Source organism: Antribacter sp. NEAU-D49 (assembly GCF_057158775.1).
The window spans coordinates 1-46,618 of record NZ_JBXTSN010000012.1 but is presented as its reverse complement, the minus strand read 5'-3'; the positions used below and the strand labels follow the sequence as shown (position 1 = coordinate 46,618).

Here is a 46,618-nt window from a genome sequence, read left to right as displayed (position 1 = left end):
GGCGCGGCCCCCCGGGCACTCCCCCCCGGGGCCCCCCGGCGGCCCGGGGCCCCCCCGGGGGGGGGCCCCCGGTCCGGCGTCGGGCACCGTCGTGACGCTCGGGTCAGCCAGGCTGGGACTGGCGGACCAGGTCGTTCTGGGTGCGCTCCTGCTGCACCCGCTCGAACTGCTTGCGCTCGAACTTGCGCTGCTGGAGCTTGGCCTCGAACTCCGCCTGGGCGCGGATCTCGGCCTCCGTGGGCCAGAGGCCGATCACGAGGATCAGCATGAACGTCACGACCGACACGCCCATGACGAGCGGGACCAGGAGCTCGGTGGTGCTCGCGCCGAGCGGGATGGTCTCGGACGGGTTCGTGAGCGAGATGCCGGCCATGCCCGTGAAGTGCATGCCGCACACGGCCAGGCCCATCACAGCGGTGGCGACGACCGTGGCGACGATCCCGCGGATGTTCACCGTGCACCAGAGCGCGGCGGTGGCGGCCACGACGGCGATCGCGATGGACGCCACGACGTAGGGGACGCTGTAGGACACGTCGGCAGACATCTGCATCGCCGCCATGCCCATGTAGTGCATCGCCGCCACGCCGGTGCCGGCGAGGACGCCGCCGACGACGATCGACGGCGTCCGGCCCTTGCCGACGTCGACGATGAAGAGGCCCGCGCCGACGACCACGACGGCGACGAGCGCACTGAGAAGGGTGAGCGGGACGTCGTACCGGATGATGACGCCCTCGGCGCCGAACCCGAGCATCCCGATGAAGTGCATGACCCAGATCCCGGTGCCGCCCAGAGCGACGGCGCCGAGCATGAGCCAGACGGCGCGGCCGGCCCCGGTGGCCGCCCGCGCGCGCGAGGTGCAGGACAGGGCGGTGGCCGCCCCGGTGCAGGAGAGGGCATACGCCAGAAGGGGCGTGATGATCCCGTAGGTGAAATGGTCGATCACTGGCATCGCAGAAAGCCCCTCGAAGTACCAGACGTAGGACCGGGGCCGTGTGGCTTACGGCCGCCGGGTTCTGTGGGTCCCAGGGCCGTGCTGGCCGTCGGGATCCGGTCACGTTACAGAGCGTTCACGGGGCGGACAATACGGAACAACAACGTAATCACCCGTCCGAACGGGAACATTCAGCCACGACTCGGCGGTTTGAGTGAGATTACGGTTGTGATGCGGCGAGGTCCATCCATGTGCTTGGGCTCCTGCGGGGCCTGACGTGATCGAGGGCTCAGTCGCGGCGTTCGAACGTGTCGGACGAGCGTTTCCGCACGTCGAACGGGCCCGCCTGCCGGGGGCGCTGCTCGAGGGCGACGCGCTGGATCTCCTGCTGCCGGGCCTTCCACTCCTCGAACTGCGCCTGCGTGCGCATCTCGCCCGCGCTGGGCCAGATGGTCACCACGACGACGAGGAGCAGCGTGCTCACCGTCAGGGCGGCGATGAGGGGCAGGAGCAGCTCGTCCGCGCCGACCCCCGCCGTCGGCACGGGGATGGGCGTGCCGGCCTCGTGGTGGGCGCTCATGGCCGACATGCCGGTGTAGTGCATGCCCGACACGGCGACACCCATGACCAGCGTGGACGCTGCGGCCGCGAGCACGCCTCGCACGTTCACGGCGAGCCAGAGGCCCACCGACGCGGCGACGAGGGCGATGACGACCGAGAGGGCGACGAGGAGCGGGTCGTACTCGATCGTCACGCCGACGTGCATGGCGGCCATGCCCAGGTAGTGCATGCCGGTCACGCCGAGGCCCGCGACGGCGCCGCCGAGGAGGACCGGGACGGTCCGGGAGCCGCCACGGTCCACGATGAACAGGCCCACGCCGACGACGGCGACGGCGAGCACCGCGCTGGCCAGCGTGAGCGGGATGTCGTAGGTGATCTCCGCTCCGGTGACCGCGAACCCGAGCATCGCGACGAAGTGCATGACCCAGATGCCCGTGCCGCCGATGGCGATCGCGCCGAGGACCAGCCAGACGGACCGCTGCCGACCGGACGAGACACGTGCGCGGGCGGTCGCGGAGAGTCCTGCGGCGCAGCCGACGCACGAGAGCGCGAAAGAGAGGGCCGGCGTGAGCAGGCCCTGCGAGAAGTGGTCGATCACAAATCCCCCATTTGTGCTAACATGGACAAGCGGCGCTTTGTGCGCTTGTCCTCGGGGGTCACTTTAGATGATTCTGGATCCAATCGATGGATGAAGTGAGCGCTGCCACATCGTCCGGCTCGACCGCGGGGAACATACCGACGCGGAGCTGGTTCCGGCCGAGCTTGCGGTAGGGGAAGACGTCCCGCACGCCGTTCTCCCGCAGGGTGGCGACCACGGCCTGGGCGTCCACCGACGGGTCCAGGTCGATGGTGCCGACCACCGTGGACCGCTCCGCCGGGTCGGCCACGAACGGCGTGGTCCAGTCCCTGGCCTCGGCCCAGGAGTAGAGGATCTCGGCCGAGGCGGCCGACCGCTTCACCGCCCAGTCCAGGCCGCCCTGCGCCAGCAGCCACTCCACCTGGTCGGCCAGGAGCACGAGCGTGGCGACCGCCGGGGTGTTGAGCGTCTGGTCGGCGCGGGAGTTCTCCAGCGCGGTGGTCAGCGAGAGGAACTCGGGGACCCAGCGCCCGCTGCCCTCGATCCGGGCGGCCCGCGCCACGGCGTCGGGCGACAGGACCGCCAGCCACAGGCCGCCGTCGGCCGCGAACACCTTCTGGGGGGCGAAGTAGTAGACGTCGGTCTCCGTGAGGTCTACCGGGAGGGCGCCCGCGCCCGAGGTGGCGTCGACGAGGAGGAGCGGGCCGTCGCCGGTGCCTGTCGCGGCGGGGCGGGGGACGGGCCGGCGGACCGGGGCCATCGCGCCGGTCGAGGTCTCGTTGTGGGGCGTGGCCCACACGTCCACCTCGTCGGACGGCTCGAGGTGCGCGACCGTGCCGGGCTCCGCCCGGATCACCTGCGAGGGCTCGAGGAACGGTGCGCGGGACGTCGCGGTGGCGAACTTGGCCCCGAACTCGCCGAACGCGGCGTGCTGCGCCCGGCGCTCCACGAGGCAGAGGGTCGCGATGTCCCAGAACGCCGTGGAGCCACCGTTGCCCAGCGCCACCTCGTACCCGTCGGGTACGTGGAGCAGCTCCGCCAGGCCGGTGCGGATGCGCCGCACGAGGTCCTTGACAGGCGGCTGGCGGTGCGACGTGCCCAGCACGTCAGCGTGGTCCACGAGGGCCTGGACCTGGGCGGGCCGCACCTTCGACGGGCCTGACCCGAACCGGCCGTCCGCGGGCAGCAGGTCGGTGGGGATGGTCAACGGCATGGCGGGCTCCGAGGGGCGCGTGCGGCGGGGGTGAGGGGCCATGTCGGCGCCCCCACCTAGACTAGGACGAGGGTCGGCGAGCCGGTGTGCCGGGTCGTCCGCCGAGACGACCCGCCGCCGACGGCGGGCCCGCGGAGCCGGCAAGAACGGGAGTGGACGTGACGGACCTGATCGACACCACCGAGATGTACCTCAAGACGATCTACGAGCTGGACGAGGAGGACATCACACCGCTGCGCGCCCGGATCGCGGAGCGGCTGGGGCACTCGGGTCCCACGGTGTCGCAGACGGTCGCGCGCATGGAGCGCGACGGTCTGCTGGTGGTCACCGGCGACCGCCACCTCGAGCTCACGGAGGCAGGGCACGACAAGGCGATGCGGGTCATGCGCAAGCACCGCCTGGCGGAGCGCCTGCTGACCGACGTCATCAAGCTCGACTGGGAGCACGTGCACGTCGAGGCGTGCCGCTGGGAGCACGTGATGAGCGAGCAGGTGGAGCGGCGCCTCGTGGGTCTGCTCGACCACCCGCACCACGACCCGTACGGCAACCCCATCCCCGGCCTCTCCGAGCTCGGCGAGGACTTCACGGACGTGCCGTTCCTCGCGGGCGTGGCCTCGCTGCCCGCCGTCTTCGAGGCGGCGGCGAAGAAGGGGGTGCGCGGTTCCGTCTCGGCGTCGCTCACCCGGATCGCGGAGCCGCTGCAGACGGACGTCGACCTGCTCGCCCGTCTCGCGGACGCCGGGCTGGTGCCCGGGGCCCGCATCGTCGCGACCCACGAGAACGGCGTCTACACGGTCTCGGCGGACGTGCCGGCAGAGGCTGTCGCAGGCGATCCGCTCGTGCTCGACCTGCCCGAGGACCTGGCTCGTCACCTCTTCGTGGCGGCTTCCTGACCTCGCACAAGACCACTTGGTGAACCGCCTCCGTGCTGCAGCACGGAGGCGGTTCTGTGTCATCACCAGTTATGCGACAGGTCGCCTTCGTGACGTGAACGTGACATTCATCCGAGGTTCCGGTACGTTCAGAACCGCTCCGAGGAGTTAATCCACCGGAGCCCTCGGACGGACGCCGAACTCTGTCACCGGCCGGGGCCACCACGACCCGCATGACAGAGGCGGGGGACCCACTTTGGGCGCCAGGGTGCGTCCTTGGGGTGAAGTCGGGCGGACTCTCGGGTCGCTCGGCCGGGTGCTTTCTCCCACCCGAACCCGACAGCTGACCTCGTAGGCGTACAAGGAGAGGTACTACGTGACCGCACGTACGTCTCGCGCTCGCCATCGTGCAGCGCGCCGACCTGTAGCTGGCCTTGCACAGAACCCGAACGTCGGCCGCAACGCGGCCGTCGTCGCAGCAGGGGCTGGGCTCCTCGTCTCGACCTTCGGCGGCGCCATGGCCGCCCAGGCCGCTCCCGTCGCCAACGACGCCGCCAAGCTGAGCACCGTCGACCTGTCTGCTCTGACGCAGCAGGCGCGCACCGCTCTCGCGGCCGCCCCGGTGGTCGCAGTGGCCGCCGACGCCGACCTCTCGGTGGAGCAGGCAGTCATCTCCGTGACGCCGGCCCCCGAGCCGGAGCCGGAGCCCGTCCGGGCAACCACCACGTCGCGTTCTACGACGACGTCGACCACCGCCTCGAGCTCGAGCTCGAGCAGCATCGGCGCGGCTGCCCCGGCCTCGGCCAACGGCTCCACGATCGTCTCGATCGCGGCCCGTTACGTGGGCGTCCCGTACCTGTCGGGTGGCACCACGCCCGCCGGGTTCGACTGCTCCGGCTTCACCTCCTACGTCTACGCGCAGGCGGGCATCAACCTTCCGCGCACGTCGTCCGCGCAGGCTGCGGGCGGTACCCGGATCTCCCGCGCCGAGGCGCAGCCGGGCGACCTCATCTACCAGCCGGGCCACATCGGCATCTACGCCGGCGGCAACACGATGATCGACGCACCGCGCCCCGGCAAGACCATCCAGTTCCGCGCGATCTGGATGAGCTCGCCGCAGTTCATCCGGTACTGAGCCGACCAGCGACAGCTACCGCCACCGACGCCCCGGTCCATCCCATGGACCGGGGCGTCGTGCATCTGCCCCCTCCGGGGACGGCGGGCGCCGTCGTGCGTGCTTCCCTGCCGGGGCCCCGCCGGACGAGTAGCGTGGTGGCATCACTCCAGAGAGACGCGGGAGGCGCGATGAAGCGACCGGAGGTCGTGCTGGTCGGGGTCGACGGCTCGGAGGCGAGCCTGCACGCGTTGGACTGGGCGGCGGCGTACGCCCGCCGGATCGGCTGGGCGCTGCACATCGTGTGCAGCTATTCGCTCCCGTCGTTCACCGCGGCCTCGCTCGACGGCGGGTATGCGGCGCTCGACGACAGCACCATCCAGGAAGGCGCCCGCGCGGTGCTCGCGGAGGCGGAGGCCAGGGTCGAGGGCTGCGGCGTACGGGTGACCACGGCTGTGGCGACCGGCGACGCGGCCGGGGTGCTCGTCGAGCTGTCGCGCGACTACGGCTTCGCCGTGGTCGGCACCCGGGGCCGCGGAGGCTTCACGGAACGGCTCCTCGGCACCGTCTCGTCGGCGCTGCCCGCGCACGCGCACTGCCCCGTCGTGGTGGTCCCGCTGCGCGAGACCAGGGGGCGTGGCGCGTGGGCGCCGCCCGGGTCCGACGAGGCCGCGGCGCAGGAGGCGGAGTCGGCCGCGGAGGCCTCGGCGGGCGGGCCGGCGCAGGCTGACGCGGCCGGTGGTGGCGCGGCCGGTGGTGGCGCGGCCGGTGGTGGCGCGGCCGGTGGTGGCGCGGCCGGTGGTACCCGGCCGTGGAGCGCGGTGCGCGACGTGCGCCGCATCGTGGTCGGTGTCGACGGGTCGCCCCAGGCTGAGGTGGCGCTGCGGCACGCGATCGCGCAGGCCAAGGCCTGGGACTCCGAGCTGACGGCCGTGGCGGGCGTCCCGGTCGGCTCAGGCGCTGGGCTGCTGGCGTGGCTGCCCTCCAACATCGACCACGAGCAGGTGCTGGCCGACATCAAGGCCGGGCTCGACGTCATCATCGACCGGCACGAGGCGCAGAACCCGGGCATGGTGATCCGGCGGATCGTGCTCGACGGAACCGGCGCCGAGCTGCTCACGGAGTTCTCCTCGGCGTCCGACATGATCGTGGTCGGGTCGCGAGGGCGCGGCGGCTTCCGCGGGCTCCTGCTGGGCTCCACCAGCCAGGCGGTGCTGCACCACTCGGCGTGCCCCGTGCTGGTGGTCAACCGCAACTGCGCGGAGTCCGACCCGGCGGAGGTCGCGCAGGCCTGAGCCGCGCACATCACTTCGGCACTTTGTCGGGGGGGGGGGGGGGGGCGGGTGGCGGCCCCCCCCCCCCCCCCGCGCCCCGGGGGCGGGGGGGGGGGGGGGCCCCCCCGCCCCCCCCCCCCCCCCCCGACAAAGTGCCGAAGCAATGTGCACGCACCCCTCCTCACGGCGTGTGGAGAGCGCCCCGGACCAGGTCGAGCACGGCGTCGTCGGACAGGCCGGCCGCGCGCGCCTCGGCGACCAGGGCCCGTGCCTGCGCGACGAGCGCCTCACCGCGTCCCGCTGAACTGCCTTCCCCGGTCGACCTCGCCCCCGCCGCTTCGCCCGCCGCTTCGCCCGCCGCTTCGCCCGCTGCTGCGGGTATGGCTGTGGCGGCAATCGGCGCTGAGATTCCCGCCATACCCATACCCACAGCGATGACGGTGCCGGTACGACGGCGGCTGGTCACCACCCCGCTTGCCTCCAGCTCGCGGAAGGCACGCTGGACCGTGCCGACCGTGCCGACCGTGCCGACCGTGCCGACCGCGACGCCGAGGTCGCGGGCGCGGTCGCGCGACGCGGGCAGCCGGTCGCCCGGCCGCAGGGCCCCCACCGCCACCAGGGCGGTGACCTGCGCGCGGATCTGCTCGTAGACGGGCCCAGCGTGGGCAGGTACCGGCAAGCCCCGCGCGGAGGGCAGGATGGTCGCCGTGACCCCGCCCGACCAGCGCACCGACGCCGATCTCGTCCGCGCCGCTGCCCCGTACCTCGCCGACTGGCTCCGCACCCAGGCAGCCTTCGCCCGTGTACCGGGCGTCCAGGCCGCGGTCCGGGTCGGGGACGACGTCGTGCTCGACGTGGCGCTCGGCGTGGCCGACGTCGCCACGGGCGAGCCCCTGCGCACCGACCACCTCTTCCGCGTGGCCTCCCACTCCAAGACGTTCCTCGCTACGGCCGTGCTGCGCCTGGCCGAGCGCGGTCTGCTCCGCCTCGACGACTCGCTGGGCGCCCACCTCCCCGAGCTCGACGGCGTACCGGTCGGCGCCGTCACGGTCCGGGAGGCCCTGGGCCACACCGGAGGTGTGCGGCGCGACGGCACCGACGCCGACTTCTGGCATCTCGGCGCGCCGTTCCCCGACCGCGCGGCCCTGGTGACCACCGTCGCTTCGGAGGGCGAGGTCTTCGGCCGCGGCGAGTACTTCAAGTACTCCAACCTGGCCTACGGGCTCGTCGGCCTCGTCGTCGAGGCGGTCACGGGTGTCCCGTACGCCGATCACCTCCGCACCGACGTCATCGCGCCGGCCGGGCTCAGCGACACCCACCCCGAGATCGGTCCGGGCCTGACCGGCCGGCTCGTGACCGGCCACAGCGCGCGCTCGGCCGACGACGACCGTCGCCTCCCGGTCGCCCACGTCCCCACCGGGGCGCTCGCCTCCGCGACGGGACTCGTGTCGACCGCGCGTGACCTCGTGGCCTGGGCGGGCGCGCACTTCCACGGCGACACCAGCCTGCTGTCACCGGAGTCGCAGCGGCTGGCCCAGCGCACCGAGAGCACCATCACGATGCCGCGCGGGCGCGTCCGCGAGTACGGCCTCGGCTTCGAGGCCCGCGAGCTCGAGGGCCGGCGCGTGGTGGGCCACAGCGGCGGCTTCCCCGGCCAGCGCACGCGCACCTGGTGGGACCCCTCGGGACGGGTCGCCGTGTCCGTGCTCACCAACGCGGTGGACGGTCCCGCTGACGGCCTCGCGGGCGGTCTCTTCGCGCTGGTGGTCACGGCCCTGGAGGGCAGGCTGCCCGACGGCGGTGCGGCCGCCCTGGGCGGTGACCGCGCCTCGGTCGCGGACGGGCGCGAGCGGTTCACCGGCCGGTTCGCCGGGCTCTGGGGGCTGGCCGACGTGGTGCTGCTGGGTGACCGGCTCTGGCTCCTCGACCCCCGGGCGGAGGACCCGCTGGCGGGGGCCGAGGCGCTCACGCCGGACGGCGACGTGCTCCGGCCGGAGCCGCACGCCGGGTTCCGGGCCGTGGGGGAGCCGGTCGAGTACGTGTGGGGCGACGACGGGCGGCCGGCCGCGATCGTCGTCGGCGGGATGACGAGCTGGCGGGCAGACGAGTACGCCGCTCAGCGCAGGGAGCTCCTGCGCTGAGCGGCGGGCCTCGACCTCAGGCCTGGGCCTCCGCGGCGGCCAGGAGCACGCACGTGGCGACGCCGTCCATGGCCTCGCGGACCTCCGCCAGAGGCGGCATCGACGGTGCGAGGCGGATGTTCGCGTCCTCGGGGTCGCGCCCGTACGGGAAGGTGGCGCCCGCCGGGGTCAGCGCGATGCCGGCCTCCTTGGCGAGCTGCACCACGCGGGCGGCGGTCCCGGGGACCACGTCGAGCGACACGAAGTAGCCGCCCTTGGGCGACGTCCACGAACCGACGCCGAACTTCCCCAGCCGGTCGGTCAGCACCTCGACCACGGCGGCGAACTTGGGCGCGAGGATCTCGCGGTGCTTGCGCATGTGCGCGCGCACCCCCTCGGCATCCCGGAAGAACAGCTCGTGCCGCAGGTGGTTCACCTTGTCCGGGCCGATCGAGGCGATCGCCAGGTGCTCCTTGAACCACGCGACGTTGCCGGGCGACGACGCCCAGAACGCCACGCCGGCGCCTGCGAACGTCACCTTGGACGTGGACGCCACCATGACGACCCGGTCGGGGTTCCCGGCCGCCGCGGCGAGCCCGATGGCGTCGGCGGTGGTCACCTCGTCGTCGGTGAGGTGGTGCAGGGCATAGGCGTTGTCCCACACGATGCGGAAGTCGGGCGCGGCGGTCGGCATGGACACCAGCGCGCGGGCCACCTCGTCCGTGACGACCGCGCCGTCCGGGTTGGCGTAGGTGGGGACCACCCACATGCCCTTGATCGCCGGGTCGTCCGCGACGAGGGTGGCGACGGCCTCGGCGTCGGGCCCGTCCGCCGTCATCGGGACGGGGATCATCTCGATGCCGAACGCCTCGCAGATCGTGAAGTGCCGGTCGTAGCCCGGCACCGGGCAGATCCACTTCACGGTCTCCTCGCGGGACCACGGCCGGGGGGACTGCGGGAAGCCGAATAGCATCGCGTACGCCACCGTGTCGTGCATCATCGTCAGCGACGCGTTCCCGCCGGCGAGCAGCTGCTCGACCGGGACGCCGAGCAGCTCGGCGAAGATCCGGCGCAGCCCCGGGAGGCCGTCCAGCCCGCCGTAGTTCCGCACGTCCGTGCCCGCGTCGTCGCGGGTGACGCCCTCGCCGGGGAGCGTGAGGAGCGCGTTCGACAGGTCGAGCTGCTCCGCCGACGGCTTGCCTCGGGTCAGGTCGAGCTTGAGGCCCTTGGCCTGCAGCTCGGCATAGGCCTGCTGGAGCTCAGGAAGTGCCGCGGCCAGCGCCGCGGCGTCAGGGGTGATGGTCACCTCGGAGACTCTACGCGCGTTGCTGTCAGCGCTGCTCGATGATCCGGGGGAACCGCTCCGGCGGAGGCCCGAACGCGTCCCGGGCCTGGTTGATCACCGTGTGCCCGAGCGCCCGCGCGCCGACGATGCCCACCACGGCACCGATCCCGAACGGGATGACCCGGCCCACGAGCAGCCCGCCCTGCTTCGCCAGCTGGCGACGGATGAACTGGTTGGTGAGCGTCTTGTTCACCCGGCGCAGGGTGGTCTGCGGCATGCTCGTCAGCAGCACCTTGCCCCAGGCCACACCGGAGCCGCCCACGGCGTCCTCCACGTCCTTGGCGCCCTTGTCGCCCAGCACCGTGGCGAGCAGCAGGGCGCGGCGCCGCGCGACGTCGTCCACCTCGATCCCATGGACGTCGGCCACGGCCAGCGAGAACGCGGCCGACGACGCGAAGAACGTCGCGATGTCGCTCGACGACAGCGCGAACCCGGCCGCCGTGCCGACTGCCGGCACGGCGGCCGCCGCCCCGATCGCGCCGCCCGACGCCTGGATCACCCGGAGGTACTCCTTCTCCAGGATGCGCACGAGCTCGGCCGGGGTGGCGTTCGGGTTCCGCTCGCGCAGCTGGTCCACGTGCTTGCGGACGGCGCCCGACGGGATCCTGACCGCCCGGTCCACCACGTTGTCCAGCAGGCCTGCCGGACCGACCCGGGCTCGGATCTCCTTCGCGGCCACCGGGTCGCTGTTCACCAGGTCCTTGCTGCGCGCGTCGTCGTGCGTCATGGGCTTTCCCCTCCTGTTGTCGGGTGCTGCTCAGGCGTCAGGTGCTCAGGCCTCGACGGGCGCCTGGGCCGGCGGGCCGAACTGGGCCGGCGGTACCTCGGCGCTCGCCTTCAGCGTGCGGCCTACTGTGCACGCCTTGTCGATCGCTCGCTGGGCGATGGTCAGCAGGCGCTCCCGGTCGGCGTCGTCCAGGACCGAGAGGTCGATCTCGAACTTCTCCGTGAGGACCGGGTAGCGGTCTTCTGCCAGGTCCTTGGGGTCCTCCACACGGATCGTCACCGCGTAGTCGTCACCCAGACGGCGGGCGAACGCCGCGTCGCTGCTCATCCCGGCGCACGCCGCGAGCGCGACCTTCAGCAGCTCGCCCGGCGTGAACACGGCACCGGCAGCGGCCGGGCCGATCTCCACCTGCGCACCGCGCGCGGAGTAGCCGCGGTACGTGCGCGTGCCGGTGCGCTCCACCCACAGCGGGTCCGTGGGCGAGGGCGTGACCGCCGGCTCGGCCTCGGTCGACGCGGGGAGCGTGCTCGTGGTCTGGTCCGTCATGACGTAGATCCTTCCACTGACCACCGACAGATGTCGGCACGTGAGACAACGCCGGCCCGGCCTCCGCCGTTCCCGGCCCGCCTCCCGCCGGTTCCCGCGAGCGGTCGCGAGACCTGCACCGCCGTCTGATGATCGGCTGTATGGCGCACTTCGAGGATCCGTCCCGCCCGGTCCCCGCCGACCCGGTGGCACCCGTGGTCGCCCAGGCGGGCACGAAGAGGATCGACTGGGCCCACGTGGGCCGCCGGGCGTTGTGGGTGCTCGTCCTGGTGGTCGTGGCCTGGCTCGTCAGCCTGCTGCTCGCGGCCTTCCTGCCGCGCTGGTGGGCTCAGGTCATCGGCAACGCTGTGGACGGCTCGTTCTCGGCGGGGGCGTGGTGGGGCCTGATGATCGGGGCGGTCTTCACGGGCCTGCCCGTGGCGGCCGCCGCGCAGGCGGTCCTCCCGGGCCGCGGCCCGCGGACACGGGCGGCCTGGCTGGTCGTGGCCCTGGTCCTGGCGATCCCCAACCTGCTGACCCTCGGGGTGGTCCTCGGCACCAACGAGGCTGCGCACGCGGGCGAGCGGATCCTCGACGTCGACGCGCCCGCCTTCCGCGGCGGCACCGCCTGGGGCGCCGTGCTGGGCGCGGTCCTGGCGATCGCGGTCGTAGTGCTGGCCGCGCTCTACCGCCGCAGGGGCCGGCGTCTCCGGGAGCTGCAGAGGCAGCACCCGGAGGCTTAGACCGCCTGGTGCACCGCCGGGTCCTCGCCCAGTGCACGGAGTGCCCGCTCCATCGAGGCGTGGGCGTGCGACCTCGACACCCGCCACACCGGCGGCACGATCGGCAGCACGGCGAGCTCGCTGGTGCCGTCGGCGATCACGAGGGTGGGCTGCGGAGCGCCCGACGCCACGCGGTCGACGACGGACACCCCGCCGGGCACGCGCCGCACCGTCAGCACGGGCTCCGGGCTCCGGCTGATCCAGAGCTCGACCTGGTGCGGGTCGATGCTCACGACGATGTGCTCCGACCCGGCGGGCAGGTGGCGGGCGGGCTTGCCGACGCGGCGTACGGCGTCGCGCATCTCGCTCGCGACGGCGACCACCACCGCGGCGTCGGGCCGGGCTGCGGTCACGCGCCGGACCAGCCGGCCCACGCGGGCCTGCTTCACGACGACGACCACGGCGGCGACGACCGCCGCGGCCAGCAGCGCGACCACGAGGGTGGCGGTGGCCGTACCAGGCCCGCGCGCCGCCGAGATGATCCCGAAGACCACCACCAGGGCGAAGATGCTCGGTACGAGAAGCACCACGAGCATCGCTCGACGGTTGTTGCGCTGGCCGGTCTCTTGCATGGTGTCTCCAGTCGTGGTCCGCCAGCATGACAGGCGCGCCGTGAACTGGGAAGGGCTTCGTGCCGCGCGGAAAGTAGGCTGGCGGGCATGGTCGCGACGATTCCCACCCCTTATGAGGACCTGCTCCGCGACGTCCTCGAGTCCGGCACCCGCAAGGACGACCGCACCGGGACGGGCACACGCAGCGTGTTCGGCCGCCAGCTCCGCTACGACCTTGCGCAGGGGTTCCCGCTGATCACCACCAAGCGGGTCCACTTCCGGTCCGTGGCGCTGGAGCTGCTCTGGTTCCTCCGTGGCGACTCGAACGTGCGCTGGCTGCAGGAGCAGGGCGTGACCATCTGGGACGAGTGGGCCGACGCCGACGGCGAGCTGGGCCCCGTCTACGGCGTGCAGTGGCGGTCGTGGCCCGCGCCGGACGGGCAGCAGATCGACCAGATCGCGAAGGTGATCGACCAGCTCCGCACCAACCCCGACTCCCGCCGGCACATCGTCACGGCGTGGAACCCGGCCGAGGTGGACCGCATGGCGCTCCCGCCGTGCCACGCCCTCTTCCAGTTCTACGTGGCCGACGGCCGGCTGAGCTGCCAGCTCTACCAGCGCTCGGCGGACCTCTTCCTCGGCGTCCCGTTCAACATCGCGTCGTACGCGCTGCTCACGCACATCGTGGCGGCGCAGACCGGCCTCGCGGTGGGCGAGTTCGTCTGGACCGGCGGTGACGTGCACATCTACGAGAACCACGTGGACCAGGTGCGGACCCAGCTCGAGCGGGACCCCTACCCCTACCCGTCGCTGCGCCTCGCGCCGCGCGACTCGATCTTCGACTACACGTACGAGGACCTGGAGGTGCTGGGCTACCAGCACCACCCCACCATCAAGGCCCCGATCGCTGTCTGACGTGATCGGTCTCATCTGGGGCCAGGCGCGCGACGCCGCCGGCCGTCCCGTCATCGGCGCGGGCAACACGATCCCGTGGCACGTCCCCGAGGACTTCGCCCACTTCAAGCGCACCACGAGCGGGCACCCCGTCGTGATGGGCCGGCGCACGTGGGAGTCGCTCCCGCGTCGCCCCCTCCCGGGCCGCACCAACATCGTCATCACGAGCGCAGGTACCGTGCCCGACGTCGGACCGGTCACCTCCGGCGGGTCCGGCGCCCCGGGCGGGGGTCCGGCGGGCGTGGGGCCGGCGTCGGGCACCAGCGTGCTCGTGGCGAGGTCGCTGGACGAGGCGCTCCGGCTGGCCGCCGCCGCCGCCGGCGGCGACGAGGTCTGGGTGATGGGCGGCGTGCGCGTGTACGCCGACGCGCTGGCGCTCGCGGACCGGCTCGAGGTGACCGAGATCGACCTCGAGGTCGAGGGGGACGCGTTCGCGCCCGCTCTGGACCCTGCGCTGTGGCGCGTGGTGCGCGAAGGCGAGTGGGCGACGTCGTCGTCCGGGCTGCGCTACCGCCACCTGACCTATCTCCCCGCCAGATAGTCACCTCGTCGGACGGGCGTACTACCTCGGCACCAAGGCGCTCGTGCGGGCCGCCAGCCGTGCCCTCAGGTTCGCCGCGACCAGCAGCACCGCCGGCACCGCACCCAGGGCGAAGCCGCTCGCCGGTCCGATGAGGACCATGCACAGCACCACCCAGCCGAGCAGCAGCCAGCCGACGTAGCCCGGCAACGGGTCCTGCCGGTTCGCCGCGCGGACGACGAGCAGGCCCAGGATCAGCACCACCACGGCGAAGCCCCCGGGCTGGGCCCAGAACGAGGCCACGGAGTCGGCGCTCGCGGTGCGGTCACGGAGCTCGCCCGCGAGCCAGCCTGGCCAGTACGGGTTCATGGTGGCCGCGACGTGGAGCGTCGCGATGGCGATCAGGAGGATGCCTGCTGTGCGGGTGAGCCCGGTGCCGGGCGCGCTCGGAGTTCTCATGCGTCCAGCGTCGTGCGGGGGAGGGCAGGGGTGTTCCCCTCGCCAAGGGATCTGCCTCCCCCGCACGGGGGACTGCTACACGAGGTCGCGGACCGCCGCGTACTGCTCGCGGATCACCGGCTGCGGGTCGGCGTCGAGCGTGGTGGCGATGGTCGTGGACCACGCCGGCGCGTCCGCCCCGGGCTGGGACGCGGCGGCGAGGACCCACGCGGCCTGGCGCGCGGCGCCGTCGGCCACGTACTCGCCCGGCTTCGGGATCGCGATCGGGAGGCCGAAGACCTGCGGCGCGATCGACTGCACGGCGGGCGACTGCGCCGCCCCGCCGATCAGCATGACCCGCTCGATGGGGACGCCCTGCGCCCGCAGCGCGTCGAGGCCGTCCGCCAGCCCGCAGAGCATGCCCTCGATGTAGGCGCGCGCGAGGTGGGCCTGCGTCTGGTTCTTCAGGCGCAGGCCGTGCAGCGTGCCCGTCGCGTCGGGGCGGTTCGGGGTGCGCTCGCCCTCGAGGTACGGCACGAGCACGAGACCGTCGGACCCGGCGGGCGCCGAGAGCGCGAGGTCGGCAAGGCCGTCGAAGTCCACGTCGAGCACGGCGCGGGCAGCGTCCAGGACGCGGGCCGCGTTGAGCGTCACGGCGAGCATGAGCGCGTTGCCCGTCGCGTCGGCGAAGCCGTTGATGGCGCCGGAGCCGTCGGCCGTGCGCGACGGTGCGACGGCGGAGACCACGCCCGACGTGCCGATGGAGATCGCGATGTCGCCGGGCTCCATGCCGAGGCCGAGGGACGCGCCGGCGTTGTCGCCCGCGCCGGGGCCGATGAGGGCGCCACCCTCCACGGCTGAACCGGCCACCGACGGGTGCGCCACGCTGCCGGACTCGGACGCGGCCAGCACGCGGGGGAGCGTCACGTCGTCGCGCCCGAGGGCGAGCGCGAGGAGGTCGGGCCGGTACTCGCCCGCACCGCCCGCGCCCTGCGCGTCGTAGTAGCCCGTGCCGGAGGCGTCGGAGCGGTCGGTGAACAGCTTGTCGAGCTGCGGGCCGAGCGGCGACTCGCCCTCCGGGCCGTAGCCCGCGATGCGCCAGGACAGCCAGTCGTGGGGGAGCGCGACGGCGGCGACGCGGGCCGCGTTCTCCGGCTCGGCGTCGCGCAGCCAGCGCAGCTTCGTGATGGTGAGGGAGGCGACGAGGACGGAGCCCACGGCGTCGGCCCAGGACTGGGCGCCGGCCTCGGCGTCACCGTCGCCCAGCTCGGAGATCAGGTCGCGGGCGGCCTGGGCCGAGCGGGTGTCGTTCCAGAGGAGGGCGTCGCGGACGACGCGGCCCTCGGCGTCGAGGGCGACGAGCCCGTGCTGCTGCCCGCCGACGGCGATCGCGGCGACGTCGTCCAGCCCGCCGGCCGCACGAGCCGCCTCCTGGAACGCGGTCCACCAGTGCGTCGGGTCCACCTCCGTCCCGTCGGGGTGCTTGGCGGAGCCGGTGCGGACCAGCTCACCGGTCTCGGCGTCGCGGACGACGATCTTGCAGGACTGCGTGGACGTGTCCACGCCGGCGACGAGGGGCATCGGTGCTCCAGGAAGGGAAAGCGAGAGGGGGAGGGTGATTCGGGGGCTGGGCGACGTGATCGGCAGTTGGGGGGTGGCGGGGGGCGCGGGGGGGGGGGGGCCCCGCGGCCCGCCCCCCCCCCCCCCCCCCCCCCCCCCCCCCCCCCCCCCCGCGGCCGGGTGTCAGCCGATGAGGTGCTTCAGCGCGAGCTGGTGCAGGTGCACCAGGCCCTCGTGGCGGTCGGAGAGCGCCTCGATGTCGTACGTCTCCTCGGAGGCGAGGAAGGCGTCGATCGTCTCGTCGGCGCCGAGGGTCGGCTCGGCGGACTCGAAGATGCCGGCCTTCTCGAACGCGGCCTGGACCTCGGGGTCCTGGCGGTAGGCCTTGGCCTTGGCGGCCAGGAGGTCGTAGGCCTCCATGTTGGCCTTGGCCGACTCCCACACGCCGTCGACGCCCTCGGTACGGGACGTCTTGTAGTCGAAGTGGCGCGGGCCGTCGTAGCGGGGGCCGCCGTTGGGGGCGCCGTTCTCCAGCAGGTCGACCGTGAAGAAGGCGGACAGCAGGTCGCCGTGACCGAAGACGAGGTCCTGGTCGTACTTGGGACCGTGCTGGCCGTTGAGGTCGATGTGGAACAGCTTGCCCAGGTGCAGCGCGAGCGCGAGGCCGTGCGTGTAGTTCAGGCCCGCCATCTGCTCGTGGCCGACCTCGGGGTTGAGGCCCACGATGTCGCCGTTGTCGAGCGAGTCGATGAGGGCGATCGCGTGACCGATCGTCGGCAGGAAGATGTCGCCGCGGGGCTCGTTCGGCTTGGGCTCCAGGCCGATCTTCAGGTCGTAGCCCTGCTGCTTGATGTAGGCGGCGACGGTGTCGATGCCCTCGGCGTAGCGGGCGTGCGCGGTGATGAGGTCCTTCGAGTTGTCGTACTCGGTGCCCTCGCGGCCACCCCACATGACGAAGGTCGTGGCCCCCATCTCGGCGGCCAGGTCCACGTTCTTGAGGACCTTGCGCAGGCCGAAGCGACGCACCTCGCGGCTGTTCGACGTGAACGCGCCGGCCTTGAAGATCGGGTGCATGAAGGTGTCGGTGGTCACCATCTCGCAGACCATGCCCGTGTCCTGGGCGGCCTTCTTGATCTTCTCGATGTGAGCGAGGCGCTCCGACTCCTCGGCGCCGAACGGGAAGACGTCGTTGTCGTGGAACGTGAAGCCCCACGCGCCGAGGTCGGCAAGCTTCCGGATGGACTCGGCGGGGTCCAGGTCGGGGCGGGTCGCCAGGCCGAACGGGTCGCGGCCGGCCCAGCCCACGGTCCAGAGGCCGAACGAGTACTTGATGTCGCTCACGGGGTTCTCCTCGTCGAGGCGGGCCTCCGTCGCGCTGTGCGACCGTCGCTGCCCGCATTAGTTGTACGGATGAACTATTACGCGCGTCTCGGCTAGAGTCAAGGCGTGACCTCCACTCCCACCGCCTCGGCGGCTGCCCGCCAGCACACCCTGCGCGAGCGCAACCTCGAGCTCGTGGCACGCGCGGTCTTCGAGTCGCCCTCCCCACTGTCGCGCGCCGACGTGGCCGCCGCGACCGGTCTGGCGCGCGCCACGGTGTCGACGCTGGTGGACCAGCTGGTGGCCTCCCGCCTGGTGTCGGAGCTGCCCGCAGTGACCGGCGGACGAGCCGGCCGCCCGGCCGTGCCGCTGGTGCCCGCACCCCGGTCGGTCGTCGGGCTGGGGCTCGAGGTCAACGTCGACTACCTCGGCGGCCGGGTGCTCGACCTCACCGGCGCCGTCGTCGCCGAGCGCGTCGAGCCCGGCGCGTTCCACGACAGCGATCCCGCCACGGTGCTGGGCCGCCTCGGGGCGCTCGCGAGCGAGCTCGTCCGCCAGGTGTCCGACGACGGCATGTCCGTCGCCGGCGCCCGGCTCGCCCTCCCCGGGCTCGTGGACCCGCGCGCGGGACGGCTCGCCGTCGCGCCGAACCTCGGGTGGTCCGCGGTGGAGCCGGTGCCGCTGCTCGGCCTCCCGCTCCCCGTCGAGATCGCCAACGAGGCCAAGCTCGCGGCGCTCGCCGAGCTGGACGGGCCGGTCCCGGGATCGTTCCTGTACGTGTCGGGCGACGTCGGCATCGGTGCTGCCGTCGTCCTCGACCGCGCGCTGTTCCTGGGCGAGCGCGGATGGAGCGGCGAGATCGGGCACGTCGTCGTGGACCCCGCCGGGCCGCGCTGCTCGTGCGGCGCCTATGGCTGCCTCGAGGAGTACGCGGGCAAGGAGGCGATCCTCCGGGCGGCGGGCCTGGGCGTGGACGCCCCGATCGAGGACCTCCTCGCCCTCCTGCCCGGAGACGGCGAGGCCGCGGTCCGTGCCGCGGGCCGCGCCCTCGGGTCGGCGCTGGCCGACTTCGTCAACCTCGTCGACGTGGGCACCGTCGTGCTGGGCGGGCTGTACACCGACCTGATCCCCTGGCTGCGCGACGACGTGCTGGCGGTGCTCGACGAGCGGGTGCTCGCGTCACCGTTCGTCGAGCTGGAGGTGCGCCCCGCCGCCGCCGGACCGCACGCCGCCCTGACCGGGGGCGCGCGGGAGGTGCTCCGCGGGGTGCTGGCCGACCCGTCCGCCTTCGTGGTCTGACGCGCCCGACGGCGGCCGGCCGACGCCCTACCGCGGCGTGGCGGCGACCGTGCCGCCACGCAGGCGCTCCACGGACCACGACCTGCCCAGCGCCTGGATGCCGTCGACGCGCAGGGAGCCCACCGGCATCGCCTCCTGCGGTGGCCGCATCACCAGCCCGCCGGCCTCCCGGTCCGGGTAGGCGCCCAGCAGCGAGGTGAGCACCACGACCGCCGACGCCGCCGACCACGCCTGCGGGTGGCACGACGCCGGGTAGGGGACCGGCCCGGGGCCGTCGCCGATCGGGTTGCCTCCGTAGAGCTCGGGCAGCTGGTAGCCGAAGTGGTCGGCGGCCTCCAGGAGGCCCTCGACGAGCGAGGTCGCCTCCTCGTGCAGCCCGGCCCGCGTCATCCCGTAGACCGTGATCGCGGTGTCGTGCGCCCAGACGGACCCGCCGTGGTACTTCAGCGGCCAGTACCCCGCACTCGTGGTCGAGAGGGTCCGCAGGCCGTAGCCGGACGACATGTCGTCGGCGACGAGCCGCCGGGCGATCACCCGCTCCTCGTCGGGCCGCAGCATGCCGGTGCCCAGGAGGTGCCCCATGTTCGACGCGACGGAGTCCACCACCGCGCCGTGCCGGTCGCGCGCGATGCCCGGGTAGGGGCCGCGCGCGTCCCGCGTCCAGAAGTGGTTCCGGAAGCGGTCTGCCAGCTCGCGAGCCCAGCCGCGCCACGCGTCGCCGCCGGGCCGGCCGAAGTGGTCCAGCAGGTCGGCGGCACCCATGGCGGCCTCGTAGGCGTACGCCTGGACCTCGGACAGGGCGATAGGCCCCTCGGCGAGGCGGCCGTCGCGCCACTGGATCGAGTCGCCCGAGTCCTTCCATCCCTGGTTGGCCAGACCGTGCCCCGTGGGGTCCTGGTAGTCGAGGAACCCGTCACCGTCGGCGTCCGCATGGTCGTGCATCCAGGCCAGGCAGCGCTCCATGGCGGGGAGCAGGGCCTCCACGTCGTCGTCGGGCAGCCCCCACCGCCAGGCGTCCTTCAGGAGGCAGACCCACAGGGGCGTGGCGTCCACCGTGCCGTAGTACACGGGCGGGAGGGTGGTGCCGTCCTCCAGGTGGAGCGTCTTGGACCGCACCTCGTGCAGGATCTTGCCGGGCTGCTCCTGGGTGACCGGGTCGGAGCGCGTGCCCTGCGCGGCGGCGAGCGTGCGCAGCGTGCCGCGGGCCAGGTCCGTGCCGAGCGGCAGCAGGAACCGGGCCGCCCACAGCGAGTCCCGGCCGAACAGCGTGAAGAACCAGGGCGAGCCCGCCGCGAGGAACACGTCCTCCGGGCTCTGCACCCAGGTCATCCGGAGCGTCTCCAGGTCGTCGAGCGACCGCTCGACCAGCCGGTCGAGGCGCGGGTCGTCGGCGTGCACGACGGGGCGCCGCCACTCCGGCGTGGGGTTGACGGGACGCCGCACCACGGGATCGGTCAGCTCGGCGTACACGTCCCAGCCGAGGGTCAGCGGGGCCCGCGGGTGGACCGTCACGTCCCAGACCGCGGTCGCGCCGTCGTCGTCCAGCTCGACGCGCGCCCCCGGGACGACGACGCGCGAGGTCGCCTGGCCGTTCGTCCACCGGACGCCGTCCTTGACCAGGGCCGGCCGCACGGGACCCGGGGAGCGGCCCTGCTTCACCGCCTCGAGGTCGGCGAGGTCGGCCGACATACGCAGCCGCACCGTCCCGGAGACCGGCGCCTCGGTGGCGCACTCCAGGACGATCGGCGCGTGGACGTGGCCGGGGTTCACCTCTCGGCGGCGTCGCACCCAGGCCGTGGGGTCGGCACCGGGGCCGTCGATCATCCGGAGCGCGAGGAATGCCTCGCTCACCCCCGCTCCACGGTGGCCGGACCGGAGAGCCTCCGGCTCCACCCCATCGACGGTCAGCACGGCCTCCGACAGGACCCGGACGTCCCCCTGGAAGACGCCCTGCGCCCCGGTGGCGCGGATCTGTGCGTCGGGCCCGCTCCACACCTGGGTCGGGGCCATCGTCGTGACCAGCAGATCGTGCAGAAGCGGCTGCAGACCTTCGCTGGAATTCTGCCCGGATTCGTCGCTCACACGTCAGACGCTACCGCCGCGAGCATTGTTGCGCCCCGACGGGTGAGCCCGAGATGCGCATTGAGGATTAGCGTCTGAGACTGGCTGGTAATGGGCCGAAAGGTCGAAGCGTGCCATTTCTCGTTCGATCTCAGCCAGCCGTGTGAAGGACATTTCCGAGTATCGGAGGACGAACAATGACGCAACGGACAAGCTCCCGCCGCCGCCTGCTGGCCGGGGTGGCGACAGGCGGCGTCGCCGTCCTGGCGCTGGCGGCCTGCGGCGGTTCCGGGTTCGACGGCGGCGGAGGCGGTGGCGGTGACGAGGGCGGCGGTGACCTGGAGATCCTCATCGGGTCCAGCGGCGACGCGGAGACCACGGCAGTCCGGGACGCCGTGACGGCCTGGTCCGACGAGTCGGGCACGGGAGCGAACGTCAGCGTCGCCGCCGACCTGGCTCAGCAGCTGAGCCAGGGGTTCGCGTCCGGCAACCCGCCGGACGTCTTCTACGTCAGCACCGACTTCTTCCCGGGATACGCCGCGAACGGCTCCCTCTTCGCCTACGGCGACCAGCTGGAGAACGCCGACGACTTCTATCCCACCCTCGCGGAGTCGTTCACCTACGACGACCAGCTGTACTGCGCGCCCAAGGACTTCTCCACGCTGGCGCTCGCGATCAACACCGACCAGTGGGCGGCCGCCGGCCTCACCGAGGACGACTACCCGACCACCTGGGAGGAGCTCAAGACCGTCGCGACCACGCTGACCACCGGCACCCAGACGGGGCTCACGTTCGGCCCCGAGTGGCAGCGGGTCGGCACCTTCATGGCCCAGGCCGGGGGCCACCTGGTCGACGACGAGGGGCACGCCGACGTCGACACCCCGGAGAACCTGGAGGCCCTGACCTACGTCAAGGACCTGCTCACGTCCGGCGCCCTCAAGTTCCCGTCCGACCTGGGCGCCGGGTGGGGCGGCGAGGCGTTCGGCCTGGGCAGCGCCGCGATGGCCATCGAGGGCAACTGGCTCGTGGGCACCATGGAGAACGACTACCCGGACGTCAACTACACGGTGGTGCCCCTGCCCGAAGGGCCGGCCGGTCCGGGCACGCTGCAGTTCACCAACTGCTGGGGCATCTCCGCGGACTCCGCGAACCAGGACGCCGCCGTCGAGCTGGTCCAGCACCTGACCTCCGGTGAGCAGCAGATGACGTTCGCGCAGGAGTTCGGCGTCATGCCGTCCGTCCAGTCGGTGGCCGACCAGTGGAAGGAGGAGTTCCCCGAGCAGGCGCCGTTCCTCGACGGCGCCGACGGGGCGCAGGGCTTCCCGCCGATCGAGGGGATCGCCGACGTGATCTCCGACTTCAACGCGCAGATCGAGGGCCTCAAGTCGGGTGACCCGCAGGCCATCCTGACCTCCGTCCAGTCCACGCTCGAGGCCGTCGCACCGTGAGCACGGGGCTCCCGCCCGAGACGAGCCGCGGCCCGGGCGCGCCACGCGCCCGGGCCGGGCTCCGGCGTCGGACACACGCGACCACCCGCGGCCAGACCGGGGCGGGCTGGCTGTTCATCACGCCCATGATCGTGATCCTGGGTCTCTTCCTGGTGCTGCCGATCTTCATGGCGCTCTGGGTGAGCGTCTCGGACTGGACAGGGCGCGGCAGCCCGTTCGCGGCGACCACGAACTTTGTGGGCGGCGACAACTACTCCGAGCTGTTGACGGGCGGCGGTCTCGCGCAGCGCGATTTCGCGACCGCCGTCCGGAACAACGTCTATTACGTCATCCTGGTGGTTCCGGCGCAGACGCTGATCTCGTTGCTGCTCGCCGTCCTGGTGAACCAGCGGATCCTCAAGGGGCGCGGATTCTTCCGCACCGCTTTCTACTTCCCGTCCGTGACGTCGTCCGTGGCGATCACCGTGGTGTTCCTGTTCCTCTTCTCGGCATCGGGCGCCGTGAACAAGGCGGTGTCGTACCTGGGGGTGAACGGGCCCAACTGGATCAACGACCCGCGCGGCCTGCTGCACATCATCCTGGGCGCCGTCGGCGTGGACTCGCCGCCGTCAGCGCTGCAGGAGGCGCCCTTCCTCGGTCTCTCCTGGTGGAACTGGCTGGCGGGGCCGTCCATCACCATGACCGTCTACATCATCATGGCGATCTTCACGACGTCCGGGACGTTCATGCTCCTCTTCCTGGCGGCGCTGCAGAACATCTCCGGCGACATCGAGGAGGCAGCGCTGGTGGACGGCACCAACGCCTGGCAGCGCCTGTGGCAGGTCACCGTGCCGATGCTCAAGCCCACCACGTTCACGGTGATCACCCTGGGCCTCATCGGCACGTGGCAGGTGTTCGACCAGATCTACACCGGCACCCGCGGCGCCCCCTCCAAGACGACGCTGACTCCGGCGTACCTGTCGTACGAGACGTCGTTCAACAGCCAGCAGTGGGGCCAGGGCGCCGCGATCGCGTTCATCCTCTTCGCGATCATCGTGGTGATGACCATCCTCCAGCGCATCATCCTGCGTGACCCGGACACCGTCCCGAAGCGCAAGCGGTTCGTGCTGTCCGACGCCGGCGGCTCGGGCTCGGCGTCGACCGGCGCCGGAGGCGCGCCGCCGGCGGGCACCGCGAAGATCGAGGGGAGCACGCCATGAGCGCGACGACGGCCACCCGCCCGCGCCCGACGGCGGCGGGCCGCACCCGGCACGTGGGCAGCGGCGTGACCGTGGCCACGGTGCTGACCTACGCCATCCTGATCCTCATCGCGGTCATCTACATCTACCCGTTCCTCATCTCGATCGCGACGTCGTTCAAGAGCCAGTCGGAGGCGGCGGCCGACCCCCTCTCGCTCGTGCCGCAGACGTTCACGACGGCGGCGTACGAGCGCCTCTTCGTGAACTCCGACTTCCCGCTCTGGTTCCAGAACTCGCTCATCGTGACGCTGGTGGTCACGGCCGGGCGCGTGTTCTTCAACTCGCTCGCCGGGTACGCCCTGTCGCGCCTCACCTTCCCGGGGCGGGGCGTGGTGTTCGCCGCGCTCGTGGCCGTGATGGCGGTGCCGAGCGTGGTGCTTCTGATCCCGAAGTTCCTCGTGATCAACCAGCTGGGGATGTACGACTCCTACGCCGGCCTCATCATCCCGCTCCTCGCCGACGCGACGGGGATCTTCATCATGAAGAACTTCTTCGAGTCCATCCCCAAGGCGGTGGAGGAAGCAGCGCGGATCGACGGGGCGGGCACCTTCCGCGTGTTCTGGTCCGTGTCTCTGCCCATGGCACGGCCGGCGATCATCACGATCATCATCCTGGCGTTCCAGGGGTCGTGGAACGAGCTGTCCCACTTCATCGTCGCGTCGCAGTCGCAGGCGCTGTTCACCCTCACCAAGGGGGTGGCGCAGCTGTCGTCCGGCGCGCTCAGCCAGGGCACGCAGTACCCGCTCAAGCTGGGGGCGGCGGTCATCATGACCATTCCCGTGGCGGTGCTGTTCTTCGTGTTCCAGCGGAGGATCATGAACGCGAGCGGCGGCGCGGTGAAGGAGTAGGGCCGCTGCTTGGCGCGCCGAGCGGCGCGGGCGCTAGGCTGTGGGCGCTGGGCGCCTGTAGCTCAGGGGATAGAGCACCGCTCTCCTAAAGCGGGTGTCGTTGGTTCGAATCCAATCAGGCGCACGGAGAAAGGCGCCGGACCTTGACGGGTCCGGCGCCTTTCGCGCGGGCGGGGTCAGGGTCTTTGCCGCGCGTCCCCGCGCGGGCGGCCGGCGGTCAGCACCGTCACCGCGATCGCGACGAGGACCGCCACGTAGACCACCCCCGCCTCGGCGCTCACGGGCGGGTAGAGCGCCAGGGCGCCGTTCACGGCGGCGTGGAGCAGCACGGCCGCCGGGACGCCGCCGCGGAGCCGCTCCGACACGAACCACGCCGCGGCCGAGAGCGGGACCGTGCCGAGGACGAGGACGACCCCCTCCAGGCTCGCGATCCCCACCGACGCCTGCCACGTCCCGTCGAGGAAGAAGAGCGGCAGGTGCCACGGACCCCAGACGGCGCCGATCGCCACGGAGGTGGCGAGAGGGCTGAGCCGGCCGCGCAGCCGGGGCTGGAGGTAGCCGCGCCAGCCCAGCTCCTCGGAGAGGGGGCCCGTGACGATGGTCATGAGCGTGAAGAGGAGCGGCCCTCCCGCTGCGGCGAGGGCCGCAGCCACCTCCGCCGACCCCGCGGCCGGGGCGCCGAGCAGCGGCGTGAGGTAGGCCGCCGCCACCAGCGGCAGCGCTCCGAGCACGAGCGACGCCGGACCCCAGACCGCCACCCGTCCGGGCCGGGCGAGCCGAGGGCTGCGGCGGCCGGCCAGGCGGAGGATCACCGCCGCCAGGCTCGGGCCGCAGCCGCCGAGGACGAACCAGGCGAACACCGCCGGGTCCGTCAGGCTGCCGCCGACGAGGTAGGCGATGCCCCAGGCGCCCCAGGAGATCGCGAAGGTGAGGCCGAGGAAGACCGCGCTGCTGCCGCGGCGCACGAGGTCCGGTGGGGTCGTCGTCATGCGACAAGTCCACCGCTTCCGGACCGACCGGACGATGGTGCCGGCCCACGACCGGCAGGGTGGACAACCCCCGCGGGTCAGTCCGCCTGGGCGTGCCGCCGGGTGGCGGCCAGCGTGCCGAGCAGGGTCAGGGCGTCGGCGCTGTCCGAGCCCGCCTCGGCGTCGTACACGACCAGCTCCTGGCCGGGCGCCGCACGCACGTCGAACGTCTGCATCGTCAGGGTGAGCGGTCCCACCTCGGGGTGGACGAACCGCTTGCTCGCCAGGGACTTGCCCTGGGCGTCGTGGCGCCGCCACAGGTCGCGGAACTCCGGGCTGTCCCGGAGCAGCTCCGCGAGGACGGCCCGGACCCGCGGGTCGTCGGGCCACCGGCCATGGCTGAGGCGGAAGCCCGCGACCGAGCCCCGCGCCACCTCGTCCCAGTCGCGGTAGAACGACCGTGCCCCCGGGTCGGTGAACACCCGGTGCATCAGGTTGTGCACGCTGCCGCCGAAGAGCGCCGCGCCCAGCTCGTTCGTGGCGAGAACGTCGTAGGCGCGGTTGTAGACGAGGGCGGGGTTGCGCGGCCAGGCGTCGAGCAGCCGGCGCAGGGCGGGGTCCACATGCTCCGGCACCGCGCGCCCCTGGGCGGGAGGCATCAGCCCTGCCAGGCGGAACAGGTGCTCAAGTGCGTCGTCGCCGAGCCGGAGAGCGACCGCCAGCGACTCCAGGACGGCGTGGGAGGGGCCGCGCTCCCGGCCCTGCTCCAGACGGGAGTAGTAGTCCACGCTCATGCCCGCGAGGAGCGCGACCTCCTCCCGCCGGAGGCCCGGCACACGCCGCCGGCCCACGTCGGGCAGGCCCACGTCCGCCGGGGTCACGAGGGCGCGCCGGCCGCTGAGGAACTCTCCGAGCTCGTTCGACGCCATGCCGCCAGCGTAGGACGGCCTCGGGTAGCCAGCCTGGGTGCGTCACACCTCGGTTCCACCCGGCCTGTCTCGGGGCTCCGCGGTCCCCGACCGTAGAGGGCGGAGGCGCCGGGACCGGCCCGGCCCCGGACGGGAGGAGCCCTCATGACCGAGCAGGAGGCCGTGCAGACCGGCCAGGAGACCGTGCAGGCGGGCGGCAAGGTGGTGGTCATCACCGGTGCGAGCAGCGGGATCGGGGAGGCGACGGCGGCCCGGCTCGTCGCCGCGGGCCACCGGGTGGTGGCCGCGGCCCGGCGTGCCGACCGGCTCGGCGCCCTGGCCGACCGGCTCGGCCCCGTGGCAGACCGCTCCGGCGGCGCGGTCCGGACGGTCGTGACCGACGTGACCGACGCCGGCGACGTCCGTGCGCTCGTGCGCTCCGCCGTCGACACCTTCGGCCGGGTGGACGTCTTCGTGGCCAACGCGGGGGTCATGCCCCTGTCCCGGCTGGACGCGCTGCTCGTCGAGGAGTGGGACCGCATGATCGACGTCAACGTGCGCGGCCTGCTCCACGGCATCGCCGCGGTGCTGCCCGTCTTCGAGCGGCAGGGCGGCGGCCACTTCGTGACCACGGCGAGCATCGGGGCCCACGAGGTGGTGCCGACGTCCGCCGTGTACTCGGGCACCAAGTACGCGGCCTGGGCGATCACCGAGGGCCTCCGGCTGGAGAGCCCGCCGTCGGTCCGGGTCACGACCGTGTCGCCGGGCGTGGTGACGTCGGAGCTCGCCGACTCGATCACGGACCCGGGCGCTGCGGAGCTGATGCGTACCTACCGGGCCGGCGCGATCGACGCCGACGCGGTCGCCCGTGCTGTCGCGTTCGCCCTGGACCAGCCCGACGACGTGGACGTCAACGAGATCGTGGTCCGGCCGGCCCGGCAGCGCTGACGCCCTCGCCGGGGGAGCCGGCGGCGTCCGCGATGCGGGCCAGGAGCTCGCCGAGGAGGGCACGTTCGCCAGGGCTCAGGTCGGCGGTGGACTCGTCGAGGACCGAGCGCAGGGCGACGGCCCTCCGGGCGGGTTCCCGGTCGGCGGCCGAGGCGGGTGCGGCGCCATGGGTGATGGCGGCGATCATCGCCTCGCGGGTGCTCGGTGAGAGGTGCGGGTCGCGGTCGGCGGGGTCCGTGCCGATGAGCGTGAGGGTGACCCCCCTGTTGGCGGCGAGGATCATCCCGACCGCCAGCTCGGGGTCGACGACCAGCAGGCCCGCCTCGGCGATGTCGTCGATCAGGGCGCGCAGGATCGACCGGGCGCGCCGGGCGCTCGCGCTACGGCTGCTGGACCGCTCAGAGCTGTACATCAGCAGGTAGTGGGCCGGGTTCTCGAGCCCGAAGGCGTTGTGCCGGTCCCAGCCCCGCCGGAGGTTCTCGACGGGGTCGCCGTCGCGCGGGATCTGCTCCTTCTCGTGCAGGTAGCGCTCGAAGCCGTCGGCGGCGACCGCCTCCAGGAGCCCCGCCATGTCGGTGAACAGGCGGTAGATCGTGGGCGGCTGGACGCCGGCAGCGGCGGCGACCGAGCGGGTCGTGACGCCGTCGCGCCCCTCCGACCGCAGCAGCTCCGCGGCGGCGGCGATGATTCTCTCGCGGTGGTCTGTGCGGGGTGGCATGCGTCCTCGGAGGTGGTACCGACGTTATCGCCGATATCATATCTGCGATTCCGGCGATCGGCGAAGGGCGAGCGGGCGGGTTCTGGACGACGATGGAGCCGTGGCCACCTCCTCCGACCTCGACGGCGTCGCCGCCTGGGGGGTCGGCCTCGTCGAGACGCTCGGCGGCCCCGGCGCCGGCCTGGCGATCGCGCTGGAGAATCTGTTCCCGCCCCTGCCGAGCGAGGTGATCCTCCCGCTCACCGGCTTCGCCGCCGCCCGGGGCGTCCTGACGGTCTTCGAGGCGATCGCGTGGACCACCGCCGGCTCCGTGGTGGGTGCTCTCGTGCTGTATGCGCTGGGGGCGATCCTCGGGCGCGACCGCCTCTACCGGATCTGGGCGCGGATGCCGCTGGTCAAGACCTCCGACCTCGCCCGCACGGAGGCGTGGTTCGCCCGCCACGGCACCAAGGCGGTGTTCTTCGGCCGCATGATCCCCGTCTTCCGCAGCCTGATCTCGGTCCCGGCGGGCGTGGAACGACTCCGGCTCCCCACGTTCGTGCTGCTCACGGCGAGCGGCAGCCTCCTGTGGAACTCCGCGCTCGTCCTCGCCGGGTACTGGCTCGGGGAGCGGTGGACGGCGGTCGAGTCCTACGTGGGCGTGTTCTCACGTGTCGTCGTGGGCGCGGTGGTCGTGGCGGTGCTGGTCTTCGTCGTCGTGCGGCTGCGGGACCGGCGCTCGCCCCGCGACACCCCCGACGACACCCCCGGCGGCGCCTGAGCCACCGCTACGGCACCACCAGGACGGGCGTGCCGACCGGGAGGTCCTTCACGGTCGCGAAGTCGGCGTACGTGAGCCGGACGCAGCCGTTGCTCACCTCGCGACCCTGACCGGACCCGGCATGGAGCGCGACGACGGCGCCCCCGCTCCCCAGGAACGAGTCGATCGTCTCGCTCTGCGCCGACGTGTACACGGCCAGGCCCACCTGGGACTGCGCGACCGTCAGCACCTGGGCCAGACCCTGCGGCGTCGGGGTCGCGGGGGTGCCGATGGCGGCCGGGACGGACCGGCTCGTCCCGTCGGGGCGGGAGACGTGGACGACGCGGTCGGACAGGTCGACGACGACGGCGCTCGCCTCGGGCGCGACCGTCACGTCCGCGGCACGTACCCAGCCGGCGGTCCGGTTCACCCCCGTCGGGTCCTGCGAGGGCAGGGCCCGACGGCCCTGGGGCAGGAGCACCTGGACCCAGCCCGGCCGCTCCTCCAGGACGACCCACCGCGCGGCGGCGCCGTACTGGTCGTCCGGGAGGGCGAGGACCGGGGGCACCGTGTCGTCGGGCGCGGTCCACACCGGCGTGGCCGGGGCGGCCGGTGCCGCGGCCTTGCGGGGCAGCTGGGCCAGGTCGCCGACCGAGGTCTGGGGCAGGCCCGGCGGCAGGAGCTCCACCGGGTCGGGATAGGGGAGGGTCCACAGCTCGAACGCTGCGGGGGTCGGCGTCGGCTGCGGGGCGGCAGCGGGCTGCGGCGTGGGGTCGCCCACGGGCGGCAGCAGCCGCGGGGCCGCCGACGCGACCGGCAGGCCGGGGTCCTCCGCCGGCTCGGGCCGGTCGCTCACGGCGACCGCTCCGGCCAGGAGCGACAGGCCGACGGCGAGCCCGGCCCAGCCCAGACGGGCGCGATGGCGCGTGGACGCGGGTGTGCTCTCGCCGAGCATCGCGGGCTCCCCTCGGCTCCGGGCAGGCACCTCCATGGTGCCCCGGGGGCTGTCTCGACGCAGGGCGGGAGCGGGCATCTTCACGTCGGCGGTACCTCGTTGTCACACAGGTCCGATATGTTCTGGCCCGCACGCACCCGAACCCCGAGGAGACTCATCGTGGCCCGCGCCGCCCGGCTCGACCCGGACACCCTCCCGTCCCTCATCGTGGCGGTGGTCCTGACCGCCACCCTCGGGGCCGTCAGCTTCACGCTCTCCTACGCCGGCCTGGTGGGGGTCGCCGCGTGGGCGGCCGTACCGGGGTACCTCGCGTGGACGGTCCCCGTCACCATCGACGCGTCGATCCTGGTCTACACGCTCGCCGTCTTCATCTTCCGGGCGCGGGGCGAGTCGAACGGCCGCGCCTGGACGTCGCTCATCCTGTTCACCGCCGTGTCGGTCGCCGCGAACGCCGCCCACGCCTGGGACGCCTCCGCCCACGACTGGCACGGCTACGCCGGTGCGTTCATCGCCGGCCTCGCGCCGGTCTCGGTGCTGCTCACCACCCACACGCTCGCCGAGCTCGTCGTCGTCAAGCCCGAGCACCGGCTCGCGGCGGCCGTCGCCGAGCGGGCCGCCGCGGAGGCCCACGAGGCGTCGGCGGCCGTCGCGCCCGCGCCGCTGATGGAGGTCGGCGCGCCCCGGCCGGTCGCCGGGGCGGCGGGCCTTGGCGAGCCCTCGCGCTGGGACGTCGCGAACCGGGAGGACGCGAGCCAGGAGGTGGCCGAGTCGCCCGAGGCGAGCGCCGGTGTCGTCCGGCAGGAAGGACGACGTACCGCCGCGCTGGACGCCCCGCGCTCCACGAGCGCGACCGCGCGGGCCGAGGGCGTACGGGCCGACGGCGAGCTGCCGCCCCCCGCCGCGGCGGAGCGGGCCACCGCTGCTGTTCGGGCCGGTACCCCGCGGCCGCGGGCGCCGCGGCAGGACACCCGGCTGGGGACCGACAAGGGCGAGGAGATCCTCGACCGGAGGGCCAAGGGCGAGTCGATCCCCGAGATCGCCGCGAGGCTCAAGATCAGCGAGTCGACGGTGCGACGGCGGATCAAGGAGTACTCCGAGACCGGGGCGATCCCCGTGGTGACGCAGGAGCGGCTGGCGGCGGCGCGCCGCTGAGCCGCGGGCCGGGTGCCCGGCAGCCCGTCCGGATGATCGGCAGTTCGGTGCGGGCTCCGCAGGCTTGCCGGGCTCCGCGGGCTCGTCCTCCTCCGGCGCCTCGGTGTGCGCCACCTTGGAAAGGTGCCGCCACACGACCGCCAGCGTCAGCCCGGCGCCCACGAAGGCGAACCAGAACGGGGCCGTGAGGCCCCAGTGCTCGGCGATGAGGCCGCCCAGGCCGTTGCCGATCACCGTGCCGCCGAACACGCACACCATGTAGACCGACCCCACGCGCCCCTGGAACGCCGTGGGCACGGCCCGCTGCCGCACGGTCGACGAGACGGTTCCCCAGATGAACGCGTAGGCGCCGAACTGGACCATGACCACGATCGCGACCCAGCCTGTGGTGGTGAGGGCGAGCGCCAGGTGCGTGAGGACCTCGAGGAGCAGGCAGGCCTTCATCAGCGTGGCGAGCGAGAAGCGGGGGTGCAGGCGCCCGAACAGGCTGATCCCGATGAGCCCGCCCACGGCGGAGGCCGTGGTGAGGAGGCCGAAGCCCACCTCGCCCATGCGCAGGTGGTCGCGGGCGTAGAGCACGAGCACGGCCCAGCCGGCGGCCCAGGTGACGTTGAAGCTCAGGATGACGATGGCGAGGGTGCGCACGGGGCCGTGGGCCCAGATCCACCGCAGGCCTTCGGCGATGTCCTGCCGGAGGTGGGTGTCGACGGTGCCGCGCAGGGCGCCCCGCGTGACGGCGATGCGCGACACGAGGACGATGGCGAGCGCGACCGCCACGACCTGGATCATGAACGGGAACGCCATCCCGGCGGTGAAGAGGAACGCGCCCACCGGCGGGCCCACGAGCTGGTTGGCGACGAGGAACCCGCCCTGGAGACGCGCCTGGCCGATCGCGAGGTCCTGCTTCTTGACGAGCATCGGCATGAGGGTGCTCGCGGCGGAGTCGGCGAAGACCTCCGCGACGCCGTAGAGGAACATCGTGGCGAGCACCACGCTGATGCTCACGTTCCCCGTGAGGATCGTCACGGCGAGGACGGCGACCACCAGGGCTCGCAGCCCGTTGGCGACCATGACCAGCATGCGCCGGTCCACGCGGTCGGCGATCGCTCCGGCCCAGAGCCCGAAGAGGAGCCAGGGCAGCTGCTGGAGCAGCGCAGCCAGCGCGACCAGGAACGGAGAGCTGGTCTGGGAGGCGACGAGGAGCGGGCCTGCGGCGAGTGCGATGCCGTCACCGATGTTGCTGGTCCAGAACGCGGCGAGGAGCCAGCGGAAGGACCGGCCCATCCGGGCGGGGGCGACGGCTTCGAGAAGGTTCACAGTTGCTGCAGTCTATTGACCTCCGAGAGGGTCGGCATGGGATTTTCATCACCGTGCCGGAGGTGTTGCCCGTTGCCGCGCTGACCTTGGGTAACGTTTTCGGCATCCCCTTCCAGTTGCGGACCTTCGCGTCGTGAAGGACCATCACGAGGTGTCGTTTGTGCGCTGTGAGAACACACCGGAAACCAAGGTGGCACAACGAAATCCCGACACTTGGACGATCGTCCGACTCGTGTTGACGGCGGGTCAAGGAAGGTGCAGACTCTCCTTCGACGGTGCGCATCGCCCGCCCCCTGCGCGGTGCGCACCGTCTTTACCCCGTCGGGTTTCGGCCCGTCTGCGATGCCCTCTCGGACCCCCTGCCGAGGGGGCATTCGCATGCCCGGACACTGTTGCCCGCGAACCGCGCACTGTTGCCCGTCCGAGACGGGCGCGCGACTGTCGGCGAGTCGTCGGCGTGCCGCGCGTCCCCCCGGCTCGCCCGGCGGTTAGCGTGCTGGAGTGAAAGCCGCACGACGCCAGTCCGCAGCCGACCGCGACCTCTCCCCGGAGCTGACCGCGGAGCTGGCGGCCGCGCTGTCGCTCCGGCCTGCCGGGTCCGACGACGACCCGCCGGGAGCGGCCGCCGACGCCGGCCCCGCCGACACCTCGGGCGCGACTGCGCCCGGCAGCCCCGGCACGGCGGCCGAACCCGCCGACGGCCCGCCGCCGCCCCTCGCCGACGCCGTCACGCGCTGGCGCGCCTCGCTGGTCCGGCTGGCCGGCGGCTCGTCGCTCGCCGACGTGGGCCTTCTCGGCGAGGCCGTCATCGACCTCTCCGCCGCGCACCCCTCGGGCGTGGCCCAGCTCTTCGCCGGGCGGCCCACCCGGCTGTCCAACCTGGTGCGTGAGGCCGCTGCGCTCCCGGCCGCCCGCCGCCGGGCCCGCGCCGTGGCCGGCCGCTCGGCCGAGCACGCGCAGCGCTACGGCATGGCCCCCACCTACCTCGCGATCGGCGTCGCTACCTGGACCGAGCGCCCGGCGCCCGGCGCGGAGGGCAACGCGGACATCGACGCCCTGGCTCGCGCCCTCGGCCCTGCGCCGGCGCGCACCCCGGAGGGCGCGTCGCCCTCGCAGCCGATCGAGCCGGGCGACGACGCGCCCGAGGTGGCCCTCACCGGCTCGGTGCCGGTGGTCACGCTGACCGCACCCCGGACCGACGGGACGACGGGTGCGGGAGGCGAGGGACCGGCGTCGGCCGGCGCGGACGCGGAGCCTGAGGGACCGCGCGTGGTGCGCGCACCCGTACTGCTGCGGCCCGTGACACTGACCCCGCGCGGTGACGGCGAGGCCGACTACGACCTCACGCTCGAGGCCGCGGCCGAGATCAACCCCGTGGTGGCACGCACGCTGCGCGCCCACGGCGCGCTGCTGGACCCGGCCGCGCTCGCCAAGGCCACGTTCACCCTCGCGGGCTTCGACCCGGCGGACGTGATGGACCGGATCGCCGACCTGGGGCGCGCGGTGCTCGGCGACTTCGAGCTGGACCGGCGCGTCCTGGTGGGCACGTTCGTGCACCCGGGGCAGGTGCTCGTCGACGACCTGGACGAGCTGGCGCCGTCGCTGGACCGGCACGAGGTCGTGGCGGCGCTGGGCGGGGTTCCCGCTGCGGTGCGCCAGCTCGGGGCGCTGGAGCTGCCCGAGCCGCGGGTGGGCGACGCCGAGCCGGCGCACGAGCGCGGTGTGGGCGACCTCGACCCGCAGCAGCGGCACGTGGTGGACGTCCTGGCGTCGGGCAGCCACCTGTTCGTGGACGCGCCCGTGGGTGCCGACGTGGCGGGCACGCTCGCGGCGGTGGTCGGCGAGGCCAACGCGTCCGGACGATCCGTCCTCTACGTGCCCGGTCACCGCAGGGCCGCCGACGCGCTCGCCGCACGGCTCGGCACTCTCGGGCTCGACGGCCTGCTCCTCGACGTGTCACCCACCCCCACCTGGCGGCAGTCCGTCTCGCGCCGCCTCCTGGAGGCCATGGCCCCCGCGCACGAGGACGTCGACGTCGACGCCGTGGCGCGGGTGCGCGACGCGCTCATCGGCGCACGGGCCCAGCTCGCCGGCTACATCGAGGCCCTGCACCGGGTCCGCGACCCCTGGCGGGTCTCCGCCTACGACGCGCTCCAGGCGCTGGCGCGGCTCACGTCCGAGCGTCCTGCGCCGGCCACCACGGTGCGGCTCGCGTCCGAGGCGCTGCTGGCCCTCGGTACCGAGCGGCGTGCCGGCCTGGCCGACGACCTGCGCCGCGCCGCCGAGCTCGGCGCCTTCACGCTGCGGGCGTCGTCGACCCCCTGGTACGGCGCCTCCCTCACCACGGACGCCGACGCGCGCGAGGCGCTCGCCCGCGTGACCCGGCTGCGTGACCAGACGCTGCCCGAGCTGCGCAAGCAGATCGAGTACGTCGCCGAGGTGACCGGGCTGGTGCGCGCCACGAGCGTGCGGCAGTGGGGCGCCCAGCTCGAGATGCTCGGAGGCATGCGCGGCACGCTCGACGTGTTCCAGCCCATGGTCTTCGAGCGCACGGCCGCCGACATGGTCCAGGCCACCGCGTCACGCCGGTGGCGCGCCGAGAACGGCGTGGAGATGGGCTGGTTCGAGCGGCGGCGGCTGCGCCGGCGCGCCCGCGACATGGTGCGCCCCGGGGTCCGCGTGCCCGACATGCATGCGGCGCTCGTCGAGGTGCAGCGCCAGCGCGAGGTGTGGCAGGCGCAGTGCCCGCGCGGCGGCTGGCCCACCCTCCCCGAGGGCCTGGCCGTGGTGGAGGAGACGCACGAGGCCGTCCGCATCGACCTGGAGGCGCTCGAGCCTGTGCTCGCGTCGTCCCACGCCGGGGGCGGGCTGCTCGACCTCGACCTCGACGCGCTGTGGCAGCGGCTCGCCGCCCTGGCGGGCGACGCGGACGCGCTGCAGACGCTCCCGGAGCGGACCGCCCTGCTGCGGAGCGTGCGGGCCGCGGGTCTCGGTGAGCTGGTGGACGACCTGGCGACCCGGCGCGTCGACGGCTCGCTGGTCGGGGCGGAGCTGGAGCTGGCCTGGTGGAGCTCCGTGTTCGAGCAGCTGCTCTCGGTCGAGCCCGCGCTCGCGGGGCAGGACGGGGCAGGGCTCGACGCGCTCGCGCGCCGGTTCCGCGAGCTCGACCGGCGGCACATCGACTCGCTGTCGGCACCCGTGCGGGCCGCGGTGCGGACGCACCTCGGGACCGTCATGCGGGAGCAGCGGGAGGCGGCGGAGGCGCTCTTCAACGAGCTGGTCGAGGGGCGGCTCACGTCGCTGCGTGACCTCGCGGAGCGCTACGGCGACGTGCTCCGGCGGCTGCGGCCCACCGTGGTCTCGACGCCCACGCTCGTGCCGCACCTGCTCCCGCCGGGCCGCACCGTCGACCTCGTGATCCTCGACGCGGTGCAGCACGTTCCCGTGGAGGTGGTCGTGTCGGCCATCTCCCGCGGCCGTCAGGTCGTGGTGGTGGGCGACCCGCGGTCGGCGTCGGGCACCGCGGTGCGCGAGCTGTCCGCCCTGCTGCCCGCAGTGTCCCTGCAGCCCGTGCCGGGCTGGCGCGACTCGCGCCTCACCGCCCTCCTCACCGAGCACGGGTACGACGGCGTGCTGCGGCCCGCGCCGCTGCCGCGCACCGAGGCGCTGGTGCACCTCTCGATCGTGGACGGCACGGGCATGCCCGACCCGGTCTCGGGCACCGTGGAGTCCACGCGGGCCGAGGTGGAACGGGTGGTCGACCTCGCGATCGAGCACGCCCTCACCCGGCCCGAGGAGACGTTCGGCATCGTCACCGTGACGTCCGTGCACGCCGACCGGATCCGCGAGGCGCTGCTCGCGGAGGTGCGGGCCAACCCTGCGCTGGCGCCCTTCTTCGCCGGGTCGCGGCCCGAGCCCGTGGTGGTCGCCGACGTGACCGGCGCGGCCGGGCTGCAGCGCGACACCATCGTGCTGACCCTTGGCTTCGGGCGTACCCCGCACGGGCGCGTGCTGCACCGGTTCGGCGTGCTGGGCGAGGCGGGCGGCGACGCGATGCTGCTCGGCGCCCTGGGCGCCACGCGCAAGCGGCTGCACGTGGTGTCGTGCTTCCCGGCGTCCGACCTCGACCCCGAGCGGCTCCGCGGCCCCGGCCCGCAGCTGCTCGCCGAGGTGCTGGCGTTCGCGGAGGAGCGGTCCGGGCTTGCTGACCCTGTCGAGATCGGCAACGGGGTGGACGTGGCCCGCGCGCCCGACCGGCTCGTGATCGACCTGGGTGAGCGGCTCTGGCGGTCCGGGCTCGTGGTCGAGACCGACTACGGCGTAGGCACCGGGGACCGGATCCCGCTCGCCGTGGGTCACCCCGACCTGCCCGGCGAGCTCCTGGTGGCCGTCCTCACCGACGACGCCGGCTATGTGGCCGAGCCGTCCATCCGCGTGCGCGACCGGCAGCTCGCCGAGCGCCTCGAACGGCTCGGCTGGGTGGTGGCGCAGGTGTGGTCCGCCGCGGCGTTCCTCGACCCCGACGGCGAGGCGGAGCGCGTGCGGCGCGTGGTCCAGGCGGTGCGCGACGAGCGCGTCGGCGTCTCGGGGGGAGTCGCCCCCGCGCCGGAGCCGGTGGTTCCGGCGGTGCTGGACTGACTGTCCCGCCCCGAGTTGTTGTCAGAAGCTCTCCGGCAAATGCGCCGGGGAGCTTCTGACAACTCGCGGCAGGGACAATGGGGGAGTGAGCGAGACCGACGAACCTGGCGTGGGAGAGCCTGGCGTGGGCGAGCCTGGCGTGGGCGAGCCTGGCGTGGGCGAGCCCGGCGCTGGCGAGAGCACCGGCCGACGGCGCGGGCCGCGCCGTGCCGTGCGCCGCGGGACCGAGCGGGAGACCGTGGTGGGCGTCAGCGCCGACGAACGGCCCGACGGCTGGAGCGAGGCCGGTTCCCGCGGAGAGCGGCCGGCGGGGGAGTTCGGCGACAACGACGAGCGGCTGCAGCGGGACGTACCGCCGCACTGGTGACGGGGCCCCTCCGCTGTGGGCTGAGGGCGGGCAGACGCAGAACGGGACGTGAGCCCGGGCGGGGTGCCCGGGGCTCACGTCCCGTTGTGCTGGTCGGCTCTCGAGCGTGCTGAGTCAGCCGGAGAGAGGACTCAGCGCATCGACTGCGTGCGCAGCAGGTCGCGGATCTCGCCCAGCAGGATCACGTCCTGCGAGGGAGCCTCGGGCTCGGGCTCGAGGCCCTTCTTGCGGCGCTCCTGCAGGTGGTTGATCGGCAGGACGACGCAGAAGTAGAGCGCGGCCGCGACGATGAGGAAGTTCAGGATCGCCTGCAGGAAGATGCCGATGCTGAAGTCGGCCCCGTTGAGCGTGAAGACGCCGACCCCCGAGATGTCCGGCGAGCCGAAGATGGCGGCGATCAGCGGGTTGAGGATGCCCTCCATCAGACCGTTGACGATGGTGGTGAACGCGCCGCCGATGATGATGCCGACGGCCAGGTCGATGACGTTGCCGCGGCTGATGAAGTCCTTGAAGCCCTGAAGCATGGGTGTCCCCCCTGAGGTGGTGTGCAAAGGTCAGCGGGTCCAGGCGCTGACCTTGACCCGTACGGGATTGTGGGAGTCGGGGGCCGGGTCCGCACGTCGAACGGGCAAATTGACGCGGACGCGCCCCTTTTGTCCCAGACTGCAGGGCCGTCACGGGACCAGCACCGCCGCAACAGTTCCCCGGCTGGAGACCGCTGACAGGAGCGGCGCCTCCTCGGGTGACACGGCGACCAGGGTGACCGCCGGGCCGTCGTCGGCGGCCGGGCCGAGCAGCCCGCCCGCGACGCTCTCCGGAGCCTCGGGCAGCGGCAGGACGAGGGCGCGCCGGGCGAGGTACGGCGGAGCGGGGCCGGCGGCGAAGCCGCCAGGGCTCGGCGCCGCACCGAAGCCGTCGTCCACCGCGACGAGGTCCACGCGGTCGCCGGCGCGCAGCAGCCCGCTGACGGAAGGGTCGGCGAGGCGGACCGGTACCACCACGGTGCCGGGCGGGGCGTGGGCGCCGATTCCTTGCTCCACGGCCAGCGCCGCATGGAGCAGCACGCCGGTGGGCAGGCCGGCCACGGCGACGCGTCCGACGGCGTCGTCCGCCGACGTGAGCGTCCCCGGCGGGACGAGCTCGCGGGCCACGGGGCGGACGGCGACGTCATCGGGCACCAGCTCCTGGCCGGCCGCGACCGGCCGGGCGAGGAGCACCACGTCGGCCGAGGGCGGCGGGGCCGGGCGCAGCGCCTGCACGGACAAGGCTGCGGCGAGTCCGCAGCAGGCCGCGGCGGCGACGAAGCGCCGCCGCCAGAGGAGGCGGCGGGCTCGTCGAAGGCCGCGGTCGAGCGCGCTGCGGGCCCGAGGGGCCGCCAGGGAGGGGAGCTTCATGACGGCGACGCTAGGCGCCGCACGAGGCCGCCCGCCGGGCGGCGATGGTGCCCTGTGGACAGAGAGGGGAAAGAGGCCCGTGTGGTCGGGCTCCCCGCCCGCCTGCTCAGGCGGAGGCGGCCTTCGCGGGCGAGCCGCTGGTCCCGGACGAGCTCGACGACCCGGAGGAGGTCGCCGCGGGGGCGGCGGCCGGCGTCGACGACGCGTCGGAGGACGACGAGCCCGACGACGACGAGGAGGTGGTCGCGCTCTTGGAGCCGCGGGAGTCGGTCCGGTAGAAGCCGGACCCCTTGAAGGTGACGCCCACCGAGCCGAAGACCTTGCGCAGCTGTCCGCCGCACTCCGGGCACTCGGTGAGCGAGCTGTCGGTGAACGCCTGGTGGATGTCGAACGCGTGGCCGCAGTCGGCACACCGGTACGCGTAGGTGGGCACGTTCTCTCCTCGGGGACTGCAGGTCGCGGGCCTCACGGCGAACCGGGCCCCGCGCTGGCACTCGGGCTTTTCGAGTGCCAATCATAACCATTGGCGGACGCCGGATAGTCCGGGTGTCAGGAGCCGGGCGTACGCCCGGCCCCGGGAAGGACAGCCGGTGTGCTCGCGGTAGTCTCGCCTGCGTGTCTGCGACCACACCTGCTGAGACCACTGCTGCTGCCGAGGTGGCAGCGCCCGAGCCGCCGGTGCGCCGCCTGTCCCGACTACGCAGGCTGGTGGTCGGCACCGCCGTCGTCGTGGTGGTGGCGCTCGTGGCCACGACCACCTTCGCCTGGGTCACCAGCCGCCGGCCCCTGCCGGAGACGTCCGGGGAGATCGTCGTGGACGGCCTCGCCGACGACGTGAAGGTCTTCCGCGACGCCCAGGGCGTGCCGCAGATCTACGCCTCCACGACCGAGGACCTGTTCCGGGCGCAGGGCTACATCCAGGCGCAGGACCGCTTCTTCGAGATGGACTACCGCCGGCACGCGACAGCCGGCCGGCTGGCCGAGCTCGTGGGCGACAACGAGACCGCCATCCAGGCGGACAAGGTCACGCGGACCCTCGGCTGGCGCAAGGTCGCCGAGGAGGAGATGAACCTCATCAGCCCGGAGACCAAGTCGTACCTCGCGGCCTACGCGGAGGGCGTCAACGCCTACCTGGACGACCGGGAGCCCGGCGAGCTCGCCGTCGAGTACACGGTCCTCGGCGCCATGGTCCAGCTCGAGGACCCGGAGCCCTGGGAGCCCGTGGACTCGCTCGCCTGGCTCAAGGCCATGGCCTGGGACCTTCGCGGCAACTACGACGACGAGCTGGACCGGGCGCTCGCCTACAGCAGGCTCCAGGACGAGGAGCGGGTGAACGCCCTCTTCCCGGCCTACGCGACGGCGCAGAACCAGCCCATCCTCAACCCGGCCGACCTGGAGCCTGTGGCGGCGCCCGTCGCGGACGCGACCCAGACGTCGTCGGGCACGACGGCGGAGCCCGCCCCGAGCGGTGACGTCCCGTTCCGAAACCCCGAGCTGGAGGGTGCGCTCGACGCGGCGCGCGAGGCGCTCGACGCAGTCCCCGTGCAGATCGCCCGAGGTGAGGGCACAGGCTCGAACTCGTGGGTGATCTCAGGGGAGCTGACGCAGTCGGGCAAGCCGCTGCTCGCGAACGACCCGCACCTTGCGCTCGACGCACCGGGCGTCTGGGCGCAGGTGGGCCTGCACTGCACCACCGTGGGCCCGGAGTGCCCGTTCGACGTGGCGGGCTTCTCGTTCGCCGGGTTCCCGGGCGTGGTGATCGGGCACAACGCCGACCTCGCGTGGGGCCTGACCAACATGGGCGCCGACGTCACCGACTTCTTCATCGAGCGCGTCCGCGACGACAACTGGCTCCGGGACAGCAGCGCAGACGTCTGGGAGCCCATCACGACCGACACGGAGACCATCCGCGTCGCGGGCGGGAGCCCGATCGAGCTGGAGATCCGGTCCACGGCCCACGGTCCGCTCATCTCGGGCGTCATGGACCTGGAGCCGGTCGAGGACTCGCCCACGGAGACGGGTACCGACCTGGGTGACTACGAGATCGCGCTCGCGTGGACCGCGCTCGAGCCGGGACGCACCGCCGACGCGGTGTTCCTGATGAACCTCGCGTCGACGGCCGAAGACATCCAGGCCGCGGCGGCGATCTTCGACGTGCCGGCGCAGAACATCGTGTTCGCCACGACCGACGGGCACATCGGCTACCAGGCGCCGGGCCGCATCCCCGTGCGCGCGCAGTTCGCCGGGGGGACCCCCGAGCCCGACGGCACGTGGCCTCGTCCCGGCTGGGACCCGCGCTACGACTGGACCGGCTACGTGGACGCCGCGCAGATGCCCCGGGTGCTCGACCCCGCCGAGGGCTTCATCGTGGCCGCGAACCAGGCGGTGCTCCCGAGCGGGACCGGCCCCTTCCTGACGCGCGACTGGGACTACGGCTACCGCTCGGAGCGCATCCGCACGCTCATCCAGGAGCAGATCTCGTCGGGCAACAAGTTCACGGCCGACGACATGAGCCGCATCCAGAACGACGAGTGGAGCAAGTTCGCGGACGTGCTCGTGCCCGTGCTGCTCGACGTCGAGCTCGGTGACGGGTACGACGCCGACGGCCAGGCGCTCCTCGAGGACTGGGACCGCAAGATGGAGGCCGACTCCGCCGCTGCCGCGTACTTCTCGGCGGTATGGCGCAACCTCCTGCGGGCCACGTTCTGGGACGAGCTCCCCGAGACCATGCGGCCCGACGGCGGCGGCCAGTGGCTCACCGTGCTGCGGGCCATGCTCGACAATCCGGAGGATCCCTTCTGGGACGACCGCTCCACCGTGGCCGCCACCGAGCAGCGGGACCAGATCCTCACCGAGGCGATGGTGAGCGCTCGGCGTGACCTCACCGTCGAGCTGGGCAAGGATGCGAGCGAGTGGACCTGGGGCACGCTGCACCAGCTGCGGCTGGAACACCTGCTGCTCGGCGGCGAGGGAGTGCCCAGCCCGGTGCGCCAGTACATGAACCCCGCCCCGGAGAAGGTGGGCGGCGGGTCGGCCGTGGTGAGCGCGAGCTCCTGGGACGCGGGCGACGCCGGCGGCAGCTTCGACGTGACGAGCGGCCCGTCGATGCGCATGGTGGTGGACCTGGACGACCTCGACGCGTCCACGTGGGTGGTGGTGACCGGGACGTCGGCGCACCCGGCGTCACCGCACTACGACGACCAGCTCCCGGCCTGGGCTGCGGGCGAGACGTTCGAGTGGCCGTTCACCGCGGACGCCGTCGAGAAGCTGGCGGAGGACGAGCTGACGCTGGTGCCGTGAGGCGGGCGGGTGCGCCCTGCCCGCCGTGCTGCGGGCGGGCGCGGCCGTCTCAGTCCAGCCAGCGCCAGTCCACCGTCGTGGCGACGCCGTGCACCAGCACGTCGTGCTCCAGGGCGGGCAGCGGACGCACGGTGGCGTCGTAGAACTCCTCGGGGAACACGACGGCGAGGACCCGGGCGTCAGGCCGCGCGTGGGCCAGGACCCGGTCGTACCAGCCGCCGCCCTGGCCCAGCCGGACGCCCCGGGAGTCCACGGCGAGGGCGGGGGCGATGATCACGTCGGCCGCGCTGACGGCGTCCGCGCCGAGGGGCGGGCTGCTGGGCTCGGGCGGGCGGCCGGGCGCTCGTTCGAGCAGGTCCTCCGGACCGTCGTACTCGGCCCAGTCGCGGGCCAGACCGGCCCCGAGGACAGGGAGCAGCACCCGGGCTCCGCGGGCGGCGAGCCGCTCCAGGAGGGGGCCGGTCCCCGGCTCGGTGGAGCGGGCGGCGTAGGCGGCCACGCAGGTGGCGTCCCGGACCTCGGGCACGGACGCGATCACGTCCGCGAAGGCGGCCGCGGCCTCCGCCCGCAGGCGCGCGGACCGGGTGGTGCGGTGCGCGCGGATCGCCCGGCGCAGCTGCTCCTTGGCGTCCTCCGTCTCCATCCCGGGCTTGACCGGGTAGGGCTGGGTCGTGGGGGACGGAGTGAGGCTCATGAGGGCTATTGTTCCAAATCTTCTGCGACAGAATTGTTACGTGGGGCTACAAGGGAAGGCGGGGTGTCGCTGTGCGTCTGCTCGGCGGGTCAAGATCGTCCGTCCGTGGTAAACCCTCCCCCAAGGGGGCTGCGCTCGCAGGGCGCGACAGGGGGCACACAGACATGAGCTACAGGCCGGCGGATGCGCCGTGGGACGGGGCCCGGGAAGCGGAGACGCCGACGGTGACCCCCCGGTTCGCGAAGGGGTGGACCATGGCCAAGCCGTGGCCGGTGACCTTGCGCGAGGACACGCGCCAGGGTGTGGTGGTGCTGCGACCGCTGCACCGGCGCGACAGCGCCGACTGGATGCGTCTCCGCTCCGAGAACGCCGCGTGGCTGGAGCCCTGGGAGGCCACGTCGCCGTTTCCCGGCGGCGACCGGCAGCAGGTGGCGACGTTCGGCGAGTACGTGCGTGCGCTCTCTGCGCAGGCGCGTTCCGGGACGACGCTGCCGTTCGGCGTGGAGCTCGACGGCGCGCTCGTGGGGCAGCTGACGGTCTCGTCCATCACGTACGGGTCGCTGTGCTCGGCGAGCATCGGCTACTGGGTGGGCCGGGAGGTGGCCGGCCGCGGCGTGACCCCCACGGGCGTGGCCATGGCCACCGACTACTGCTTCCTCGTGCTGGGCCTGCACCGCGTCGAGATCAACATCCGCCCCGAGAACGGGCCGAGCCTGCGCGTGGTCGAGAAGCTGGGCTTCCGGGACGAGGGCCTGCGCGAGCGGTTCCTCCACATCCAGGGAGCCTGGCGCGACCACCGGACCTTCGCGCTGACTTCTGAGGAGGTCCCGGGAGGCCTGCTGGCGCGCTGGCAGCAGACCAGGGACGCGCTGTAAAGAACTCGCCCGGGCGCGGACACGCCGGGGTGAAGTCCCCGAGGGGGTGACATGGCTCGCCTACCGTCGACACGTGGAAGCGTCGACCGCAGGACTCACAGCCGTGGCGCTGTTCGTCCTGTGGCTGGGGTACTGGGTGCCCCAGCTTTTGCGGCACCGGGGCCAGCTGGCTGAGGCCCGGGTGTCCGACCGTTACTCCACGGCTCTGCGCGTCATCGCCATTGGTGGGGACGAACCGGTCGTGATGCGGCAAAATACCACCACCACGCCATCGGCGAGGCTCGAACCAGGGCAGGGAGGGGCGATGGTCATGAGCAGCACCCCGGGAACGAGGGGTACGGCGGTCTCCACGCGCACCGGATCCGCCCTGGAGATCCAGCCACAGCTCTCCGCCCGCCAGCGCCTCGCGCTCTTCGAGGCGCGGGCGCGTCGAGCCGCGCGTGCCCGACGACGTCTCATCGTCACCATCCTCCTGTTCCTCACCAGCGCGGCGGCCTGGACCTGCGTGGCGCTGGACCTGGTGCACTGGGGTGCGGCCGCGGCGCCGTCGGCCCTGCTGCTGCTCGTGCTGATCGCCGGACGGCGGGCCGCGATCGCCGCGCGCCGCGCGGAGGCCGCGTGGGCCGCGTCACGGCACCGGGCCCGGCAGCGTGCCACGCAGGCGCGGGCGCTCGCCAACGGCGGGCCCTACGTGCCGCGCAACCGGCTGCGGGTGACCGGCGTGGCCGTGCACGGGTCGGAGACGGCCACGCAGGCGATCCCGATCGTGGAGCACCGCGACATCCTTGACGAGATCCTGGACGAGCCCCGCGTGGAGCCCGTCACGGTCCTCGAGGTCGACGAGCAGGGCGTGGCGGCCCCGGCCGAGGAGGCGCTCGGCGGAGGGCTCGCCTGGAACCCCGTCCCCGTGCCGCTGCCCACCTACGTGACCAAGCCGCCGGCGCCGCGGCGGGAGCCGGCGCCGCTGGCCGAGGCTTCGTCGGAAGACGCCGCCGAGGCGGCGTCCGTGGCGGAGGTGCTGCAGCCCGACATCGCGGAGGAGCGTGCCGAGGACGAGCTGATCCGCGGCGACGTGCCGCGCACGCGCACCGAGACGCTCGCGCAGCCGCTCGAGGAGATCCTCGCGCGGCGGCGGGCGGCGGGCTGATCCTGCGGTTGGCCTCGTGCCCGGCCTGGTGTCGCGCGAGTCCCGTCGTGACTCGCGCGACACCCGGCCAAGTTGCGGATCACCTGCCCAGAAGTGCTAGTCTTCTGCAGTCCGAGGGGCTATGGCGCAGTTGGTAGCGCGTCTCGTTCGCAATGAGAAGGTCGGGGGTTCGAATCCCCCTAGCTCCACCGATTGAGGGCCGTTGAGTCTGGCGTAATGCCAGGTCAGCGGCCCTTTCGGTTTCTGCCGGACCGCCACGACGAAGGGCGGCCGAGTGAAAATGCCACGGATTGTGCCACGCATTAGGCGTCGACCGATGCGTACGAGCGGGCGTGGACGGGTGGTGTGCCACGCGCACCTGACGTTCATGGACCACCACACCGAGAACTCCGAGAACCTCTCGCGGACACCGCTGTGGACGCTTGACGAGCTGTGCACCAAGCTCCGCGCCACGCCGCGGACGGTCCACGGCTGGCGGCGGCGCGGCACGGCGCCTGCCGCGTACAAGATCGGCCGGCACCTGATGTTCGACGAGGCGGACGTGCGCGCCTGGTTGGAGGCGCGGCGGACGACGTCGGCCGTGGACGACGACGCCGATGGCACCGGGACCGATGACGGGTCGGGGTGGTGAACCGTGACCATCAACGGGCTCAAGCCGGGACAGCACGGCGAGATCTTCATCGCGCCCCATGCGAAGAAGTGGCGAGCGAAGGTGCGTGTGCGACTGTTCGACGGCTCCGAGACGCAGGTCTCGCGCGTCGGTCCGACGGGCGAGGAGGCGCGACTCCGGGTGCAGGACGCGGTCGCCGAGCGGCTGGGCGCGCCCCAGGGGTCGATGGATCTCAAGCCGGACAGCAAGGTCGGTGCCGCCTGTCGGCAGTGGATCAACGAGCTGCGGGTGCGGTCGGGGTGGGCGAACCCGCAGATCCGCCCGCAGACGGTGGACGAGTACGAGCGGCTGCTGGGCAACCACGTGGTTCCGCGGCTGGGCAAGCTGCGCCTGAACGAGCTGACGCCCGCCCGATGTCAGGCCTGGGTCGACGGCATCGTGGCGCGTGGTCAGGGCAAGAAGCACGACCTGATCAGTACGACAATCAGCGCTCGAGGAGCGTTCATCGCGGTCCTGGACCGGGCCGTGGTGCATGACGCGCTGCGGGACAACCCTGTGCGCAAGACGATCCCTCCGGCCAAGAAGAGGCCCGACCCGAAGGCGATGACGACGACGGACGTGTACCGCCTGCGCGCCGCCGTTCGTGCGTGGGAGGCCTCCCGGATGGGTCAGCCGGGCCCGAAGCCTACGGGGCACCTGCCGGTCGCGGTGGACGTGATGCTCGGGACCGGGATGCGGATCGGCGAGGTGATGGCGCTCCGGTGGGGTGAGGTGAACCTGTCCCCGGACGGGCTGCCGACGATCTCGGTCGAGGCGACCCTGGCCGACGTCAAGGGGCAGGGCACCGTGCGCCAGGCCATGCCGAAGACGGACGCGGGGGAGCGGACCATCATCATCCCGGCGTTCCTGGCCGCGTCGCTGGAGTCGATCCGTCCGGCGGTCACGACGGCGGAGATGCCGGTCTTCCCGTCCCGGCGCTTCCGCGACGGCCGCAACGTGCTCACCCCGCAGACGCCCCACAACATCCGGCGATCACTGCGCGCAGCGCTGGAGGAAGCCGGGATGGTGGGCGAGGTTTACCCGCACCTGCTGCGCAAGACCGTCGCAACGGTCGTCGCCCGCAAGATGGGAGTCGCCGACGCCGCTGCCCTCCTGGGGCACAAGATCGACGGCGGCGTGACCGGCCGGCACTACATCGAGCGGCTGCGACTGGCGCCGGACACCTCGGCAGTGCTCCAGGCCATGGTCGAGATCGGGCAGGAGGAGGCTGCGGGGACGGAGCGGGTCGATGCCGCTCCGAAGGTGACGGCACGCGCGGTTGTCGCGCAGGACGTAGAGCTGGGCGACGGCTCGGGCTGGTGAGCCTGCCCGACTGGCCGGGGGGCCGGACCCATGGGGTCCGGCCCTCCGGGCGCTTCTCGGCTATGTCGTCTGTGCGGGCCTGCGGCGTCGCGAGCGCTTGCCGCCACTCTTGTTGGGCTCGGGGGACTGCTGCACGGATAGGTGACAACTGACTTGTGGTGCCGACAGGCACTGCTGGAAGGATGTTCACCGTGCCCAGACCCCACCCCAAAGAGTTCCGCGAGGACGTCGTGGCCGTCGCCCGGCGT

General features: G+C 73.2%; 41 protein-coding genes, 2 tRNA genes, 1 pseudogene and 1 riboswitch. Of the genes and pseudogenes, 23 read left to right on the top strand and 21 right to left on the bottom strand.

Annotated features, from left to right (window positions below; all coding sequences use genetic code 11):
* Positions 1–103: 103 nt before the first annotated feature.
* The 3 genes from AC060K_RS11085 to serC form a co-directional block, all read right to left on the bottom strand.
* Positions 104–949 (bottom strand): MHYT domain-containing protein, encoded by an 846-nt coding sequence (locus AC060K_RS11085; RefSeq protein ID WP_483765485.1) that lies wholly within the window; start codon positions 947–949, stop codon positions 104–106.
* A 271-nt stretch (positions 950–1,220) separates the two neighbouring features.
* Complete coding sequence (locus tag AC060K_RS11080) at positions 1,221–2,090, bottom strand: MHYT domain-containing protein (protein ID WP_483765484.1); 870 nt, start codon at positions 2,088–2,090, stop codon at positions 1,221–1,223.
* Positions 2,091–2,148: 58 nt separating this feature from the next.
* The gene (gene serC / locus AC060K_RS11075; protein ID WP_483765483.1) at positions 2,149–3,282 is read right to left on the bottom strand and encodes a phosphoserine transaminase; all 1,134 of its coding nucleotides are present in this window, start codon (positions 3,280–3,282) and stop codon (positions 2,149–2,151) included.
* A gap of 158 nt (positions 3,283–3,440) precedes the next feature.
* Here serC and AC060K_RS11070 point away from each other — a divergent pair, with 158 nt between their 5' ends.
* The 3 genes from AC060K_RS11070 (at position 3,441) to AC060K_RS11060 (ending at position 6,563) form a co-directional block, all read left to right on the top strand.
* The gene (locus AC060K_RS11070; RefSeq protein ID WP_483765482.1) at positions 3,441–4,175 is read left to right on the top strand and encodes an iron-dependent transcriptional repressor DtxR; all 735 of its coding nucleotides are present in this window, start codon (positions 3,441–3,443) and stop codon (positions 4,173–4,175) included.
* A gap of 163 nt (positions 4,176–4,338) precedes the next feature.
* A riboswitch (cyclic di-AMP (ydaO/yuaA leader) is annotated at positions 4,339–4,528 on the top strand.
* Between the two features lie 2 nt (positions 4,529–4,530).
* Positions 4,531–5,289 carry a C40 family peptidase gene (locus AC060K_RS11065; protein WP_483765481.1) on the top strand — a complete coding sequence of 253 codons (759 nt, stop codon included), beginning with the start codon at positions 4,531–4,533 and terminating at the stop codon, positions 5,287–5,289.
* A 170-nt stretch (positions 5,290–5,459) separates the two neighbouring features.
* The gene (locus tag AC060K_RS11060) at positions 5,460–6,563 is read left to right on the top strand and encodes a universal stress protein (protein WP_483765480.1); all 1,104 of its coding nucleotides are present in this window, start codon (positions 5,460–5,462) and stop codon (positions 6,561–6,563) included.
* Positions 6,564–6,723: 160 nt separating this feature from the next.
* Here AC060K_RS11060 and AC060K_RS11055 read toward each other — a convergent pair whose 3' ends face one another.
* Positions 6,724–7,221, bottom strand: coding sequence for a GntR family transcriptional regulator (locus tag AC060K_RS11055; protein WP_483765479.1), 498 nt, complete (start codon positions 7,219–7,221; stop codon positions 6,724–6,726).
* Positions 7,222–7,249: 28 nt separating this feature from the next.
* Between AC060K_RS11055 and AC060K_RS11050 the strand changes: the two genes are divergently transcribed.
* On the top strand, positions 7,250–8,683 hold the full coding sequence (locus AC060K_RS11050; RefSeq protein ID WP_483765478.1) for a serine hydrolase domain-containing protein: 1,434 nt from the start codon (positions 7,250–7,252) through the stop codon (positions 8,681–8,683).
* Between the two features lie 16 nt (positions 8,684–8,699).
* On the opposite strand, the gene AC060K_RS11045 is transcribed toward AC060K_RS11050, so the two are convergent.
* From AC060K_RS11045 to AC060K_RS11035, 3 genes are read right to left on the bottom strand one after another with little or no spacing between them, the layout of a single operon-like run.
* On the bottom strand, positions 8,700–9,968 hold the full coding sequence (locus AC060K_RS11045) for an aspartate aminotransferase type Ic (protein WP_483765477.1): 1,269 nt from the start codon (positions 9,966–9,968) through the stop codon (positions 8,700–8,702).
* 25 nt (positions 9,969–9,993) lie between these two features.
* Complete coding sequence (locus AC060K_RS11040) at positions 9,994–10,734, bottom strand: hypothetical protein (RefSeq protein WP_483765476.1); 741 nt, start codon at positions 10,732–10,734, stop codon at positions 9,994–9,996.
* A 45-nt stretch (positions 10,735–10,779) separates the two neighbouring features.
* Positions 10,780–11,280, bottom strand: a complete 501-nt coding sequence (locus tag AC060K_RS11035; RefSeq protein ID WP_483765475.1) for an OsmC family protein — start codon at positions 11,278–11,280, stop codon at positions 10,780–10,782.
* Between the two features lie 140 nt (positions 11,281–11,420).
* Here AC060K_RS11035 and AC060K_RS11030 point away from each other — a divergent pair, with 140 nt between their 5' ends.
* Positions 11,421–12,002 (top strand): hypothetical protein, encoded by a 582-nt coding sequence (locus AC060K_RS11030; RefSeq protein WP_483765474.1) that lies wholly within the window; start codon positions 11,421–11,423, stop codon positions 12,000–12,002.
* Here the strand turns inward: AC060K_RS11030 and AC060K_RS11025 are convergent.
* Positions 11,999–12,613, bottom strand: a complete 615-nt coding sequence (locus AC060K_RS11025) for a hypothetical protein (RefSeq protein WP_483765473.1) — start codon at positions 12,611–12,613, stop codon at positions 11,999–12,001. The two genes, AC060K_RS11030 and AC060K_RS11025, sit on opposite strands and share 4 nt — an antisense overlap.
* 87 nt (positions 12,614–12,700) lie before the next feature.
* On the opposite strand from AC060K_RS11025, the gene AC060K_RS11020 reads away from it, so the two are divergent.
* Both AC060K_RS11020 and AC060K_RS11015 read left to right on the top strand, forming a co-directional pair.
* On the top strand, positions 12,701–13,507 hold the full coding sequence (locus AC060K_RS11020; protein WP_483765472.1) for a thymidylate synthase: 807 nt from the start codon (positions 12,701–12,703) through the stop codon (positions 13,505–13,507).
* Between the two features lies 1 nt (position 13,508).
* Complete coding sequence (locus AC060K_RS11015) at positions 13,509–14,087, top strand: dihydrofolate reductase (protein WP_483765471.1); 579 nt, start codon at positions 13,509–13,511, stop codon at positions 14,085–14,087.
* 21 nt (positions 14,088–14,108) lie between these two features.
* Here AC060K_RS11015 and AC060K_RS11010 read toward each other — a convergent pair whose 3' ends face one another.
* From AC060K_RS11010 to xylA, 3 genes are all read right to left on the bottom strand, one after another.
* Positions 14,109–14,525, bottom strand: coding sequence for a DUF6463 family protein (locus AC060K_RS11010; protein ID WP_483765470.1), 417 nt, complete (start codon positions 14,523–14,525; stop codon positions 14,109–14,111).
* Between the two features lie 75 nt (positions 14,526–14,600).
* Entirely contained in the window at positions 14,601–16,085 is a 1,485-nt protein-coding gene (locus AC060K_RS11005; RefSeq protein WP_483765469.1) for a xylulokinase, read from the bottom strand.
* Between the two features lie 162 nt (positions 16,086–16,247).
* Positions 16,248–17,405, bottom strand: a complete 1,158-nt coding sequence (xylA, locus tag AC060K_RS11000) for a xylose isomerase (RefSeq protein ID WP_483765468.1) — start codon at positions 17,403–17,405, stop codon at positions 16,248–16,250.
* 105 nt (positions 17,406–17,510) lie between these two features.
* Between xylA and AC060K_RS10995 the strand changes: the two genes are divergently transcribed.
* Positions 17,511–18,683: an ROK family transcriptional regulator gene (locus AC060K_RS10995; RefSeq protein WP_483765467.1), complete on the top strand. Its 1,173-nt coding sequence runs from the start codon at positions 17,511–17,513 to the stop codon at positions 18,681–18,683.
* A 27-nt stretch (positions 18,684–18,710) separates the two neighbouring features.
* On the opposite strand, the gene AC060K_RS10990 is transcribed toward AC060K_RS10995, so the two are convergent.
* On the bottom strand, positions 18,711–20,765 hold the full coding sequence (locus tag AC060K_RS10990) for an amylo-alpha-1,6-glucosidase (protein ID WP_483765466.1): 2,055 nt from the start codon (positions 20,763–20,765) through the stop codon (positions 18,711–18,713).
* Positions 20,766–20,941: 176 nt separating this feature from the next.
* Between AC060K_RS10990 and AC060K_RS10985 the strand changes: the two genes are divergently transcribed.
* The 4 genes from AC060K_RS10985 (at position 20,942) to AC060K_RS10970 (ending at position 24,402) form a co-directional block, all read left to right on the top strand.
* Positions 20,942–22,192 carry a sugar ABC transporter substrate-binding protein gene (locus AC060K_RS10985; RefSeq protein ID WP_483765465.1) on the top strand — a complete coding sequence of 417 codons (1,251 nt, stop codon included), beginning with the start codon at positions 20,942–20,944 and terminating at the stop codon, positions 22,190–22,192.
* A complete protein-coding gene (locus AC060K_RS10980) occupies positions 22,189–23,391 on the top strand; it encodes a carbohydrate ABC transporter permease (RefSeq protein WP_483765464.1) in 1,203 nt (400 codons plus the stop codon). Before AC060K_RS10985 ends, AC060K_RS10980 begins: the two co-directional genes overlap by 4 nt.
* Positions 23,388–24,278, top strand: a complete 891-nt coding sequence (locus tag AC060K_RS10975; RefSeq protein WP_483765463.1) for a carbohydrate ABC transporter permease — start codon at positions 23,388–23,390, stop codon at positions 24,276–24,278. Before AC060K_RS10980 ends, AC060K_RS10975 begins: the two co-directional genes overlap by 4 nt.
* Positions 24,279–24,329: 51 nt before the next feature.
* Positions 24,330–24,402: transfer RNA gene (locus tag AC060K_RS10970), tRNA-Arg, on the top strand.
* A gap of 52 nt (positions 24,403–24,454) precedes the next feature.
* On the opposite strand, the gene AC060K_RS10965 is transcribed toward AC060K_RS10970, so the two are convergent.
* On the bottom strand, positions 24,455–25,267 hold the full coding sequence (locus tag AC060K_RS10965; protein WP_483765462.1) for a CPBP family intramembrane glutamic endopeptidase: 813 nt from the start codon (positions 25,265–25,267) through the stop codon (positions 24,455–24,457).
* A 77-nt stretch (positions 25,268–25,344) separates the two neighbouring features.
* Positions 25,345–26,175 carry a helix-turn-helix domain-containing protein gene (locus AC060K_RS10960; RefSeq protein WP_483765461.1) on the bottom strand — a complete coding sequence of 277 codons (831 nt, stop codon included), beginning with the start codon at positions 26,173–26,175 and terminating at the stop codon, positions 25,345–25,347.
* Between the two features lie 144 nt (positions 26,176–26,319).
* On the opposite strand from AC060K_RS10960, the gene AC060K_RS10955 reads away from it, so the two are divergent.
* A complete protein-coding gene (locus AC060K_RS10955; protein ID WP_483765460.1) occupies positions 26,320–27,102 on the top strand; it encodes an SDR family oxidoreductase in 783 nt (260 codons plus the stop codon).
* Here AC060K_RS10955 and AC060K_RS10950 read toward each other — a convergent pair.
* The gene (locus AC060K_RS10950; protein WP_483765459.1) at positions 27,065–27,820 is read right to left on the bottom strand and encodes a TetR/AcrR family transcriptional regulator; all 756 of its coding nucleotides are present in this window, start codon (positions 27,818–27,820) and stop codon (positions 27,065–27,067) included. The two genes, AC060K_RS10955 and AC060K_RS10950, sit on opposite strands and share 38 nt — an antisense overlap.
* Positions 27,821–27,920: 100 nt before the next feature.
* Between AC060K_RS10950 and AC060K_RS10945 the strand changes: the two genes are divergently transcribed.
* Positions 27,921–28,580 (top strand): DedA family protein, encoded by a 660-nt coding sequence (locus AC060K_RS10945; protein WP_483765458.1) that lies wholly within the window; start codon positions 27,921–27,923, stop codon positions 28,578–28,580.
* A gap of 7 nt (positions 28,581–28,587) precedes the next feature.
* Here AC060K_RS10945 and AC060K_RS10940 read toward each other — a convergent pair whose 3' ends face one another.
* Positions 28,588–29,514, bottom strand: a complete 927-nt coding sequence (locus tag AC060K_RS10940; RefSeq protein WP_483765457.1) for a L,D-transpeptidase — start codon at positions 29,512–29,514, stop codon at positions 28,588–28,590.
* Between AC060K_RS10940 and AC060K_RS10935 the strand changes: the two genes are divergently transcribed.
* Positions 29,479–30,666, top strand: coding sequence for a helix-turn-helix domain-containing protein (locus AC060K_RS10935; RefSeq protein WP_483765553.1), 1,188 nt, complete (start codon positions 29,479–29,481; stop codon positions 30,664–30,666). The two genes, AC060K_RS10940 and AC060K_RS10935, sit on opposite strands and share 36 nt — an antisense overlap.
* A 66-nt stretch (positions 30,667–30,732) precedes the next feature.
* On the opposite strand, the pseudogene AC060K_RS10930 reads toward AC060K_RS10935, so the two are convergent.
* A pseudogene (locus tag AC060K_RS10930) lies at positions 30,733–31,983 on the bottom strand (MFS transporter); the annotation flags it as partial.
* Between the two features lie 501 nt (positions 31,984–32,484).
* Here AC060K_RS10930 and AC060K_RS10925 point away from each other — a divergent pair.
* Positions 32,485–36,621, top strand: a complete 4,137-nt coding sequence (locus tag AC060K_RS10925; protein ID WP_483765456.1) for a hypothetical protein — start codon at positions 32,485–32,487, stop codon at positions 36,619–36,621.
* Positions 36,622–36,706: 85 nt separating this feature from the next.
* Entirely contained in the window at positions 36,707–36,988 is a 282-nt protein-coding gene (locus AC060K_RS10920; protein WP_483765455.1) for a hypothetical protein, read from the top strand.
* A 131-nt stretch (positions 36,989–37,119) separates the two neighbouring features.
* Here the strand turns inward: AC060K_RS10920 and mscL are convergent, their stop codons facing one another.
* The 3 genes from mscL to AC060K_RS10905 form a co-directional block, all read right to left on the bottom strand.
* Positions 37,120–37,512: a large conductance mechanosensitive channel protein MscL gene (gene mscL, locus AC060K_RS10915; protein ID WP_483765454.1), complete on the bottom strand. Its 393-nt coding sequence runs from the start codon at positions 37,510–37,512 to the stop codon at positions 37,120–37,122.
* A 150-nt stretch (positions 37,513–37,662) separates the two neighbouring features.
* Entirely contained in the window at positions 37,663–38,382 is a 720-nt protein-coding gene (locus AC060K_RS10910; RefSeq protein WP_483765453.1) for an SAF domain-containing protein, read from the bottom strand.
* A gap of 106 nt (positions 38,383–38,488) precedes the next feature.
* Complete coding sequence (locus tag AC060K_RS10905; protein WP_483765452.1) at positions 38,489–38,815, bottom strand: FmdB family zinc ribbon protein; 327 nt, start codon at positions 38,813–38,815, stop codon at positions 38,489–38,491.
* 245 nt (positions 38,816–39,060) lie between these two features.
* On the opposite strand from AC060K_RS10905, the gene AC060K_RS10900 reads away from it, so the two are divergent.
* On the top strand, positions 39,061–41,682 hold the full coding sequence (locus AC060K_RS10900; protein ID WP_483765552.1) for a penicillin acylase family protein: 2,622 nt from the start codon (positions 39,061–39,063) through the stop codon (positions 41,680–41,682).
* 49 nt (positions 41,683–41,731) lie between these two features.
* Here the strand turns inward: AC060K_RS10900 and AC060K_RS10895 are convergent, their stop codons facing one another.
* Positions 41,732–42,376, bottom strand: coding sequence for a 5-formyltetrahydrofolate cyclo-ligase (locus tag AC060K_RS10895; RefSeq protein WP_483765451.1), 645 nt, complete (start codon positions 42,374–42,376; stop codon positions 41,732–41,734).
* 254 nt (positions 42,377–42,630) lie between these two features.
* Here AC060K_RS10895 and AC060K_RS10890 point away from each other — a divergent pair, with 254 nt between their 5' ends.
* The 5 genes from AC060K_RS10890 (at position 42,631) to AC060K_RS10870 (ending at position 46,370) form a co-directional block, all read left to right on the top strand.
* Positions 42,631–43,251 (top strand): GNAT family N-acetyltransferase, encoded by a 621-nt coding sequence (locus tag AC060K_RS10890; protein ID WP_483765450.1) that lies wholly within the window; start codon positions 42,631–42,633, stop codon positions 43,249–43,251.
* 310 nt (positions 43,252–43,561) lie between these two features.
* Positions 43,562–44,398 carry a hypothetical protein gene (locus AC060K_RS10885; RefSeq protein ID WP_483765449.1) on the top strand — a complete coding sequence of 279 codons (837 nt, stop codon included), beginning with the start codon at positions 43,562–43,564 and terminating at the stop codon, positions 44,396–44,398.
* A gap of 115 nt (positions 44,399–44,513) precedes the next feature.
* A tRNA-Ala gene (locus tag AC060K_RS10880) sits at positions 44,514–44,586 on the top strand.
* A gap of 128 nt (positions 44,587–44,714) precedes the next feature.
* Positions 44,715–45,029, top strand: a complete 315-nt coding sequence (locus AC060K_RS10875) for a helix-turn-helix transcriptional regulator (protein ID WP_240644047.1) — start codon at positions 44,715–44,717, stop codon at positions 45,027–45,029.
* A gap of 3 nt (positions 45,030–45,032) precedes the next feature.
* A complete protein-coding gene (locus AC060K_RS10870) occupies positions 45,033–46,370 on the top strand; it encodes a tyrosine-type recombinase/integrase (protein WP_125776189.1) in 1,338 nt (445 codons plus the stop codon).
* The last annotated feature ends 248 nt before the right edge of the window (positions 46,371–46,618 follow it).

Excerpts from the sequence above, each read along its gene's own strand:
- AC060K_RS11085 (WP_483765485.1), bottom strand. The coding sequence starts at position 949 with ATGCCAGTGATCGACCATTTCACCTACGGGATCATCACGCCCCTTCTG.
- serC (WP_483765483.1), bottom strand. The coding sequence starts at position 3,282 with ATGCCGTTGACCATCCCCACCGACCTGCTGCCCGCGGACGGCCGGTTC.
- AC060K_RS11060 (WP_483765480.1), top strand. The coding sequence starts at position 5,460 with ATGAAGCGACCGGAGGTCGTGCTGGTCGGGGTCGACGGCTCGGAGGCG.
- AC060K_RS11040 (WP_483765476.1), bottom strand. The coding sequence starts at position 10,734 with ATGACGCACGACGACGCGCGCAGCAAGGACCTGGTGAACAGCGACCCG.
- AC060K_RS11035 (WP_483765475.1), bottom strand. The coding sequence starts at position 11,280 with ATGACGGACCAGACCACGAGCACGCTCCCCGCGTCGACCGAGGCCGAG.
- AC060K_RS11030 (WP_483765474.1), top strand. The coding sequence starts at position 11,421 with ATGGCGCACTTCGAGGATCCGTCCCGCCCGGTCCCCGCCGACCCGGTG.
- AC060K_RS11025 (WP_483765473.1), bottom strand. The coding sequence starts at position 12,613 with ATGCAAGAGACCGGCCAGCGCAACAACCGTCGAGCGATGCTCGTGGTG.
- AC060K_RS11020 (WP_483765472.1), top strand. The coding sequence starts at position 12,701 with ATGGTCGCGACGATTCCCACCCCTTATGAGGACCTGCTCCGCGACGTC.
- AC060K_RS11010 (WP_483765470.1), bottom strand. The coding sequence starts at position 14,525 with ATGAGAACTCCGAGCGCGCCCGGCACCGGGCTCACCCGCACAGCAGGC.
- AC060K_RS11005 (WP_483765469.1), bottom strand. The coding sequence starts at position 16,085 with ATGCCCCTCGTCGCCGGCGTGGACACGTCCACGCAGTCCTGCAAGATC.
- AC060K_RS10985 (WP_483765465.1), top strand. The coding sequence starts at position 20,942 with ATGACGCAACGGACAAGCTCCCGCCGCCGCCTGCTGGCCGGGGTGGCG.
- AC060K_RS10975 (WP_483765463.1), top strand. The coding sequence starts at position 23,388 with ATGAGCGCGACGACGGCCACCCGCCCGCGCCCGACGGCGGCGGGCCGC.
- AC060K_RS10965 (WP_483765462.1), bottom strand. The coding sequence starts at position 25,267 with ATGACGACGACCCCACCGGACCTCGTGCGCCGCGGCAGCAGCGCGGTC.
- AC060K_RS10960 (WP_483765461.1), bottom strand. The coding sequence starts at position 26,175 with ATGGCGTCGAACGAGCTCGGAGAGTTCCTCAGCGGCCGGCGCGCCCTC.
- AC060K_RS10955 (WP_483765460.1), top strand. The coding sequence starts at position 26,320 with ATGACCGAGCAGGAGGCCGTGCAGACCGGCCAGGAGACCGTGCAGGCG.
- AC060K_RS10950 (WP_483765459.1), bottom strand. The coding sequence starts at position 27,820 with ATGCCACCCCGCACAGACCACCGCGAGAGAATCATCGCCGCCGCCGCG.
- AC060K_RS10935 (WP_483765553.1), top strand. The coding sequence starts at position 29,479 with ATGGCGCGTGGACGCGGGTGTGCTCTCGCCGAGCATCGCGGGCTCCCC.
- AC060K_RS10940 (WP_483765457.1), bottom strand. The coding sequence starts at position 29,514 with ATGCTCGGCGAGAGCACACCCGCGTCCACGCGCCATCGCGCCCGTCTG.
- mscL (WP_483765454.1), bottom strand. The coding sequence starts at position 37,512 with ATGCTTCAGGGCTTCAAGGACTTCATCAGCCGCGGCAACGTCATCGAC.
- AC060K_RS10910 (WP_483765453.1), bottom strand. The coding sequence starts at position 38,382 with ATGAAGCTCCCCTCCCTGGCGGCCCCTCGGGCCCGCAGCGCGCTCGAC.
- AC060K_RS10895 (WP_483765451.1), bottom strand. The coding sequence starts at position 42,376 with ATGAGCCTCACTCCGTCCCCCACGACCCAGCCCTACCCGGTCAAGCCC.
- AC060K_RS10890 (WP_483765450.1), top strand. The coding sequence starts at position 42,631 with ATGGCCAAGCCGTGGCCGGTGACCTTGCGCGAGGACACGCGCCAGGGT.
- AC060K_RS10885 (WP_483765449.1), top strand. The coding sequence starts at position 43,562 with ATGAGCAGCACCCCGGGAACGAGGGGTACGGCGGTCTCCACGCGCACC.
- AC060K_RS10875 (WP_240644047.1), top strand. The coding sequence starts at position 44,715 with ATGCGTACGAGCGGGCGTGGACGGGTGGTGTGCCACGCGCACCTGACG.